This is a genomic window from Rothia nasisuis, assembly GCF_928381405.1.
In the GTDB taxonomy this organism is placed as follows: Bacteria; Actinomycetota; Actinomycetes; order Actinomycetales; family Micrococcaceae; genus Rothia; species Rothia nasisuis.
Genome location: NZ_CAKMSB010000005.1, coordinates 1 through 57015, shown reverse-complemented (window position 1 = coordinate 57015; position 57015 = coordinate 1). Strand labels below are relative to the sequence as shown.

The 57015-nt window shown below is 58.0% G+C and carries 57 protein-coding genes (1 of these 57 only partly in view); 38 read left to right on the top strand and 19 right to left on the bottom strand.

What is annotated here, in order from left to right:
* Nucleotides 1-144 carry the final stretch of a bifunctional riboflavin kinase/FAD synthetase gene (locus tag L6966_RS05830; protein ID WP_083093530.1) on the top strand. 813 nt of this gene lie to the left of the window's left edge, so 144 of the gene's 957 nt are visible here — the last part of the coding sequence; its start codon lies beyond the left edge, outside the window; the stop codon is at nt 142-144.
* A gap of 145 nt (nt 145-289) precedes the next feature.
* On the opposite strand, the gene L6966_RS05825 is transcribed toward L6966_RS05830, so the two are convergent.
* The 3 genes from L6966_RS05825 to L6966_RS05815 are packed head-to-tail and all read right to left on the bottom strand — an operon-like array spanning nt 290 to nt 2373.
* Nucleotides 290-1114 (bottom strand): aldo/keto reductase, encoded by an 825-nt coding sequence (locus L6966_RS05825; RefSeq protein ID WP_083093532.1) that lies wholly within the window; start codon nt 1112-1114, stop codon nt 290-292.
* A 36-nt stretch (nt 1115-1150) separates the two neighbouring features.
* Complete coding sequence (gene mtnN / locus L6966_RS05820; protein ID WP_237233056.1) at nt 1151-1891, bottom strand: 5'-methylthioadenosine/S-adenosylhomocysteine nucleosidase; 741 nt, start codon at nt 1889-1891, stop codon at nt 1151-1153.
* A complete protein-coding gene (locus tag L6966_RS05815) occupies nt 1891-2373 on the bottom strand; it encodes an S-ribosylhomocysteine lyase (RefSeq protein ID WP_083093534.1) in 483 nt (160 codons plus the stop codon). Before L6966_RS05815 ends, mtnN begins: the two co-directional genes overlap by 1 nt.
* 87 nt (nt 2374-2460) lie before the next feature.
* Here L6966_RS05815 and L6966_RS05810 point away from each other — a divergent pair, with 87 nt between their 5' ends.
* The 4 genes from L6966_RS05810 (at nt 2461) to L6966_RS05795 (ending at nt 7219) form a co-directional block, all read left to right on the top strand.
* The gene (locus L6966_RS05810) at nt 2461-2763 is read left to right on the top strand and encodes a hypothetical protein (RefSeq protein ID WP_237224564.1); all 303 of its coding nucleotides are present in this window, start codon (nt 2461-2463) and stop codon (nt 2761-2763) included.
* Between the two features lie 266 nt (nt 2764-3029).
* Nucleotides 3030-3299 carry a 30S ribosomal protein S15 gene (rpsO, locus tag L6966_RS05805; RefSeq protein ID WP_083093538.1) on the top strand — a complete coding sequence of 90 codons (270 nt, stop codon included), beginning with the start codon at nt 3030-3032 and terminating at the stop codon, nt 3297-3299.
* A 239-nt stretch (nt 3300-3538) separates the two neighbouring features.
* Nucleotides 3539-5770, top strand: coding sequence for a polyribonucleotide nucleotidyltransferase (locus L6966_RS05800; protein ID WP_083093540.1), 2232 nt, complete (start codon nt 3539-3541; stop codon nt 5768-5770).
* Between the two features lie 117 nt (nt 5771-5887).
* Nucleotides 5888-7219 (top strand): M16 family metallopeptidase, encoded by a 1332-nt coding sequence (locus L6966_RS05795; RefSeq protein ID WP_237224598.1) that lies wholly within the window; start codon nt 5888-5890, stop codon nt 7217-7219.
* 66 nt (nt 7220-7285) lie between these two features.
* Here the strand turns inward: L6966_RS05795 and L6966_RS05790 are convergent, their stop codons facing one another.
* Nucleotides 7286-9169 carry an acyltransferase family protein gene (locus tag L6966_RS05790; RefSeq protein ID WP_237233055.1) on the bottom strand — a complete coding sequence of 628 codons (1884 nt, stop codon included), beginning with the start codon at nt 9167-9169 and terminating at the stop codon, nt 7286-7288.
* Nucleotides 9170-9432: 263 nt separating this feature from the next.
* Between L6966_RS05790 and dapB the strand changes: the two genes are divergently transcribed.
* The 11 genes from dapB (at nt 9433) to L6966_RS05735 (ending at nt 21436) form a co-directional block, all read left to right on the top strand.
* The gene (dapB, locus tag L6966_RS05785; protein WP_237233054.1) at nt 9433-10188 is read left to right on the top strand and encodes a 4-hydroxy-tetrahydrodipicolinate reductase; all 756 of its coding nucleotides are present in this window, start codon (nt 9433-9435) and stop codon (nt 10186-10188) included.
* 23 nt (nt 10189-10211) lie between these two features.
* A complete protein-coding gene (locus tag L6966_RS05780; RefSeq protein WP_237233053.1) occupies nt 10212-10796 on the top strand; it encodes a hypothetical protein in 585 nt (194 codons plus the stop codon).
* 113 nt (nt 10797-10909) lie between these two features.
* Nucleotides 10910-11842, top strand: a complete 933-nt coding sequence (dapA, locus tag L6966_RS05775) for a 4-hydroxy-tetrahydrodipicolinate synthase (RefSeq protein ID WP_237233052.1) — start codon at nt 10910-10912, stop codon at nt 11840-11842.
* Between the two features lie 108 nt (nt 11843-11950).
* Complete coding sequence (locus tag L6966_RS05770; protein ID WP_083093548.1) at nt 11951-13666, top strand: ribonuclease J; 1716 nt, start codon at nt 11951-11953, stop codon at nt 13664-13666.
* 90 nt (nt 13667-13756) lie between these two features.
* Nucleotides 13757-16975 (top strand): FtsK/SpoIIIE family DNA translocase, encoded by a 3219-nt coding sequence (locus L6966_RS05765; RefSeq protein ID WP_237233051.1) that lies wholly within the window; start codon nt 13757-13759, stop codon nt 16973-16975.
* 9 nt (nt 16976-16984) lie between these two features.
* On the top strand, nt 16985-17590 hold the full coding sequence (pgsA, locus tag L6966_RS05760) for a CDP-diacylglycerol--glycerol-3-phosphate 3-phosphatidyltransferase (protein WP_237224567.1): 606 nt from the start codon (nt 16985-16987) through the stop codon (nt 17588-17590).
* A 46-nt stretch (nt 17591-17636) separates the two neighbouring features.
* On the top strand, nt 17637-18125 hold the full coding sequence (locus L6966_RS05755; RefSeq protein WP_237233095.1) for a CinA family protein: 489 nt from the start codon (nt 17637-17639) through the stop codon (nt 18123-18125).
* Between the two features lie 219 nt (nt 18126-18344).
* Nucleotides 18345-18794, top strand: a complete 450-nt coding sequence (locus L6966_RS05750) for a helix-turn-helix domain-containing protein (RefSeq protein ID WP_083093553.1) — start codon at nt 18345-18347, stop codon at nt 18792-18794.
* Nucleotides 18795-18886: 92 nt separating this feature from the next.
* Nucleotides 18887-19108, top strand: coding sequence for a DUF3046 domain-containing protein (locus tag L6966_RS05745; RefSeq protein WP_083093555.1), 222 nt, complete (start codon nt 18887-18889; stop codon nt 19106-19108).
* A gap of 207 nt (nt 19109-19315) precedes the next feature.
* Nucleotides 19316-20419, top strand: coding sequence for a recombinase RecA (recA, locus tag L6966_RS05740; protein ID WP_237224568.1), 1104 nt, complete (start codon nt 19316-19318; stop codon nt 20417-20419).
* 6 nt (nt 20420-20425) lie between these two features.
* A complete protein-coding gene (locus tag L6966_RS05735; protein WP_237233050.1) occupies nt 20426-21436 on the top strand; it encodes a regulatory protein RecX in 1011 nt (336 codons plus the stop codon).
* Between the two features lie 101 nt (nt 21437-21537).
* Here the strand turns inward: L6966_RS05735 and L6966_RS05730 are convergent, their stop codons facing one another.
* Entirely contained in the window at nt 21538-22692 is a 1155-nt protein-coding gene (locus L6966_RS05730) for a hypothetical protein (RefSeq protein ID WP_237233049.1), read from the bottom strand.
* Between the two features lie 34 nt (nt 22693-22726).
* On the opposite strand from L6966_RS05730, the gene miaB reads away from it, so the two are divergent.
* Genes miaB through L6966_RS05710 form a run of 4 tightly spaced genes read left to right on the top strand, consistent with a single transcriptional unit; the run spans nt 22727 to nt 26886 of the window.
* A complete protein-coding gene (gene miaB / locus L6966_RS05725; protein ID WP_143539235.1) occupies nt 22727-24241 on the top strand; it encodes a tRNA (N6-isopentenyl adenosine(37)-C2)-methylthiotransferase MiaB in 1515 nt (504 codons plus the stop codon).
* Nucleotides 24242-24244: 3 nt separating this feature from the next.
* Nucleotides 24245-25264: a tRNA (adenosine(37)-N6)-dimethylallyltransferase MiaA gene (miaA, locus tag L6966_RS05720; RefSeq protein WP_237233048.1), complete on the top strand. Its 1020-nt coding sequence runs from the start codon at nt 24245-24247 to the stop codon at nt 25262-25264.
* A gap of 21 nt (nt 25265-25285) precedes the next feature.
* Entirely contained in the window at nt 25286-26242 is a 957-nt protein-coding gene (gene dapF / locus L6966_RS05715; protein ID WP_237224572.1) for a diaminopimelate epimerase, read from the top strand.
* Nucleotides 26242-26886 carry a class I SAM-dependent methyltransferase gene (locus tag L6966_RS05710; RefSeq protein WP_237233047.1) on the top strand — a complete coding sequence of 215 codons (645 nt, stop codon included), beginning with the start codon at nt 26242-26244 and terminating at the stop codon, nt 26884-26886. Before dapF ends, L6966_RS05710 begins: the two co-directional genes overlap by 1 nt.
* 107 nt (nt 26887-26993) lie before the next feature.
* Here the strand turns inward: L6966_RS05710 and L6966_RS05705 are convergent, their stop codons facing one another.
* Nucleotides 26994-27602, bottom strand: coding sequence for a class I SAM-dependent methyltransferase (locus tag L6966_RS05705; RefSeq protein ID WP_237233046.1), 609 nt, complete (start codon nt 27600-27602; stop codon nt 26994-26996).
* 87 nt (nt 27603-27689) lie between these two features.
* On the opposite strand from L6966_RS05705, the gene hflX reads away from it, so the two are divergent.
* Nucleotides 27690-29294, top strand: a complete 1605-nt coding sequence (gene hflX / locus L6966_RS05700; RefSeq protein ID WP_083093566.1) for a GTPase HflX — start codon at nt 27690-27692, stop codon at nt 29292-29294.
* Nucleotides 29291-31345 carry an ATP-dependent DNA helicase gene (locus tag L6966_RS05695; RefSeq protein ID WP_237233045.1) on the top strand — a complete coding sequence of 685 codons (2055 nt, stop codon included), beginning with the start codon at nt 29291-29293 and terminating at the stop codon, nt 31343-31345. The genes hflX and L6966_RS05695 overlap by 4 nt, the downstream gene beginning before the upstream one ends.
* A gap of 9 nt (nt 31346-31354) precedes the next feature.
* Here the strand turns inward: L6966_RS05695 and lexA are convergent, their stop codons facing one another.
* Nucleotides 31355-32071, bottom strand: a complete 717-nt coding sequence (gene lexA / locus L6966_RS05690; protein ID WP_083093570.1) for a transcriptional repressor LexA — start codon at nt 32069-32071, stop codon at nt 31355-31357.
* 218 nt (nt 32072-32289) lie between these two features.
* On the opposite strand from lexA, the gene L6966_RS05685 reads away from it, so the two are divergent.
* The 7 genes from L6966_RS05685 to L6966_RS05655 all read left to right on the top strand — a co-directional run bounded on the left by L6966_RS05685 (nt 32290) and on the right by L6966_RS05655 (nt 37287).
* Nucleotides 32290-32850, top strand: coding sequence for a LysM peptidoglycan-binding domain-containing protein (locus L6966_RS05685; protein ID WP_237233044.1), 561 nt, complete (start codon nt 32290-32292; stop codon nt 32848-32850).
* Nucleotides 32851-32921: 71 nt separating this feature from the next.
* Complete coding sequence (locus tag L6966_RS05680) at nt 32922-34031, top strand: histidinol-phosphate transaminase (protein WP_237224577.1); 1110 nt, start codon at nt 32922-32924, stop codon at nt 34029-34031.
* 53 nt (nt 34032-34084) lie between these two features.
* Nucleotides 34085-34717: an imidazoleglycerol-phosphate dehydratase HisB gene (hisB, locus tag L6966_RS05675; protein ID WP_083093574.1), complete on the top strand. Its 633-nt coding sequence runs from the start codon at nt 34085-34087 to the stop codon at nt 34715-34717.
* The gene (hisH, locus tag L6966_RS05670; RefSeq protein ID WP_237224578.1) at nt 34717-35391 is read left to right on the top strand and encodes an imidazole glycerol phosphate synthase subunit HisH; all 675 of its coding nucleotides are present in this window, start codon (nt 34717-34719) and stop codon (nt 35389-35391) included. Before hisB ends, hisH begins: the two co-directional genes overlap by 1 nt.
* 2 nt (nt 35392-35393) lie before the next feature.
* Nucleotides 35394-35564: a hypothetical protein gene (locus tag L6966_RS05665; protein ID WP_180377909.1), complete on the top strand. Its 171-nt coding sequence runs from the start codon at nt 35394-35396 to the stop codon at nt 35562-35564.
* A gap of 71 nt (nt 35565-35635) precedes the next feature.
* Nucleotides 35636-36367: a bifunctional 1-(5-phosphoribosyl)-5-((5-phosphoribosylamino)methylideneamino)imidazole-4-carboxamide isomerase/phosphoribosylanthranilate isomerase PriA gene (gene priA / locus L6966_RS05660; RefSeq protein WP_237224579.1), complete on the top strand. Its 732-nt coding sequence runs from the start codon at nt 35636-35638 to the stop codon at nt 36365-36367.
* A complete protein-coding gene (locus tag L6966_RS05655; protein WP_237224580.1) occupies nt 36367-37287 on the top strand; it encodes an SseB family protein in 921 nt (306 codons plus the stop codon). The genes priA and L6966_RS05655 overlap by 1 nt, the downstream gene beginning before the upstream one ends.
* Here the strand turns inward: L6966_RS05655 and L6966_RS05650 are convergent.
* Nucleotides 37284-37703 carry a DUF1844 domain-containing protein gene (locus L6966_RS05650; RefSeq protein WP_237224581.1) on the bottom strand — a complete coding sequence of 140 codons (420 nt, stop codon included), beginning with the start codon at nt 37701-37703 and terminating at the stop codon, nt 37284-37286. The two genes, L6966_RS05655 and L6966_RS05650, sit on opposite strands and share 4 nt — an antisense overlap.
* A gap of 367 nt (nt 37704-38070) precedes the next feature.
* Between L6966_RS05650 and infC the strand changes: the two genes are divergently transcribed.
* From infC to rplT, 3 genes are all read left to right on the top strand, one after another.
* On the top strand, nt 38071-38721 hold the full coding sequence (infC, locus tag L6966_RS05645; protein WP_083093583.1) for a translation initiation factor IF-3: 651 nt from the start codon (nt 38071-38073) through the stop codon (nt 38719-38721).
* 203 nt (nt 38722-38924) lie between these two features.
* Entirely contained in the window at nt 38925-39119 is a 195-nt protein-coding gene (gene rpmI, locus L6966_RS05640) for a 50S ribosomal protein L35 (RefSeq protein WP_083093585.1), read from the top strand.
* Between the two features lie 114 nt (nt 39120-39233).
* On the top strand, nt 39234-39617 hold the full coding sequence (gene rplT, locus L6966_RS05635) for a 50S ribosomal protein L20 (RefSeq protein WP_083093587.1): 384 nt from the start codon (nt 39234-39236) through the stop codon (nt 39615-39617).
* 79 nt (nt 39618-39696) lie between these two features.
* Here rplT and L6966_RS05630 read toward each other — a convergent pair whose 3' ends face one another.
* The 10 genes from L6966_RS05630 to L6966_RS12190 all read right to left on the bottom strand — a co-directional run bounded on the left by L6966_RS05630 (nt 39697) and on the right by L6966_RS12190 (nt 49167).
* On the bottom strand, nt 39697-40179 hold the full coding sequence (locus L6966_RS05630) for a GNAT family N-acetyltransferase (protein WP_237224582.1): 483 nt from the start codon (nt 40177-40179) through the stop codon (nt 39697-39699).
* Between the two features lie 98 nt (nt 40180-40277).
* The gene (locus L6966_RS05625) at nt 40278-40553 is read right to left on the bottom strand and encodes a type II toxin-antitoxin system YafQ family toxin (RefSeq protein WP_083093590.1); all 276 of its coding nucleotides are present in this window, start codon (nt 40551-40553) and stop codon (nt 40278-40280) included.
* On the bottom strand, nt 40550-40822 hold the full coding sequence (locus L6966_RS05620) for a type II toxin-antitoxin system RelB/DinJ family antitoxin (RefSeq protein WP_237224583.1): 273 nt from the start codon (nt 40820-40822) through the stop codon (nt 40550-40552). The genes L6966_RS05625 and L6966_RS05620 overlap by 4 nt, the downstream gene beginning before the upstream one ends.
* Before the next feature lie 244 nt (nt 40823-41066).
* A complete protein-coding gene (locus L6966_RS05615; RefSeq protein ID WP_237224584.1) occupies nt 41067-41732 on the bottom strand; it encodes an NAD(P)H-dependent oxidoreductase in 666 nt (221 codons plus the stop codon).
* Between the two features lie 798 nt (nt 41733-42530).
* Complete coding sequence (locus L6966_RS05610) at nt 42531-43391, bottom strand: HIT family protein (protein WP_237224585.1); 861 nt, start codon at nt 43389-43391, stop codon at nt 42531-42533.
* Nucleotides 43388-43882 carry a TIR domain-containing protein gene (locus L6966_RS05605; protein ID WP_272878610.1) on the bottom strand — a complete coding sequence of 165 codons (495 nt, stop codon included), beginning with the start codon at nt 43880-43882 and terminating at the stop codon, nt 43388-43390. The genes L6966_RS05610 and L6966_RS05605 overlap by 4 nt, the downstream gene beginning before the upstream one ends.
* A 52-nt stretch (nt 43883-43934) precedes the next feature.
* Nucleotides 43935-46499, bottom strand: coding sequence for a DEAD/DEAH box helicase family protein (locus L6966_RS05600; protein WP_237224586.1), 2565 nt, complete (start codon nt 46497-46499; stop codon nt 43935-43937).
* Nucleotides 46496-48121, bottom strand: a complete 1626-nt coding sequence (locus tag L6966_RS05595) for an Eco57I restriction-modification methylase domain-containing protein (RefSeq protein ID WP_237224587.1) — start codon at nt 48119-48121, stop codon at nt 46496-46498. Before L6966_RS05595 ends, L6966_RS05600 begins: the two co-directional genes overlap by 4 nt.
* Nucleotides 48122-48793 carry an N-6 DNA methylase gene (locus L6966_RS05590; RefSeq protein ID WP_237224588.1) on the bottom strand — a complete coding sequence of 224 codons (672 nt, stop codon included), beginning with the start codon at nt 48791-48793 and terminating at the stop codon, nt 48122-48124.
* A 170-nt stretch (nt 48794-48963) separates the two neighbouring features.
* A complete protein-coding gene (locus L6966_RS12190) occupies nt 48964-49167 on the bottom strand; it encodes a type II toxin-antitoxin system RelB/DinJ family antitoxin (RefSeq protein WP_419721883.1) in 204 nt (67 codons plus the stop codon).
* Between the two features lie 294 nt (nt 49168-49461).
* On the opposite strand from L6966_RS12190, the gene L6966_RS05585 reads away from it, so the two are divergent.
* The 6 genes from L6966_RS05585 to L6966_RS05560 all read left to right on the top strand — a co-directional run bounded on the left by L6966_RS05585 (nt 49462) and on the right by L6966_RS05560 (nt 56090).
* A complete protein-coding gene (locus L6966_RS05585; protein WP_237224590.1) occupies nt 49462-50439 on the top strand; it encodes a TrmH family RNA methyltransferase in 978 nt (325 codons plus the stop codon).
* A complete protein-coding gene (locus L6966_RS05580) occupies nt 50439-50900 on the top strand; it encodes a (deoxy)nucleoside triphosphate pyrophosphohydrolase (protein ID WP_272878608.1) in 462 nt (153 codons plus the stop codon). The genes L6966_RS05585 and L6966_RS05580 overlap by 1 nt, the downstream gene beginning before the upstream one ends.
* 111 nt (nt 50901-51011) lie before the next feature.
* Nucleotides 51012-51515, top strand: coding sequence for a hypothetical protein (locus L6966_RS05575; protein WP_237224591.1), 504 nt, complete (start codon nt 51012-51014; stop codon nt 51513-51515).
* Between the two features lie 207 nt (nt 51516-51722).
* Nucleotides 51723-52850, top strand: a complete 1128-nt coding sequence (gene pheS, locus L6966_RS05570) for a phenylalanine--tRNA ligase subunit alpha (protein WP_237224592.1) — start codon at nt 51723-51725, stop codon at nt 52848-52850.
* Nucleotides 52851-52853: 3 nt separating this feature from the next.
* A complete protein-coding gene (gene pheT / locus L6966_RS05565) occupies nt 52854-55406 on the top strand; it encodes a phenylalanine--tRNA ligase subunit beta (RefSeq protein ID WP_237224593.1) in 2553 nt (850 codons plus the stop codon).
* 3 nt (nt 55407-55409) lie between these two features.
* Entirely contained in the window at nt 55410-56090 is a 681-nt protein-coding gene (locus tag L6966_RS05560) for a hypothetical protein (protein WP_083093609.1), read from the top strand.
* Nucleotides 56091-56547: 457 nt separating this feature from the next.
* Here the strand turns inward: L6966_RS05560 and L6966_RS05555 are convergent, their stop codons facing one another.
* Nucleotides 56548-56853, bottom strand: coding sequence for a DUF6318 family protein (locus L6966_RS05555; protein WP_237224594.1), 306 nt, complete (start codon nt 56851-56853; stop codon nt 56548-56550).
* Nucleotides 56854-57015 lie beyond the last annotated feature (162 nt).

Below are 57015 nucleotides of genomic sequence, written 5' to 3'. Positions count from 1 at the left end.
GATTTTGATCTCTACGGCCAACATGTCACCCTCGAATTCGTGGACTACCTGCGCGGTATGGTCGCCTACACTGGCGTAGAAGCGCTGATTGAACAGATTCACGCGGACGTCGAACAGGCCAAAAACATTCTTGGTATCAGCTAAATTGCATATAAAAAGTTCCCGGAAAATAGCAGCCGTTATGTCCGGGAACTTCTACATGTCATCTCTACATCCCGCTTACGTGGCGGTCAGCGCGGTAGGGGAACACGGCAGGCTCACAGCGAGCGTGAGCCTGCCTGCCCAGATATCACATTTCTTCGTGGGTGTTCGGGTCGAAGCCCCGGCCCAGGCCTGCCTCAAGCGCATCAAGACGGGCCATCTGCTTATCGGTCAGCTCCCAGTCAAAGACGGCCAGGTTCTCCTCCATGCGGTCAGGGCTCCCAGTCTTAGGCAGTGGCACGTGGAGTTTTTGAACCTCCCAACGCAGAATCACCTGCCCCGCAGTCTTGCCGGTCTCCGCCGCAATAGCTGCCAGCTCCGCGTCCTTAAGCAAATCGGTACCCCTGCCCAGCGGTGACCAGCACTGGGTCAAGATGGCGTGTTCAAGGTTGTAGGCGGCCCAGTCGCGTTTCTGCGAGTAGGGGTGTAACTCAATCTGGTTGATGGCCGGGGCTACGCCGGTCTCTTCGATAAGCCGGTCAATGTGCTCGGGCAGAAAATTGCTCACACCAATAGACTTAACCAGGCCTTCCTCCTGAGCCTTGATGAGCCCGCGCCAGGTATCTACGTAGAGGCCCTGTGAGGGGTTGGGCCAGTGGATGAGGTAGGCGTCCAGGTAGTCCAAGCCCATACGCTGTAGCGATCCTTCGAGCGAGCGTAGCGCCCCCTCATAGCTGTGGTCGCGCCCGGGCAACTTGGACTGCACAAAAATTTCGTCACGCGGGGTGCCCGAGCGTAGCACGCCACGGGCGACACCTATTTCGTTCTTATAGTTCACGGCCGTGTCAATCAGGCGGTAGCCGCGAACGATAGCCTCAGAGACGGCGATTTCAGCTTCAACGTCATTGAGCGGGTAGGTTCCCAAACCCAGAGGAGGGATGGAGTTACCGTCACGGAGAATATGGTTTTGCACTTGGGGTTCCTCTCAGGTGTGCGGTGTGGATGTCGGTTAGCGGCTGATTATATCGAGGGTGAGGGCGGCACTGCGTTCGGCAACGATGGGGGCATCCATGTGAAAGTCCTGGTCGGCAGCTGGGCCGCAGAGATCGGAGATACCGCGAACGGCGATGAAGGGCAGGTTGCGGCTCGAAGCTACCTGGGCCAGGGCTGTGGTTTCCATATCGGTAGAGAGCGCCTGCGGGAAGAGCTCGCGGGTATTCTTCACGTTGTGAGCGGTCACGAAGGAGCCACCGGCCAGCATCTGCCCGAACAGGGGAGTGCCCGCGCCCGTGTAAGCAGCGGCAGCAGCTTCAGCCTTGGCTACCAGCGAGGGGTCGGTTGCGTAGGTGGCGGGCATACCGGGCACCTGCCCGAACGTGTAGCCGAAGGCGGTGGCGTCCGCGTCTGCGTAGGTGTACTCGGTGCCCAGCACGAGGTCGCCCACGTTGACGTCGGCGCGCAGGCCGCCTGCTGTGCCAGCGGACACCAGCACACGCGGGGTGGGCACCAGCGCCAGCGCCACAGACAGTGCGCTGGCAGCATTGACGAGACCAATCTTAGAACGCACCAGTAGAAGCTTGAACTCATCGGTGTCGCTTGTCAAGGAACGGGGGTAGAAGAGCGCCTCACCCAAGGAGTAGGCGTCACCATGGGGCTCGGTGGCGGCCAGAAAGGGCGCGGCTTCTTCATCCATGGCAACCTGAATAATAGCGGCGTTGTCAAAGCCGGCGGGGAGCGCGAAACCTGCCATTAGGCCATCACCTGTGACCACTCGTCCTTGCGATCCAGAAAGTCTCGCACAGCTGCCTGGGCCTCAGTGAGGGAGTGGTTGGCCCCCCAGCCGCACTGAACCTCGTTAGCGGCGGGAACCTCATCAGCCTGGAGCAGATCGCTCATTGTTGCCTCAAGAATCTGCATGAAATCTTCAGGCTCAAGACCTAAGGTCAGGGCGTAGAAGCCGGTCTGGCAGCCCATGGGGGAGAAGTCAATGAGTGCGTCGGTATGGTTGCGCATGTGGTGGGCGGTCATGTGCTCGATGGAGTGCACAGCCTTCATATCTAGGTGGGCTCTGTTGGGCTGGGTGAAACGTACGTCGTATTTGATGAGGACGTCCCCGCCCGGCAGGGTCTTGCGGTCGGCTACGCGCACATAGGGGGCCGCCACAGCGGTGTGATCCAGATCGAAGGACTCAACGTTGGTCTTCTGCTTCTCAAAATTCTCAGTGATTTGCATGCTTACCATTCTCTCGCACTTAGGCAGGTCGCGCTAGCTGGGGGAGTAGGCTAAGACATAAGTGTTCACGATTGATTGGAGTTTGCAATGAACGTACTGATTCCCACCGCTGCTGCCTCAGCCGGCCTGACGGGCGGCTACAAGGTTGCCCGAGTCACCAACGTCCGCGCCCTGGGCGGGGTTGCCCTGGCCGCCGGTGGTGCCGCTGCTTTTGCAGGCTGGAAGAAGAACGCCGGAACCGGCACCGCTGCCGCCCTGACCGCTGTCTACCTGGGAGGTTTTGGCTACTCCCACGTGCTGCACAAGAAGATTGGCCCCTGGCCCGCCGTTTGCGCCGTTACCGGTGCTACTGCGCTCGCCTCCCTGGCCTTCGGCCGCGAAAAGAAGTAGAGGTTTGCTACCTTTCCCCGCACCGTCTACCTTGCAACCAGTGCAGGTGTAGGAAAGTAAGCGGGGCCTATTCTCAGGCCAGGTGAGCAAGCCCCTATCGGCCCTGCTCTTCCCGCAGGTGGGTGCCGTACGGTAGAGTTGACTTCGTGTGTGACCGCAGTCCGTGGCAGTTGCACGCAGAAGCCCCGGCCCTGGCCGAGCGCCCTCAACCCGGCAGTAAAAATATTGACCGGGCCGCACACGGCACTAACTCTAGGAGTTACACCATGGCCCTTGATCCTAAGATCAAGCAGGAAATCATGAAGGAATACGCAACCCACGAAGGTGACACCGGTTCACCCGAGGTTCAGGTTGCAGTTCTGACTCGTCGTATCACCGACCTGACCGAACACCTCAAGTTCCACAAGCACGACCACCACTCACGCCGTGGTCTGATGATTCTCGTCGGTCGCCGCCGCAACCTGCTCGGCTACCTCAAGAGCATCGACATCGAACGTTACCGCGCGCTCATCGAGCGCCTCGGTATCCGCCGATAAACAAGGTCTGTGAGCGTGAGGGCGGCACCCGGCCCCTAGCGTCCTAGTGACTACCACAAGGACGCAGTCAAGGCGGCGGTGACGCCCTCACCCGCACCCACATCCCCAAAAATATAGAAAAGTCGCCGCGTGTTTTCGCGGTCATCGGTAGCGGTCTACAGAAAACTCTCAAGGTTAGGAACCTGTGGGCCTCAATCGACGACCGAAGGCGCGGCACAGACACAAGAAATGGAGGAACCTTGGAAGGTCCCGAAATTCAGTTTGCAGAAGCAATCATTGACAACGGCAAATTCGGCCAGCGCGTCGTCCGCTTTGAAACCGGCCGTCTAGCCAAGCAGGCCGCAGGTTCGGTTCTCGTCACCATCGATGAAGAAACCACCCTGCTCTCAGCTACCGCCATTGGCAAGTCACCCCGCGAGGGATTCGACTTCTTCCCCCTCACCGTCGACGTTGAAGAGCGCATGTACGCAGCCGGTAAAATCCCCGGCTCCTTCTTCCGCCGTGAGGGCCGCCCCTCAACCGAAGCAATCCTGGCTGCGCGTCTGATTGACCGCCCCCTACGCCCCGCCTTCCGCAAGGGCATCCGCAACGAGGTTCAGGTTGTCGTCACCGTCCTGACCATCGAACCCGACGAAATCTACAACACCGTCGCCATCAACGCAGCATCAGCCTCAACCACCCTGTCAGGTGCCCCCTTCGCGGGCCCCGTCGGTGGCGTGCGCGTGGCCCTGATTGACGGTCAGTGGGTCGCCTTCCCCAAGCACTCCCAGCTGGAGAACGCCGTCTTTGATATGGCTGTAGCCGGTCGCGTTGTGACCAAGGCTGACGGTACCGAAGATGTTGCCATCATGATGGTTGAAGCTGAAGCAACCGATAACTCCTGGAAGCTGATCAAGGAAGACGGCGCCACCGCCCCCACCGAAGAGGTCGTCGCCCAGGGCCTTGAGGCCGCCAAGCCCTTCATCGCCGCCCTCTGCAAGGCCCAGGCCGACCTGGCTGAGCGTGCGGGCAAGCCCGCCCTTGACCTGCCCGTATTCGGCGAACGCGCCGCAGAAATCGATGAGGCAGTCAAGGCCTTTGAATCCAAGATCGTTGAAGTCTACTCCATCGCCGGTAAGCAGGATCGCGAAAACGCATCCGCTGACCTGCAGCAGGAAATCGAAGAGAGCCTGGCCGGCGAAGGCAAGGAATTCGAGGGTCGCGTTGACGAGGTCAATGCCGCCTTCAACGCCCTGACCAAGCACATTGTGCGCCAGCGCATTCTGACCGAGCAGATTCGTATTGACGGCCGCGGCCTGACCGATATCCGCCAGCTGACAGCCGAGGTTGAGGTTCTGCCCCGTGTGCACGGCTCTGCTATCTTCGAGCGCGGTGAAACCCAGATCATGGGCGTCACCACCCTCAACATGCTCAAGATGGAGCAGCAGCTTGACTCCCTCTACCCGGTCAAGTCCAAGCGCTACATCCACCACTACAACTTCCCGCCCTACTCAACCGGTGAAACCGGCCGCGTGGGCTCACCCAAGCGCCGCGAAATCGGTCACGGTGCACTCGCTGAGCGCGCTATCACCCCGATCCTGCCCTCGCGCGAAGATTTCCCCTACGCAATCCGCCAGGTTTCAGAGGCCCTTGGCTCCAACGGCTCAACCTCCATGGGGTCGGTGTGCGCCTCAACCCTCTCCCTGCTCAACGCCGGTGTGCCCCTGCGCGCGCCCGTCGCCGGTATCGCTATGGGCCTGGTCTCCGACGAGGTTGACGGTGAAACCCGCTACGCAGCCCTGACCGATATTCTTGGCGCTGAGGACGCCCTGGGCGACATGGACTTCAAGGTTGCAGGTACCAGCGAGTTCGTCACCGCCATCCAACTGGACACCAAGCTTGACGGCATCCCCGCCTCAGTTCTGGCCGGTGCCCTGACCCAGGCTCGCGAGGCCCGCCTGCACATCCTCGAGGTCATTAACGCAGCGATTGATGCCCCCGACGAGATGAGCGACTTCGCTCCCCGGGTCATTTCCGTGCAGGTTCCCGTCGCCAAGATCGGTGAGGTTATTGGCCCCAAGGGCAAGATGATCAACCAGATTCAGGAAGACACCGGCACCGACATCTCGATTGAGGACGACGGCACCGTCTACATTGGTGCCATCGACGGCCCCTCAGCCGAGGCAGCCCGCGCAGCAATCAACGCGATTGCTAACCCGCAGGTACCCGAACTGGGCGAACGCTACCTGGGCACCGTCGTCAAAACCACTGCCTTCGGTGCTTTCATCTCACTCACCCCCGGCAAGGACGGCCTGCTACATATCTCTGAGCTGCGCAAGCTCAACGACGGCAAGCGCGTGGAGGACGTGGAGGACGTGGTCGGTGTGGGCCAGAAGGTTCAGGTCGAGATTTCCAAGGTCGATGACCGCGGCAAGCTTTCCCTGGTGCCCGTCGTCGCTGAAGGTGAATACACCGGCGAGGACGAAGAATAAACCCTTCTGAAGTGATCCGGCTCCTCGAATCTGACGAGGGGGTAGGCACCGGCCGTGCCTGCCCCCTTCCCTTATGCCCACCCCGCTGACGCGAATACCGCCGATGGAAAGGTCACCATGCCCGTCCTTTTACCCCTGGAATTGAACGAGCTCACCGACGAGCTTAACTACCGTACCGGCCGCCTAATCTATTCCGGTGGCGGTGGCAACGAGGTGCGACGGTCCGTGCTACCCGGAGGCGTCCGGGTGCTGACCGAGCGCATGCCCTCACAGCGCTCCGTCTCCATAGGCTTCTGGGTGGGGGTTGGATCCCGTGACGAACAGCCCGGTATGCTGGGGTCCACCCACTTTCTCGAACACCTACTCTTCAAAGGCACCGAAAGCCGCAGTGCCCTCGATATTGCGCACGCTTTTGACAGGGTCGGCGGAGAGTCTAATGCCCTCACCGCCAAGGAGCACACCTGCTACTACGCCCGCGTGCTTGACGATGACACAGCCATGGCCATCGACGTCATCGCAGACATGGTCACCGGTGCCGTGCTTGACCCGGCCCTGCTGGAGCAGGAGCGTGGCGTCATCCTCGAAGAAATCGCCATGGATCAGGACGACCCCACCGACGTCGCCTTCGAATCCTTCATCGAACAGCTCATGGGTGAGAATCCCCTGGGGCGCCCTATCGGTGGCACTCCCGCTGAAATTACCGAGGTTGCCCGCGATAAGGTCTGGGAACACTACAAAAAGTTTTACACGCCTGACCGCCTGGTCATTTCAGCTGCCGGTAGCCTCAATCACGCCGAAATCGTGAACCTGGTACTGGAGTCTCTGTCTAACCGTGGCTGGCATTTAGAGGAAGGTGCGGCACCTGCTCCCAGGCGCGAACGGGTGCCCAGCCCGGTATTGCCCGGTGCCCGTGAGAAGACCCTCGATAAGGGTTTCGAGCAGACCAATATTGTGATGGGCTGCCCGGGGTTGATCGCCGGAGACGACCGCCGCTTCGCCATGAGCGTGCTTAACTCCGCCCTTGGCGGGGGCATGTCATCGCGTCTCTTTCAAGAAATTCGTGAGAAGCGTGGCCTGGCCTATTCGACCTTCTCCTTTACCGGGTCGTACTCAGATGCCGGGTACTTTGGCATGTACGCAGGGTGCCTCCCAGCTAAGGCGGGGCAGGTAGCCGAGCTGATGCGTTCGACCTTTGATGATGTTGTGCATGACGGTATTACCCAGGAGGAACTGGAGAAGGTTGTGGGGCAGCTGGGTGGCTCCACGGTGCTAGGGAGCGAGGACGCAGGATCCCGTATGAGCCGTTTAGGGCGGGCTGAGCTGGACTCGGGAAAGTTCACGTCAATCGACGAGTTACTGGGGAATGTCAGGTCCGTCACCCTGGAGCAGGTCAACGAGCTGACTCGCTACCTGGCTGCGCAGGAGTGGGTGACTACCGTCGTCAAATAGCTGTCTGTGCCCGCCCCGGGCCTCCCCGCCCGCCCCATGGGGACGGGAGGGCAGGCGCGGGGATGGCTAACCGGCTGAAGTCGCCTCGTCCACGGCCTCTTGTACAGTCCTGGCGTAGACGGTCAAACCCTCGCCCTGCGGGTGCACCCCGTCTGCGAGCAGATACTCGGGGTGGCCCTGTGCTGCGGCCTGCCAATCTGCAACAAAGACGACGCCCGGGTTCTGCGCGGCGAACTCACGGATAATCTGATTCGACGGCTCAATCCAGGTCAGGTTGGCCGGGCCGAGGCCGGTGACCAGCACAAGCTTGCGTTCACCCTGCGGAGAGACAGCAGCCTTCAGCTCCTCCAACTGGGATGTGCTGAAGGTTGAATTCGCGGTCACAGAGAGCACAAGGACGCTACGCACCTGGCCGTCCCTGACCATTTGCTCAATGAGCGGCACGGCCATAGCCGAGGTGCGGGAGACCGTGGCGTCAATGGTGGCGGCGGGCATAACCTCGCTCAAAGCGCTCGACGATGCCAAGGTTACCGAGTCGCCCACAATGGTGACCTGGGATCCGGCCTCATGAACCCCAGCAGAAGCTACCCCGGTCGGCTGGGACTGGGGGTGAGGCGCGGACGCCGCGTGGCTGGCCCCCGCCGCCACAGCTGTTTCTGCCTCGGTCATCTCGGGCGCGGTGCGCACCGCGAAGATTGTTGCGACGAGCGCCAGAGCGGCGACGACGGCTGCGCTGGCTGGCAGGGCCCGGCCAGCGGGCGCGGTGATGGCTGAGAACCAGGAGAAGATGAAGCCCCTGAACCCCAGCGTACGCACGGGTTGCTCCACATACCGGTATGAGGCTCCCGCAATAACCAGAGTCAGCAACAGCACACCCGCATTGACCCAGGGGGAACGGCTGGCCCCAAAGATATAGTGGGCCAGAACCATGAGGGGCCAGTGCCACAGGTAGATGCCGTAGGAGCGCTGGCCGATCCAGCGGAGCGGAGCCAGAGACAGAACCCAGCGGAAAAGCCCGGATGTGCCGCCACGGACGTCCGGCAGAAGAGCTTGGATCATACCCAGGCCTAGGAGCGAGCCCAGGAACAGGCCCCAGGGTATCAGCCAGGTGGAGTGGTCGGTCAGGGTGCGGGCAAGAGGAACCACCAGAAGGAGCGAGACCCACCCCGCTAGCTGACGCGCCCAGCCTAGCGCCCTGCTACTGGGGGCCACCATCGGGTAGAGTCGCTCGTCTACCGGTGGGTACATGGACCAGGGAATCAGCATGGCCAGGAGTACCCCCAGCATGAGCCCGTAGAGGTGGGCGTCAGTGCCGTAATAGAGGCGGGTGGTCGAGGCACCCAACAGGCCGAGTACCACTGCGACCAGTAGCGATAGCAGGCCGAGCACAGCGGGCACCATCGCCCGCTGCCACCAGAGACGGGTAAACATGAACACAAAAACCATGATGACGGGCCAGAAGAGGTAGAACTGTTCTTCCACGGCCAGCGACCAGAAGTTAGTCATGAGCTCGGGGGAGGTTTGGGTGAAGTAGTCGTTGCCAGCCCAGATGAGAAGCCAGTTGGATGAGTAGGTGAAGGCCCCGAGAATCTGGCGGCCTAAACCTACTTGAGGGTCGCCCCCTAAGATGAGGGCTAGCGAGCCCACCACTACAGTGAGCAGGGCCAAGGCCGGGACGAGGCGGCGTAGGCGGCGCACCCAGAAGGAGACGATATCCATCTTGCCCGTGTAGGCACCTTCACGGAGCAGAAGCGCGGTAATGAGGTAACCCGAAATGACGAAGAAGATGTCAACACCAATCATGCCGCCGGGCAGGTACTGGGGCCATAAGTGGTAGACCAGAACCAGCAGAACAGCGATGGCTCGAATGCCGTCAAGACCGCGTAGCACAAAGCGTCGCTGCCCCTCGTGGGGGTGAACGGCGGAGTAAAAAACGTGATCGTCTTTCATGGGTCCTTCGGGGTCTTTGGAGGGCTCGTGCAGATGCACCCTACCAGTGTAAGAGGTCGGTGGTATCGATGCCCTGTAACCGGGCCGGGCACCGGGCCCCCTTCTGCCGCTCCGCGTTTCGGATGGTGAAATGTTGAGGTGGCAGGACGCTCGTGCACGCCCGTGCCGTGCGCAGGTTGGGGGGAAGTGTTCGCTAGAGTGGTGTGATGTGGGTGCTACCTGGCTCCCGCAACCGCCGAAGACGCGAAGGGAAAAGGCTCAGCATGAGCAAGATATGGAAAGTGGCCGTAGTGGGAGCTGCGGGCCGTATGGGCTCTGAGGCCGTCAAGGCCGTGAACGCCGCAGAAGATATGGATTTGGTTGCTGCGCTGGGCAACGGTGACTCTCTGGATTTGCTGGTTGAATACGGCGCTGAAGTCATGGTTGATTTAACCGTTCCTGCTGCTACTGAGACTAACGTGAGCTTTGCCGTAGAGAACGGTATTCATGCTGTGGTTGGCACCACCGGCTGGAGCGATGAGCGCCTGGCTGTTCTGAGGGAGCAGCTGGAGCAGCACCCCCGGGTCGGTGTGCTGATTGCCCCTAACTTTGCAATCGGTTCGATTCTTGCAACCGAGTTCGCTGCTCAGGCAGCGAAGTTCTTTGAGTCGGTTGAGGTCATTGAAATGCACCATCCCAATAAGGTGGATGCCCCCTCGGGCACTGCCGTCCACACCGCAAAGAAGATTGCCGCCGCCCGTGCGGAAGCCGGGGTGGGGGCGTCCCCAGACGCCACCGAAACCGACGAGGGAGGCTCCCGCGGGGCCAAGGTCGAGGGCGTCAACGTTCATGCCGTACGTCTGCGAGGCCTGACCGCCCACCAGGAGATTCTGCTGGGTGATGCCGGGCAGCAGCTCGTCATCCGCCACGACTCCTTTGACCGAACCAGTTTCATGCCCGGTGTTTTGCTGGGCGTGCGCAAGGTCACCGAGCACCCAGGCCTTACCGTCGGCCTTGACCGCTACCTCAATCTTTTTTAGCCATGGGGTCACTGCGCTTTTTCGTGGCTACCGCTCTTGTGTTGGCAACGGTGACCGTGATGATTCTGCCTCTGCCCCTGGGCACTCGCCTCTTTCTGCTGGCTGTCGGCGTTTTCTGTGCGGTTTTTATTGCCGTGGACGCCGGTGGGCGGGGTAAAGTTTTTGCCTCCTTGGTTACGGTAGCGCTCACCCTCTACCTGGTTCTGACCGTTCAGCGGGGCTTTGTTTTTATACAGAATGCCGGGGTCGTGGGGGGAGTGCTCGGTGCGGCCCTGGTTGTGCTCCCCGCCCTGGGGGCCTGGGCTATGCTTCGTGAAATCATCTTTGGCTCCCGCACCCAGGCTCTGGGGCAAGAACTGGCTGAGGCAGGGGAGCTCCCCGAAGACACCCTGCCCCGCAGTGCGTCGGGCCGTATCGACCGCGCCGCCGCAGATGCCCAATTTGCTGACTACGCCTCAGCGACCGAAAAGGAACCCACCAACTGGAAAAACTGGTTTAACCTCTCTCTCGCCTACGATGCCGCAGGTGACCGCAAACGAGCCCGTAAAGCCATGCGCAACGCCATCGCCCTGCACCGTGGCACAGGGCCTGAGCATCTGGGTAGCTAACCGCTCTGGCGGCCCTCCGCACCCGGTGAAGAGCGTCACGAGGGCCCTGGCGACTTCATCTTTAAGCAAACTTACCCACCCCATGCAACCGAAGATAAGGTAATCTAGTAGATATGTCTGAGACCGCACAGCACACCGAACCCACCACAACCCCCATCTTTGGGCGTCTGCTCACCGCCATGGTGACCCCTTTTACCGTAGCCGGTGAGGTTGATAAAAAGGCGACCGTAGCGCTCGCAAACAATCTGGTGGACCGTGGGCATGACGGTCTTATTGTGTGCGGCACCACGGGCGAGTACTCCACGATGACCGATGAGGAAAACCAGAAGGTTTTCCGCCTGGTCAAGGAAGCCGTGGGTGATCGCGCTAAGATTGTGGCCGGTGTTGGCTCCAACGACACCGCTCATACTCTGCACGTGGCGTCGCTGGCTGAAGAGGTGGGCGTTGACGGCCTGCTGGTGGTCACCCCCTACTACAATAAGCCTACTCAGACCGGCCTCGAAGCCCACTTCCGCACTGTAGCCGATGCGGTCAAAACTCCCGTGATGCTCTATGACATTCCCGGTCGCGCCGGTATCCCGATTACCCCGGCTGTCTACCGCAAGCTAGCTAGCCATGAAAACATTGTGGCGGTCAAGGACGCAAAGGCAGACTTCACTGCGGCCACCGAGGTCATGGAAACCACCGATTTGGTCTACTACTCCGGTGACGACGGCCTAACCCTGCCCTGGCTCGCTATGGGCGCTGTTGGTCTGGTGGGTGTTACCTCCCATGTAGCCCCCGAGCATTTCCGTCAGCTCATCGACGCGACCGTCGCCGGTGACCTGGCAACCGCCCAGAAGCTGCACCTGGATCTGGCTCCGGTGGTCCGTGCTACCATGAGCCGCGTTCCCGGTTGCGTTGCCGCCAAACAGATTCTTACCTGGCAGGGCATCCTAGAGAACCCCACAGTGCGCCTGCCGCACGTCCTTGCAACCAGCGAAGAAGCCGCAACCGTGCGCGCAGAGCTTGAAAGCTCCATCATCGCTTCAACCCTGGTTAAATAAATAAGCCTCACAGGGCACCGGTGTGGCCACCCAAAATCACTTCCGATTTTGGGTGGCTTGCCCGCGCCCGTATAAAACAAAAGAAAAGTACGACAGAAAAGAAACCGAATGCAAACAGTAACCTCACCGCATCTACCGCCCAAGCTCAGGAAGGACACCCTACGCGTTATACCCCTGGGTGGTTTGGGCGAAGTCGGCCGCAACATGACCGTCTACGAAATTAACGGCAAGCTACTTGTTGTTGACTGTGGTGTGCTCTTTCCTGAAGAATCACAGCCCGGCGTTGATCTGATTCTGCCCGACCTCAACTACATCAAAAACCGCCTGCAAGATATTGTGGCTATCGTGCTGACTCACGGTCACGAGGATCACATCGGCGCGGTTCCCTACCTGCTACGCCTACGCCCCGACATCCCCCTGGTTGGTTCACAGCTGACCCTGGCCCTGATTGAGGCCAAGCTCCAGGAGCACCGCATCAAGCCCTACACCATGGACGTCGTTGAGGGCCAGGTAGAGCGCTTCGGCCCCTTCGAATGCGAGTTCGTTGCCGTCAACCACTCCATCCCCGACGCTCTGGCCGTTTTTATCCGCACCAAGGCTGGCAAGGCCCTGCACACGGGTGACTTCAAGATGGATCAGCTGCCCCTGGATGGCCGCCTGACCGATTTGCGTCATTTTGCCCGCCTGGGTGAAGAAGGCATTGACCTTTTCCTGCCGGATTCCACCAACGCTGAGGTTCCCGGCTTTACCCCCACCGAGAAGAACATTGGCCCTGTTATCTCAAACGTCATTCGTGATGCCAAGCGTCGTGTTATCGTTGCCTCCTTCTCTTCCCACGTGCACCGAGTGCAGCAGGTGCTGGATGCCGCCGCCGAACGTGGGCGCAAGGTCGTGCTGGTAGGCCGATCCATGGTGCGCAACATGACTATCGCCGAGAAGCTGGGCTACCTGAATGTGCCCGAGGGTATTCTGGTTGACCTCAAGAAGGTCGATGACTACCGGCCCGAGCAGATTGTGATGATGTGCACCGGTTCCCAGGGCGAGCCCATGGCTGCACTCTCACGCATGGCCAATGGTGACCACAAGATTCAGGTAGAGAAGGGCGATACTATCATTCTGGCGTCCTCACTGATTCCCGGTAACGAGACCTCGGTCTACCGTGTTATTAACGGTCTGATGAAGCTGGGTGCCAACGTGGTGCACAAGGGCACGGCCAAGGTTCACGTTTCAGGTCACGCCGCCGCCGGTGAGCTGCTCTACTGCTACAACATCCTGCAGCCGGCGAACGTCATGCCCGTGCACGGCGAAGTGCGCCACCTACTGGCCTCAGGCAAGCTGGCTGTTGAGACCGGTATTAAGAGCGACCGCGTGCTCATCTGTGACTCCGGCACCGTGGTGGACTTGCGCGATGGCCGCGCCGAGATTGTCGGCCAGGTACCGTGTGAGTACGTCTACGTGGACGGCAAGTCAGTGGGCCACGTTACCGAAGATGACCTCAAAGACCGCCGTGTACTGGGTGAAGAGGGGTTTGTGTCTATTGTGACCGTGGTTGACCGAGCCACCAAACGCGTTGTGACCGGCCCCGATATTCACGCCCGCGGTATCGCTGAAGACGACTCAGTTTTCAATGACATTACCCCCAAAATCACCGTAGCCCTAGAGGACGCCTTGCACCGAGCACCCGAGCGCGTGCACACCACTCATCAGCTACAGCAAATCGTTCGCCGCACCATGGGTGCCTGGGTCGCCCGTCGTTTGCGCCGCAAGCCCATGATTGTGCCCGTCGTTATTGAGACCCATACTCCTGAGGCTGAAGGCAACTAGGAGTAAACTCTGAGCTTACCCGGCGGCGGTTTGACCTGCTGCCGGGTAAGCTATTTAAACGCACACCAACGTCAACCAGTATTGGGAAGAATGGCTCCGCGAAAGTCTGCATCACGTAAATCAGCCCCTCGTTCGGCGGGGAGCCGCTTCACTGCGTCCTCTCGCCGCTCAACCTCAACCAAAGCGAGAAATAGGAAGGGCTCTTCAGCTCCCTCTCAAGAGAGTAACGCGCTTATTCGCGCACTGGTGGGTGCCTGGCAGTCGCTTGCCTTCCTGATTGGCGGGGCCGTACGCCGTATGGGCACCCTACGCACCGATATTGAACTTCACGAACGTCGTGACGGGGGCGCCCTGCTTGTGCTCACCCTTGGCCTGCTCACAGCGGGCGTAGAGTGGTGGGGCTGGCGTGCTGACTCTGCCGATCTCGCCTGGTATGAATGGCCGCTGTATCTGTGGCATGTTGCGGTAGGGGGTCTTTTCGGCCAGGGTGCTCTGTTGATTCCCATACTGTGCCTGATTTTTGCGATTCGTATCTTTCGTCACCCCCTCGAGGTGCGGGCCAATAACCGTATCGCGATCGGTTTCACAATCATGACCGTCTCGGCCTCAATGATGGGTGCCAAGGTGGCTGGTTACCCCACCTTCTCCTCAACCTTCGATGAATTTTGGGGCGGTGGCGGCACCGTGGGAGTGCTGATAGGCACCCCGGCTAGCCGCATTGTGGGAAACGTCAGTGTGCTGGAGTGGCTGGTTATTACCCTGGTCTTTTTGACCGGTTTGCTCATAGCCACCGATACTCCCTTGCGTCAGATTGGCCCTAAAATGGTGCACATCTTTGGTCTGCTACTGGGGGAGAAGCCCTCGGGGTCCGTGCAGGATGCCGGGCGCCCCTCCCGTCGTGCTCAGTCTGAGGACGAGGGCGCAACTCAGGTTCTCGATGAGGAGCATGACCGCTCCTACCTCTACGAAGAACCGGGAGCCCCTGCCTCCGCTCCTCGGCGACGCGGTGGCCTGCTGGCCTGGCTGGGCTTTGGTCTCAAGCCTGAGGCAGATCAGCGGTTGGACCGTTATGAGGGGGACGTCGCCTACCAGACTGCTCTCATTGGAGAGGGCGGCGATTCCGCGCCGGAGACCGCACCGGTAGATCGGGTTCCCTCTGCTCGCACTCAGCAAGCAGGCCGTCAGGTTGAGGCGTTCGACGTCGATTCCACCCGTAAGCAGACCCGTAAAGAGAGGCGCGCTGCGGCTAAGGCTGCCAAAAATCAGGGGCAGGTCTTTGACCAGGGTGTTTGGGACTCTTCGGAGCCTTCGGACGCCCCGGCCCAGCGTCTTGACCAGGCCCGTCAGGCGGCCTCGGAATATGGCCGTGCTCCGCAGGGGAGTGAGTCTCTTGGTGCCTCAGGGCAGGCCGCTACTCGGGGGCAGAGCCCCGAATCTACAGCGGGGCCCGCACCCGCTGAGCCCGGGCGTCCGGGTGCTACCGGCGCAGCCCAGGCCGATGCAACCCGCACCGGTGCAGGCTCCTTGGGCGTTGCCCTGGCTGGTGCTGCTGCGGGGACTGTAGCAGGAGCGGCTACCCCGAAGCCTGCCGCACCCACAGCCCCCGGGGCCGAAGGTCCGGCTCACCGACCCGCCTCCCGCCTGCAGAACAATACCGTCGCTGAATATGCCGAGCAGCCCCGCGGTGAGCTGGTAGTTGAGTCCTCGACCGGCTCCTACACCCTGCCCACTGAATCCATGCTTGAGGCGGGCCCGCCGGCTAAGGAGAGCTCTGAGGCCAATGAGCAGGTCGTCGAAGCGCTCACCAATGTGCTAGAGCAGTTCAATGTAGATGCCGAGGTGACCGGTTTCTCACGCGGCCCGACCGTGACCCGCTACGAAATTGAGCTAGGTTCCGGAACCAAGGTGGAGCGCGTCACCGCCCTGTCGAAGAATATTGCCTACGCGGTTGCCTCAGCTGATGTGCGTATTCTCTCGCCGATTCCCGGTAAGAGTGCCATCGGTATCGAGATTCCTAACACCGACCGTGAGGTTGTGGTGCTGGGCGATGTGCTGCGTTCCGCCAAGGCCCATGCCACCGATCACCCTATGGTCATGGGCGTGGGTAAGGACGTTGAAGGCGGCTTTGTGATCGCTAATCTGGCTAAGATGCCGCACATGCTGGTGGCCGGTGCAACCGGTGCCGGTAAGTCGTCCTTTGTGAACTCCATGATTACCTCCATTCTCATGCGCTCAACTCCCGACCAGGTACGCCTGATTATGGTGGACCCCAAGCGTGTGGAGCTGACCGCCTATGAGGGTATTCCGCACCTGATTACCCCCATCATTACCAACCCCAAGAAGGCCGCTGAGGCCCTGCAATGGGTGGTGCGTGAGATGGACGCCCGCTACGACGATCTGGCCCACTACGGCTACAAACACGTGGACGATTTCAACAAGGCCGTTAAGGCCGGCAAGATTGAGCCCGAGCCGGGCTCCAAGCGTCAGATTAAGGCCTACCCCTATCTGCTGGTGATTGTGGATGAGCTGGCCGACCTGATGATGGTCGCTCCGCGCGATGTTGAAGAGTCCATTGTGCGTATCACCCAGCTGGCACGTGCCGCTGGTATCCACCTGGTGCTGGCGACCCAGCGTCCGTCTGTTGACGTGGTCACCGGCCTGATTAAGGCCAACGTGCCCTCCCGTATGGCCTTTGCAACCTCGTCGGTGACCGACTCCAGAGTGGTGCTTGACCAGCCCGGCGCTGAAAAGCTGATTGGCCAGGGCGATGCCCTCTTCCTGCCCATGGGAGCTTCGAAGCCTATGCGTGTGCAGGGTGCCTGGGTAGGGGAGTCAGAGATTCACGAGATTGTGGAGCACGTTAAGAAGCAGGCCCCGGCTGTTTATCGTGATGACGTGATTGCCGCCGCCCCGTCCAAGAAGATTGACGATGACATTGGGGACGACCTCGATGATCTGCTGCGGGCTGCTGAGCTGGTGGTCAACACCCAGTTCGGTTCAACCTCCATGTTGCAACGCAAGCTACGCGTGGGCTTTGCTAAGGCGGGCCGATTGATGGACCTGCTTGAATCCCGCGAAGTCGTGGGCCCCTCAGAGGGCTCTAAGGCCCGTGATGTGCTGGTTCAGCCCGATGACCTGCCCGCCGTTCTTGCCAAGATTCGCGGTGAGGAGCCCCCGGCCACTACCGACGACGTGTACGGTGGCGATCCCGTGGAGCACATGAACGACGGTGTGCCGCAGGCTGTGGACTACTACGATGAAACTGATGACGAAGCCAGCGAAGACGCTTGGAACCTCACCGGGCGCTAAGGAGAAAAGATGATGGCTGAGCCAACCCCCAACGCATCTAACTGGAACATTCCCAATGCGCTGACCGCCTTGCGTATTCTCATGGTGCCCCTCTTCATCTGGGCGCTGTGGACTGGCGGTCCCCACGGCGAAACTGATGTGGGTATGCGTTGGTGGGCTGCCGTGATTTTTGTGCTGGCCATGGTCACCGACTGGCTTGACGGCTACCTGGCCCGCAAGAACAGCCTGATTACCAGCTTCGGCAAGATCGCTGACCCCATTGCAGATAAGCTGCTGACCGGCGCCGCCTTTGTGGTTCTCTCTCTGCTGGGGGAACTCTGGTGGTGGGTGACCGTTGTGATTCTGGTGCGTGAGTGGGGAATCACCGTCATGCGTTTCTTCATCATTAAGTACGGGGTGATGGCGGCGTCGAAGGGCGGCAAGCTCAAGACCGTGTTGCAGACCGTTGCCCTGGTGCTCATGATTCTGCCCCTGGGGCAGCTTGGCGCTTGGGCCCTATGGCCCGGCTACCTGGTCATGGCTGCCGTGGTGGTGGTGACAGTGGTGACCGGTGTTGATTACGTGGTCAAGGCCGCGCAGTTACGCCGCGACTATTTTGCCGGCCAGAGTGGGTAGGTGCGTAGTGAGCTTCGAGAGTCAGGGGCAGCGCGCCGCCGCCCGCCTGGTTGCTCTTGCCAGGTGCGTTCAGGGGGCAGGGGGCGTCGCTCAGGTTGCGACCGCTGAGTCGTTGACCGGTGGGATGGTTGGCTCCTTCATCTGTACTGTTCCCGGGGCTTCTGCGGTATACCGTGGCGGGGTTATTTCGTACGCCACCGAGGTGAAGGCCTCAGTGCTGGGTGTTGATGCTGAGCTACTGGCTCAGTGCGGGGCCGTTGACCCGGGGGTCGCCAAATCCATGGCCCTGGGCGCCGCCCGGGTCTGCGGAGCTGATTACGGGGTGGCGACCACCGGGGTAGCGGGCCCTGAACTTGCTGACGGGCAGCCCGTAGGCCGGGTGTACGTGGCCGCTGCACATCTGCCGACCGGCGACGTCCGCGTGCTTGAGAAAAACTACAGCGGTAGCAGGGCAGAGATTCGCGCTCAGGCTGCCCGCGACGGCCTGCTTCTGCTCAATGATATGCTCGAGGAGAAGCTAGTAGCCACTCGCTAGTAAGCACCCAGTAAACTCACAGTCTGTTTCACAGGAATAATTCAGCTATCAGGGAATGAAAACACAGCCGGGTGGGTTTAGATAGATGTAACGAGAACAGGTTGTAAATAAACGAAATGATTCTTGTTGCCAGCTAACTTGCGCGAGAAGATGCGCTAGGCTGAGAACAACTGCTCCCGAATCTACCGGGAGCACAACAACCAGGAGAATGGTATAAAAATGACTAAGCAGCCCGTATCCGTGAACGGTGTCGTCCGTTGGAAGGATGTGGGTCAGACTGAGAATGCTGCCCCCGCCCAAGACACCGGTAAAGTTCTTCTACTGCGTCACGCTATTGGCGAGGTACTCCGCAGTGTGCGCCAGCGTCAGGGGCGTACCCTGCGCGAGGTTTCGCACTCAGCCCGCGTTTCGTTGGGTTATTTGAGCGAGGTTGAGCGCGGTCAGAAGGAGGCCTCCTCTGAACTGCTGGCTTCTATCTGCCAGGCGCTCAAGATCTCACTTTCAGCCATGCTGGCTGAGGTAGCTCACCGTATGGCTGTTGAAGAAGGTTTCTCGGTACCCGATACCGTACCGGCTGAGTTCTCTGAACAGTTCAAGCGTGAGTACGGCATCGCCGCAACCTCAAGCCGTGATATTCCTCCGGTGGAGCGCCCGCTGGCAACCCGCTAGAGTCCTGACGTGAATTTGAGCTAAGGAGCTGAGCCCACCGCCGGGCTCAGCTCCTTCACGTTTGGTATAGAGTGACAGTTAAGGAGGGGCCAGTGAAGATCAGTGAATTTTGGGCAGCTATGGAGCACGAGTTTGGCGTTGCCTACGCCCGGCATCTGGCCCGGGATGTAGTGCCCGGAGAGTTTGGAGAGCTGACCGCGCAAGAAGCTTTAGAGGCGGGCGCGGACGTGCGGGCGGTGTGGCTGGCGATTTGCCGGGTGCAGGACGTCCCCCCGGAACGGCAGCTGGGGCCGGATATAGAACCACTCCAGTAGGATTAGAAAATCATTCGTACTTAATAGAAAATATATTCGATTTCCTGTAGGATTGTGGACGAGATACAGGCAGCCCGCGAAACATAACCGGGTTATCCACAGATTTTCATAAATTTTGGGCTGAACTCTTAAAGTGTCAGCCATAGGCACTACCGTGGTAGCTAAGAGAAAACATTCTCGCACTGCGATACGAAAGAGGTACGATTCATGGCAGCAAAGACTCGCACGCAGTCTGTAGGTCAGGTTCCCGCCGAGGGGCGCGATAAGGCACTTGAGGCTGTTCTGGCTCAGATTGATAAGAATTACGGCAAGGGCTCGGTCATGCGCCTGGGTGATCGTGAGACAGCCAAAGTTGAGACCGTCTCAACCGGCGCTCTGGCTCTGGATGCCGCCCTGGGGATCGGGGGTTTGCCCCGTGGCCGCGTGGTAGAGATTTACGGCCCCGAGTCATCGGGTAAGACTACCGTAGCGCTACATGCTGTAGCCAACGTGCAGAAGAATGGCGGTATTGCCGCCTTCATTGATGCCGAACACGCTCTTGACCCGGTATACGCGGCCAAGCTGGGTGTTGACACCGATGCTCTGCTGGTTTCACAGCCCGATACCGGTGAGCAGGCTCTGGAAATCATGGATATGCTGGTAGGTTCGGGCTCCATCGACATTATCGTGGTCGACTCCGTTGCTGCCCTGGTACCTCGTGCTGAAATCGAGGGTGAGATGGGGGATTCCCACGTAGGGTTGCAGGCCCGTCTGATGTCTCAGGCCCTGCGTAAGATTACCGGCCGCCTGTCAGCAACTAACACCACTGCTATCTTCATTAACCAGCTGCGCGAGAAGATTGGTGTTTTCTTCGGCTCGCCCGAGACTACCACCGGTGGTAAGGCGCTCAAATTTTACGCCTCGGTTCGTATTGATATTCGTCGTATTGAGACCCTGAAAGACGGCGCCAACCCGATTGGTAACCGCACCCGTGCCAAGGTTGTAAAGAATAAGATGGCGCCACCTTTCAAGCAGGCTGAATTCGATATTCTCTACGGTGAGGGTATCTCTGTTGAGGGCGGTATTCTCGATTTAGCGGTTGAGCATAACGTGGTTAAAAAGTCCGGGGCCTGGTTTACCTATGAGGGGGACCAGCTGGGCCAGGGTAAAGAAAACGTGCGCCGCTTCCTTAAAGATAATCCGGAATTGACCGAAGAAATTAAGTACAAGACCATGGTTAAGCTCGGCATCATCGAGGGCGAAGAAGAGATGGACGAGGTTGAACCCAGCACAGCGGTTGATCCTCTGGACGATATCTCTGAGAACTTCTAAGCGGGCTTGAACTCTCACAGCGACTTCCTCTCGCCTGAGGAATACCCCTCCTGGCACCCGGCTGCTCTTGGCATTGCGGAGAGCGAACCGGGTGCTGGTGGCTCCTACGCTACAGAGGCGGTGGCCACACCCTACACGGGTAGGAACGGCACCGCGTCGGCAGACCGGGGAGCAGCGCAGCCAGGGGAGCGAGTAACGGGGGCTGGGGGTGAGCCTACTGCCCCTAAGACCGGTCGGTATAACCTCCGCCGCAACCCCAACCTAAAGAAGGGCTTCCGTAGGCCCCCTGCCAAGTACGCCGCTACGTCGCCCTTTGCTCCGGCGACCGGGGCATCGTCCGCTGATGCCGAGAGCAAACCTGCACGGCGGGCTAGCAAGCCGCTCTTTCGTGAGGGCTCGGCTCTCAACGAGCCTGTCACAGACGAAGAGCTACTGGTTCAGGGTGTCGCCCCTCTGCCTCAGAAGCAGGGGAGGGGCAGCAAAGAACCTGAGAGTGAGTTCACTCGGGCTAAGAATATTGTGCTCAACCAGCTAGCTGCCTCACCCAAATCACGGGCCATGTTGCACAAGAAGCTGGTTGAGAAAGAAATTTCTGCGCCGGTAATTGAAGATATTCTGAATCGCTTTGAAGCGGTCAACCTGATTAACGATGCTGAGTTTGCTGATATATATGTGCGTGCCCGAGCGAACACTAAGAAACTGTCTCGCTCGGCTATTCGGCGGGAGCTCAAGTCTAAAGGTGTTGAGGGAGAGCTGGCTGAGACGGCTCTAGAGCAGCGCACCGAGGAGGGGGAACGGGCGGACGCCCACGAGCTAGTGCGCAAAAAATTACGTCCTTCAATGAATTTGGGTGACCGTGCCGAGAAAGAAAAGGTGATGCGTCGCCTAGTAGGAATGCTGGGCCGTAAGGGCTACCCCGCTGGCCTGGCCTTTAACGTGGTGCGCGAGGAAGTTGAGGCATACGCGTCTGAGACGGGCATGATTGCGGATACTGACGGCTACTCCTACTACGACTAACCAATCACCTGGTACCAGGTGAGTCTCAAGATGATGTCGTCTTGTGAAGGAAGAAGGAAGGCAGCAGCTACCTAGCGGACGGCGCCACACAAATCCGGCACCTACTGAAGCTGCTCGGCCAAAATCGCTCGTACCACTAGCACCGCCGCCGCCACACGCTCGTCCTGGTGCACATCAGCTAGAGGGACAGGGGCCACCAGTTCATAGAACCGCTGAGCCTCTAACTGCCAAAGCTCGCTTTCAAGCAGGGGGCCCGGCACAGGCCCCGCAGGCCAGGAGGGAAACCCCAAGAGTAGCTCCGCCACCGGCAGGGCCCAGTGGTGCAGGCAGGTGCCCTCCGCATCGACTGCCCGAACCGTGGGGGTGGAGTGAGCCGCAGCAACGGGCCCTGCCCTTAAGGTTTGCCTGGAATAGGCAAGGCGGCCTGTGCCAGAAAGCAGCAGGTTAGCCGGTGAAAAATCGCCGGACGATAGCACCCTCTCGCTCGGCCCTGGGTAGATAATACTATTCACAGCCTGCTCCATGTGCGCGAACTCAACTGACCCCACCATCACTCCGTGCCTCTCAGCCAGCACACGTAGCCCCATGACAGCAAGCTGGGGTGAGGGTAGGGAGCCTGGCGCGGACGCCCGCGCATCAGCGCTCGCAAGCTTAGCGGCAAAGGACGCCTGGGCGGAAGCCTGGGCGGGGGAGCCAAGAATACTAGCCCAGGCGTCAACCCAAGAATTAAGGGCCCGGTGGGGAGCGGCGTCCGCCCCGGAAGACAGCAGAAACTTACCCAAGCTGACAGAGGAGCTGCCGCCTGCGGCGTCCTCAAGGATTAAAAGCCGAGCGGTATCGTCGGCAGCCAACAGATTGGGGTAGAGGCCCTGTACCAGCTGCTCTAAGGCGACCAGCCCGTGTTTTTCACGCAGGTAGCCAAAACCGCCGGAATTAGTTGCGGAGTCCTTACGCCGAAAATATTTGAGCACCACAGAAGGCTCAGCAAAGCCGTGTAGCTCAAGACGTAGCACCACCGAGCGCATGCCAGCCGAGAGAATCTGCACACCGGTAACCTTGCCATGAGTGACCTGACTACCGGTGATTTCATCACAGCCGGTGGAAAGGAGAAGCCGCAGCCCGTCCTCAAGTATGTGCCGAGCTAGCCTGCTAAACCCCGCCGAAGTCACGGGCTGGTCGGTAGGGCGAGGGCTGTAAGCGGCAATGGCGCGCTCTAGCAGTGAGGTAGACCAAGTACCTGAGGGGAAGGAGGGCATAGAGCCCAGAATAGCAACCTAGTAGACTGTACGGGTGAGTATTGACGTGAACCCCGAAACCTCCTCAGACCAAAAGAGGCGCACCTACGAGGTGCGCACCTTCGGTTGCCAGATGAACGTACACGATTCAGAGCGCATGAGCGGCCTGCTCGAAGCGTCCGGCTATGTGCCGGCAGAAGAAGGTGCCACCCCTGACCTTGTAGTGTTCAACACCTGCGCGGTGCGTGAGAACGCCGATAACAAGCTCTACGGCAACCTGGGCCAGCTAGCCCCGGTCAAGCGTGAGAACGAAGGCATGCAGATTGCCGTGGGTGGCTGTCTGGCTCAGAAAGACCAGGACGTCATCCTCAAGAAGGCCCCCTGGGTCGATGTGGTCTTCGGTACCCACAACATCGGCTCTCTACCCACCCTGCTGGAGCGTGCCCGCCATAATCAGGAGGCGCAGGCAGAGCTACTGGAGTCTCTTGAGGTCTTCCCCTCCACCCTGCCGACCAAGCGTGATCACGTCTACTCGGGCTGGGTGTCTATCTCGGTAGGTTGCAACAATACCTGCACTTTTTGCATTGTGCCCTCCCTGCGGGGTAAGGAGGAAGACCGCCGCCCTGGTGATATTCTGGCTGAGGTTCAGGCACTGGTAGACGACGGTGCTATTGAAGTGACCCTGCTGGGCCAGAATGTTAACTCCTACGGTGTGGCTTTTGGCGACCGCCAGGCCTTCTCCAAGCTTTTGCGGGCCTGCGGGCAGATTGAGGGGCTGGAACGGGTTCGCTTCACCTCCCCCCACCCCGCTATGTTCACCGACGATGTCATTGATGCCATGGCAGAGACCCCCAATGTGATGCCTGTGCTGCACATGCCGCTTCAATCTGGCTCTGACAAGGTGCTTAAAGACATGAAACGCTCTTACCGCTCCAAGAAGTTCCTGGGCATCTTGGAGAAGGTGCGTGCCCGAATCCCCGATGCCGTCATCACCACCGATATCATTGTGGGCTTCCCCGGTGAAACCGAGGAGGATTTCGCCGAGACCCTGCGTGTGGTTGAAGAATCCCGCTTCTCATCGGCTTATACCTTCCAATACTCGATCCGCCCCGGCACCCCGGCAGCGACCATGCCCAACCAGGTGCCCAAGGCCGTGGTGCAGGAGCGTTACGAGCGCCTCATCGCTCTGCAAGATCGTATTGCTGGCGAAGAGAACCGTAAGCAGTTGGGCAAGACCGTTGAGCTGATGGTCACCGCCGAGTCAGGCCGTAAGTCTGAAGCAACTGGCCGCCTGGCAGGGCGTGCTCGCGACCAGCGCCTGGTGCACTTCTCCGTGCCGAAGGGGTGCGAGGTGCCCCGCCCCGGCGACCTGGTCACCCTGCCCATCACCGAGGCCGGCTCCTTCCATCTGATTTCAGACCCCGCACCCGAAGAATACACGGTGCGCCGCTCCCGCGCGGGTGACGCCTGGGACCGGGCCCAAGCTGACTCCTGCGGTTCGACCGGTACCACCCAGGTGCCAGGTGCTCCGGTCTCCCTGGGGTTCCCCACCTTCAAACCTGCGCTCTAAGGTATGGCGGATAAGGACGCTACCGCCCCGGCCCCCCAAGAGGGCCCGGTTGCAGGGGAACAGCTACCCATTATTGCGGTGGTCGGGCCCACCGGCTCCGGCAAGTCAGCCCTCGCCATCGAACTGGCCCTGGCCCTGGGCGGGGAGTGCGTCAATGCTGACTCCATGCAGTTCTACCGTGGCATGAACATCGGTACCGCCAAGGTCACCGAGACAGAAATGAAGGGCGTGCCCCACCACCTGCTCGATACTCTCGATGTCAGAGAAGAGGCCTCGGTGGCGGTCTTTCAGGCACAGGCACGGCAGGTTTTCGGCGAGATTCGCTCTCGGGGTAGATACCCCATTCTCGTGGGTGGCTCAGGCCTGTACGTGCGCGCAGCGCTCGATGTTTTGGAATTCCCTGCCACCGACCCCTCAGTGCGAGCTCGTCTGGAAGCCGAGCTGGTAGCATTGGGCCCCGGGCCCCTGCTGGAACGCCTCCGCCAGGTAGATTCTGACTCCGCCAAGCGGGTGAAAGATGACCGCCGCCTGGTACGGGCACTTGAGGTCTTTGAAGTGACCGGCCGCCCCTTCTCGTCCTTTATGCCGACCCGAACCTACTACCAGCCTGCCCTCCAGCTTGGGCTAAACGGGGATCGCGCCGAGCTACACGGGCGGCTACGCTCCCGCGTCGAAAAAATGCGGGACGCTGGGCTACTTACCGAAGTTAAGCGCCTTGAAGCTCGCGGGCTACGCGAGGGCAAGACCGCTCCGGCGGCTATCGGCTACCGCGAGTTCTTGAAGGCCTTGGACGCTGCACGCAGCCCAGCGGAACCTGATGGCGGGCTGCCGGGGCAGGAATATACAATCGAGCAGGCTGTTGAAGATACCGTGACCGCCACCCGGCAGTTTGCCCGCCGCCAGCTCACCTGGTTCAGAGCTGACCCGCGTGTACACTGGCTGGATTGGGCTGACCCGCACCTTCTAGGGAAGGCCCTTGAGATTGTGCGAACGGTGAGCAGTAAACTTGAACTAGACACATAGACCGATGAAAGGTGCCGACCCGTGGCAACCCACACCGAAATACCTCCCGCCTGGGGAGATTTGACCGGCAAAACCCTCACTAAGGGCCAGGCCACCGGCAACGACTTTATCTTTGTGACCGACCCAGCCGGTGAGCTGAATCTGACCCCTGAGCTCATTGCCCGTGTGACCGACCGTCACTTCGGTATCGGTGCTGACGGCTTTATTCGTGCTGTACGCACCCAGAATCTGGATTTTGCCTCCCATCTGCTTGACCAAGCGCCCGAGGCCACCTGGTTTATGGACTACCGCAACGGCGACGGGTCTATTGCCGAGATGTGCGGCAATGGGGTGCGCGCTTTTGTGGACTACCTAATCACTGAGAAACTGGTTGAACTTGAACCCGGGGGCCGTCTGCTCATTGCCACCCGCGCCGGTGTTAAGACTGTGGGGCGTACCGGTGAGGGCTACGCCATCGACATGGGCGCCTGGAGCTTTATCAACGGCGACATGGCTCGTGATAACGGCTCCGACGCTCAGGTGACTGCCAAGGGTCTGCACACTCCGCGCAACGCCGTGTCAATTTCGATGGGTAATCCGCACACCGTGGTGATGCTGGGCACCCGCTCCAAGCTAGACGGGCTGAACCTGCACGAGGCGCCCAAGGTGAGCCCCACCCCACCTGAGGGCACTAACGTAGAGTTTGTTGTTCCCGAGGAAATCTCTGCCGAGGACGGCGATCCCGCTACCGAAAATATCGGCTCTATCCGCATGCGTGTTCACGAACGAGGTGTGGGTGAAACTCTTTCGTGCGGTACTGGTGCCTGCGCGGCTGCTGCCGCAACCCGTTTCTGGGGCGGGCCCGACGCCCCGGACGAATGGCTGGTGCGGGTACCCGGTGGTACCCTGGCCGTCACCTTTGTGCTGGGCCCTGACGACCTTGAACACGTGGTCCTGGCCGGGCCAGCCGCTATGACCGGTAAGGTACTGCTTGGCTAATGCCTGAGAACCACGAAAAACTAGAGAACACCCGCGAACTGTGGAACGAGATTTACTCCGAGAAGGAGCAGCGGTGGTCTGGCAAGGTCAATGCCTCACTGGTTAAGCTCCTTGAAGGCCGTACCCCCACCACCGTGCTTGATCTAGGTTGCGGCGAGGGCGGGGACGTCCTGTGGTTAGCATCCCGCGGCTGGGCAGCTAGCGGTGTTGACATTTCGGACGTTGCCGTGAGCCGGGCCCGCGCCCGTGCAGAGTCTGAGGGGCTTGAGGCTACCTTCTACGAGGCCAACCTCACCGGCTGGTCTACCGACCAGCGTTTTGAGGTCATTGTCACCGGCTTCCTTCAGTCTTTTGCTGACTTCGACCGCATCCCGGTACTGGCAGCTGCCCTGGATTTGCTTACCCCCGGCGGTGAGCTGATTTCGGTAGCCCACGCCGGTGCCCCCTCTTTTGCCGATTCCGAGGACGCCCGCAAGCACGAGGCCCTCATGGTGAAGGCGGCAGAAGAGGCCCGAGCCCTTACTCAGGGTCGTGACGATATTGAGGTTGTACTGGCAGAAGAATGGACCCGTGACATCACCTCACCCGAGGGCGAGCCCGCAACCATTCCCGATGCGGTGATGGTTCTACGTAAAAGTAGGTAGGGGACTCGCGCTCACCAGGGAGACCCTCTCGGGTCTTGCGTTGGGCACTCGCCCCAACCCATGCCAGCCGCCGAGCCACCTGGTTCGCGTGAGCCCCTGACCTACTTCTATTGCTGAGGTCGGTGCACTTCGAGGAGGCGGAACCCCTTGGAAGTGGCATAACGGCCTACCTCCAGCTCGGGGAACTCAGCGGCCAGCCACTTCTGCAAAGAATCAGAACCCAGGTTCTTCTGCACCACCAGGTAGGCGGTGCCGCCCGGGGCCAGGCGCGGTAGCCAGGTGCGCATGATGCCGTGCAGCACGTCCTTGCCCACACGAATGGGCGGGTTCGACCAGATGGTGTCGAAGGTCAGTGACTCATCGAGAGCCTCAGGGGCAGAAACGGTGACGTTGCTTAGGCCCAGTTTTTCAGCGTTCATCGTGGTGAGCCGGGCAGAACGAGAATTCACCTCGACCCCATACACCTGCGCCTCTGGTGCCAACAAAGCCAGTGTCAAAGTGATAGGGCCCCACCCGCAACCAATATCGAGCATGCGAAATCCCACCGGCTCGGGGGCCTCATCCAAAAGAATCTGGGTTCCCTTATCAACCCCGCCCGGGCTGAAAATTCCCGGAGCCGTCAGAACCTGAACTCGGCGTCCTGCCAGTTCCACGGTCAGGGGCTTTGGGGTAAAATCGCCGGCGGGATTTTCAGAAAAATAGTGCGCACTACCCATAAGCGTTCATTCTACGCTAACCCCTGCCCAAGGCCCGCGTGAAAAGATAGAATAAAGGAACGTTGACCCACACCTTTGAAAGGTACTATGACCGAGACGTCACACTCCAGCACCACCGGTAACCTACCCTCCGACGAACAGCTCAGACTCACGGTAGACCGCGTGCTGGGGAGGGCCACCAGCACCGGTAACGTGCTTGATGAGCGAGCCCGCGAACTTTCCAATAACCAGCGCGAACACTCCGATTATGACGGTGACCAGCAGGATCTTGAAGAGCGCCGCGCCCTGCGCCGCGTAGCCGGCCTTTCCACCGAACTCGACGATGTTACCGAAGTCGAATATCGCCAGCTCCGCCTAGAGCGCGTTGTGCTCGCTGGCGTCTGGTCAGAAGGCACACTGGAAGAAGCCGAGAACTCCCTGCGTGAGCTGGCAGCGCTCGCCGAGACCGCCGGCTCAGAGGTGCTAGATGGCCTGGTGCAGCGCCGTCTTAAGCCGGATCCCGGCACGTATCTGGGGTCGGGTAAGGTGCTAGAGCTCAAGGACGTTGTAGAGGCCTCCGGCGCCGATACCGTGATTGTGGATGCCGAATTGGCACCCTCTCAGCGGCGTGCCATTGAAGACATCGTCAAGGTCAAAGTCATTGACCGGACCGCTCTGATTCTCGATATTTTCGCCCAGCACGCCAAGTCCCGCGAGGGTAAGGCCCAGGTGGAGCTGGCCCAGCTTGAATATATGCTGCCGCGCCTGCGAGGTTGGGGTGCCTCGCTGTCTCGCCAGGCAGGTGGCCGTGCCGCCGGTGGCGAGGGTATCGGCTCTCGAGGCCCCGGTGAAACCAAGATTGAAATGGACCGCCGCCGCTTACGTGCCCGCATGGCCAAGCTTAAGCGTGAAATCGCGGCCATGGCCCCTGCCCGCGAAACCAAGCGTTTGAACCGCAGACGTAACCGGGTGCCGTCCGTAGCGATTGCTGGCTACACCAACGCAGGTAAGTCCTCGCTACTCAACCGCCTTACCGATGCCGGTGTGCTAGTAGAGAACGCCCTCTTTGCGACCCTTGACCCCACCGTGCGTAAGGCTCAGACCCCTGATGGCGTGGGCTACACTCTCTCAGATACGGTTGGGTTTGTGCGTGCCTTGCCCACCCAGCTGGTCGAAGCCTTCCGTTCAACCCTTGAAGAGGTGGCCGATGCCGATGTCATCGTGCACGTGGTCGATGTGTCACACCCTGACCCTGAGGGGCAGATTCAGTCTGTCCGTCAGGTGATTACCGAGGTCGATGCCCAGAATATTCCCGAGATTATCGTGCTCAATAAGGCAGACGCTGCTGATCCCTTCGTCATCGAGCGCCTGCGCCAGAAAGAGCCCAACCACGTGGTGGTCTCTGCCCGTACCGGTGAGGGGATTGAGGAGCTACGGCAGAAGATTGCAGAGACCATCCCGCGCCCCTCAATTGAGCTGAACCTGCTGGTTCCCTACTCAGACGGTAGCGTGGTATCGCGCCTGCACCAGTGGGACGCTGAGATTCTGCGTACAGCCTTCGTGCAGGACGGAACCTATGTGCAGGCCCTGGTACGCGATGAGGTAGCATCGGAACTTTCTGACTACGTGCTAGAAGAAGAGCTGTTTGAGGTCTTGCAGCCTGAAATTGATGAGGCAGTTGCCGCCGGTGCCGTGGAGACCGTGCGCGCATGAGCCACACAGTACCGACCGGGCAGGAGCCAGAAACCCTGCCCGGCGCTCAGCCCGTTGTACAGCTGCTCGATACTGTGGTGGAACGCTCTGGCGGTCAGAAGCGTGAGGGCCAGCGCACCATGGCCGCCCATGTGGCTCGCGCACTGGACACCGAGAAGCACCTGCTAGTGCAGGCAGGTACGGGTACCGGCAAGTCGCTGGGCTACCTGGTGCCCGCGATTCATAGGGCCCAGACCGCTGAAAAGCCCATCGTTGTAGCCACAGCAACCTTGGCCCTTCAATCACAGATTGTCAATCGCGATATACCGCGCCTGCTTGAGTCTCTGAGCGATGAGCCCGAGCACGAGACTGACGTGGCGATTCTCAAGGGCCGCAACAATTACGTCTGCCTGCATAAGCTTGAAGGCGGCTACCCTGAGGATGACGGGGATGCTCTCTTTGACATGGACGCTACTACCGGTGCAACCGGCCCGGCAGGAAAACTGGGGGAGGAGGTCGTCCGCCTGAGAGCCTGGGCCGACACTACCGATACCGGTGACCGAGATGAGCTACTGCCCGGTGTCAGCGATAGGGCCTGGAGGCAGGTTTCTGTTACCGCTTCGGAATGTCTGGGCAAGAAATGCCCCCTCATCGAAGATTGTTTTAGTGAGACGGCTCGGTCTCGGGCCGCTGAGGCAGATATAGTCATCACCAACCACGCCCTGCTGGCTATCAACGCTTTTGAAGGCGCAACGGTTCTACCCGACCACGATATTGTGATCATTGACGAGGCTCACGAACTGGCCGACCGTGTGACCGGTGCGGTTACCGGAGCCCTGTCACCTGCTACTGTTACCAGGGTCGCTCGTAGTCTCAAACGCCACACAGATGCTGACCACAAGGCTCTGGAGCAGGCGGCGCTCTCACTCGATAGCTCTCTTAACGGTATACCTGCCGAGATGCTCCCCAAGGGGCTCCCTGAACGCGTTGCCGCCGCCATGGAGCGGGTGCGTGACGCTGCCCGCCAGGCCCTGACTGACACCAAAGGGGGAGACAAGGACGGGGACGCAGGCCGCCAGATGGCCCGAGCTGCCCTGACCGAAGTACATGAAACAGCCGAGAAGATGCTGACCGCTGACCCCCTCTACCAGGTGATCTGGATTTCGCGTACCGGCTCCTGGGAGCCCGGTAGGGGCTATGTTGCTGCTGCGGACGACGACCCCGCCACACTGAATATCGCCCCCATTTCGGTAGCGGGTTATCTGCGTGAGGGTCTCTTTGAGGATCGCACCGTGGTGTTAACCTCAGCTACGCTAGCGGTGGGAGAGAGCTTCGACACGACCGCTGGCGCGCTGGGTCTCAAGGGTCAAGGGGCTCCTCGCTGGGACGGTATCGATGTGGGCTCACCCTTTAACTACCCTCGACAGGGCGTGCTCTATCTGGCTGCTGACCTGCCCAAACCCGGCCGCGGCGTGTCTGTGGAACAGCTGGACCGTATTGTTGAGCTGGTCACTGCCTCTGGTGGCGGTGCGCTCGGCCTTTTTTCGTCTAAGCGCGGAGCGGAGCTAGCTGCTGAGTACGTGCGTGAACGCACCGACCTGAATATTTTGTTGCAGGGTGAGTCATCGCTACGAGCCTTGGTTAAGGAGTTTACGGAAGAGACAGACTCCTGCCTCTTTGGCACCATGAGCCTTTGGCAGGGTGTGGATGTGCCGGGTGATTCCTGTCGTTTGGTCATGATGGACCGTATCCCCTTTCCCCGCCCGGACGACCCTCTTGCTCAGGCGCGTTCACGCGCGGTCGCGATTGCAGGTGGCAACGGTTTTATGGCGGTCTCTGCCTACCACGCGGCCGTCCGTATGGCCCAGGGGGCTGGGCGTCTGGTGCGCGCTGTGGGTGATCGCGGCGTGGTCGCCGTGCTGGATTCTCGTATCGCCACCCAGCGTTATGGGCCCTATCTGGTCAAGTCGTTGCCGCCCTTCTGGACGACAACTCGCACAGATGTGGTTGTGGGGGCGCTGGAACGCCTCAAACAATCAATTGCAGAGGGCGAGGCACACCCGGCTACTTAAGGCTGCGGATTATAGGCTACGGAGCACCGAGACAACCTTGCCCATGATGGTGGCGTTATCGCCCAAAATCGGCTCGTACTGGGTGTTTTGAGGGAGGAGCCAGGTGTGGCCGTCGCGTTGGCGAAAGGTCTTGACCGTGGCCTCGTCCTCGAGTAGGGCCGCCACAATCTCGCCGTTTTGGGCTGTGTTCTGAGTGCGAACGACCACCCAGTCGCCGTCGCAGATTGCGGCATCAACCATAGAGTCGCCCTTGACGCGGAGCATGAAGAGGTCCCCTTGCCCCACCAGCTGCCGGGGTAGGGTCATAACGTCTTCAATGGACTGTTCTGCTGCAATGGGAGAGCCCGCCGCGATATGCCCTACCAGGGGAACCGTGGCCAGGTCGTCATCAGTTTGCGCAAAGGTAGGCACGATGGGCAATGCAATGACGCTGGTTTCAGGCTTGGTCTCTTCGTCAGTTTCAACACCGGTCAGCACCTCAATGGCACGAGGACGTTTGGGGTCACGGCGGATAAAGCCCATCTCTTCGAGGCGGGAGAGCTGGTGGGTGACAGAGGAAAGGGAGGCAAGACCCACAAGATCACCAATCTCACGCATTGAGGGCGGGTAGCCCTTCTCGTCAATAGCGGTTGAAATGGCGGTCAGAATTTTTTTCTGGCGGGGAGTTAACGGGCGAGAGCCCTTGTGATGCGGGCTTGCCGGAGTCTGCGGAGGTCGTTCGCTCACGGTGTCTCGTCTCTGTTAGTTCTTAAAATGTCAGCCACCCGGTGTTCACTAACAAGTGGTCTTCTAAGACTATGCCAAGCAAACAGGTTATTCAAACATTTGTTCTAATTTTTCTCGACTATGTTCGATTTTTCTGATAGAACATAGATACGAAGAAATTTTAGAACAGGCCTTCGACACCCGGTTGAATGTCTGAGCGTGAATCAGGAGAAAGACTTATGAGCACTATCGCCTTGCCCGAGTTTATGGCTCGTACTTCTTTGAAGAAGCCCCTTGATCAGACTGCTACTTTCGCACCCCGGCAGCAGCCCCAGCCCTCCGCCACAGCAGGAGGCCTTCGCCAGCCCCGCTACCGAATTCGTCGTGCAGAGTCATCGCCTGTACGTAGCCATCAGGCCGGTGCTCCTGCGCAGCGGAGGGTAGCCGTAGTTCCCGCTACATCTATGCAGCTACCACAACGGCCCAAAATGCGGTTGACCCGCCGTGGCCGCTTTATCTTTCGTGGTCTGCCCCTGCTCACTCTGGCAGCCCTGCTTGTGCTTGGCGCCTTGACTCTGCTGCTCCCCACTGAAGCTAAAAGCTCGGCCGAGACCCCGGTTGCACCCTCAAGTTCAACCGTGACCGTCATGCACGGAGATTCGCTGTGGTCTATCGCTGCTGACGTTGCCCCGGGGGAAGATAACCGAGACGTTATCAACCACATCATGCAAATTAACAACCTCACCACTGCGCAGGTTGAGCCCGGCCAGGTGCTTGAGGTGCCTGTCTACTCTCAGTAAGAAGGGCATCTAAGATGCCAGAGTGCGAAACACACATGCGATAAGGGGCGCTCAGTCGCTAGACTGGGGGAGTGACTGATACTAGCCAAGCCCTCAACGCCTTGCCTCTGCGCGACGATTTACGCGGCCGTTCACCCTACGGCGCGCCTATGATTGATGTTCCTGTGACTCTTAATGTCAACGAGAACACCCATCCTATGCCGCAGGAAGTCATCGATGCTATTGTTCGCGAAGTAGCCGCAGCTGCTTCTAGCCTCAATCGCTACCCCGACCGAGAGTTCAATACCCTCCGCGAAGAGCTGGCCAGCTACCTAGGGCACGGGCTGACTCCAGATAATATATGGGCAGCCAACGGCTCCAACGAGATTCTGCAGCAGATCATGCAGGTTTTCGGTGGCCCCGGCCGCTCTGTTATGAGCTTTGTACCCACCTACTCCATGTACCCCCTGCTGGCAGACGGCACCAACACAGCCTTCATCGCCGGTCAGCGCGCTGCTGACTATACACTCAGTGCTGAGGCAGCAGTGCAGCAGATCGAAGAACACAGGCCAGATATCGTCATCCTCTGCTCACCCAACAACCCCACCGGCACCGGCCTTAGCCTCAACATCATTGAAGCTACATATAGCGCCGTTTCTGCCTACAACGGCATAGTGGTTGTGGATGAGGCCTACGCCGAGTTTGCTCAGGACCGCTCGCAGAACGCACTGACCCTACTCGCGGGGCGCCCCAACCTCATTGTCACCCGCACCATGTCGAAGGCCTTTGCTCTGGCAGGCGCCCGCCTCGGCTACTTCGCGGCCGCCCCCGCTGTGACTGATGCCGTCCGCCTGGTACGCCTGCCCTACCACCTATCAGCCGTCACCCAGGCAACCGCCATAGCGGCTCTGCGCCACCGTAGTCAGCTACTTGCTAACGTAGATGACATACGCTCCCAGCGTGATCGAATCGTGGAACACCTCAAGCAGCTCAACCTCAAGCCCGCTGTGTCGGACTCCAACTTCGTTTTCTTCGGCGGTCTCAAGGACGAAAAAGCCGCCTGGAACTACCTGCTGGAGCGCGGCGTCCTGGTGCGTGATAACGGAATCCCCGGCTACCTGCGCGTCACCGCCGGGACTGAAGCCGAAACGAGCGCCTTCCTAGAGCACCTCACCGACTACGTGCAGACCATCGAACCTTAAGTGCCCCGCACCCGTCCTCACATCGGCAAGAACCTTTAGAAAAAGAGATAGACATGGCAGTCCCCACCGCATCGTCCACCGGCCTTGGCCCTCGCATCGCAAAGATGGAGCGCACCACTAGCGAGTCCTCCGTCAGTGTAGAGATTAACCTTGATGGCACCGGTGTCTCAGACATCGACACCGGTGTGCCCTTCTACGACCACATGCTGACAGCACTCTCCAAGCACTCCCTGATCGATATGACCATCAAGTGCTCAGGAGATACCCACATTGATGTGCACCACACCGTTGAAGACACAGGCATCGTGCTCGGTGAGGTTCTCCGTCAGGCCTTGGGCGATAAGGCTGGCATCCGCCGCTTCGGTACCGCCACCGTGCCCCTCGATGAGGCGCTAGCCTCTGCCGTGGTTGATATCTCGGGCCGCCCCTACCTGGTACACACTGGCGAACCGGACGGCTTTGAGTACCACCTGATTGGCGGTCACTTCACTGGCTCTATGGTGCGCCACGTCTTTGAGGCCTTTGCCTACCACGCCGGTATCTGCCTGCACATTACTCTGCTGGGCGGCCGCGACCCCCACCATATTGCTGAGGCCCAGTTCAAGGCCCTGGCCCGGGCCCTGCGTCAGGCGGTGGAGCCTGACCCCCGCCACGCCGGCATCCCCTCCACTAAGGGGGCCCTCTAGTGACTGAAACCCGTCAACCAACCGTCACCGTTCTCGATTACGGGGCCGGGAACGTGCGCTCAGCCGTCCGAGCCCTCGAAAAGGCTGGGGCACGTGTGGTGCTTTCCCGAAAAGAAGCCGACGTGATGGGGGCTGACGGGCTGGTCGTACCCGGTGTGGGTGCTTTCAAGGCCGTCATGGACGGCCTGCGTGATGCCGATGCGATCCGCATGATTGGGCGCCGTGTGGCAGGCAGCCGCCCCGTACTGGGAATCTGTGTGGGGCTACAGGTCATGTTCGAGCAGGGGGTTGAACACGGTATTCAAGCCGACGGGCTAGGTGAGTGGCCCGGTACGGTAGAAAAACTGAGGGCTGAGGTTGTGCCCCACATGGGGTGGAATACCGTCCGCGCCCCCGAAGGCTCCAAGCTCTTTGCCGGTATCGAGAACGAACGCTTCTACTTTGTGCACTCCTACGGCGTGCAGGAGTGGACCTTCGACCAGAACAACGAAGCGATGCTCCCGCCCCAGGTTACCTGGGCCAACCACGGGGGCGACTTCATCGCTGCCGTAGAAAACGGGCCGCTGGCAGCTACCCAGTTCCACCCCGAAAAGTCGGGGGATGCAGGTATCCGCCTGCTCAAGAACTGGATTGACTCCCTGCCTGTGACCGGACGCTTGGACGGGGAGCAGTAGAGATGTCTGCAACAACGTCCGGTCTGCTACTGATGACTGTGGGCATGATGTTCATCGGCGGCGCCTACTCCTTTTACAAGCAGAAAATTACCTGGGTAGCCCAGGTGGTCCTGCTCCTGGTGGGTCTTGCCTTTGCCGGGTACGGCCTGTACGTGGTCATGAACTACAGCTAGGCAGCCAGTAGCGCATACCTAGCCCCTCCTAAAAACTTCACTCTTACCCCCATACTCCCAAGGAGAGAACAATGACTGATCGCCTCGAACTGCTGCCGGCAGTTGACGTAGCCAACGGCCAGGCAGTGCGCCTGGTGCAGGGCGAAGCTGGCTCTGAAACCAACTACGGTTCCCCCGTCGAAGCTGCTCTGGAATGGCAAAAGGCCGGAGCTGAGTGGCTGCACCTGGTCGACCTCGATGCTGCCTTTGGCCGCGGCGATAACATCGCAATTCTGACCGAGGTGGCCCAGGAACTGACCATCAAGATTGAAATGTCCGGTGGTATCCGTGATGATGAATCCTTGGAGCGGGCTCTGTCGCTGAATCCGGCCCGGATCAACCTAGGTACTGCAGCCCTGGAAAACCCCGAGTGGACCCGCAAGGTCATCGCCGAACACGGCGATATCATCGCCGTTGGTCTGGACGTACGCGGGGAAACCTTGGCAGCCCGTGGCTGGACCAAGGAAGGTGGCAACCTCTGGGAGGTCCTCGACCGCCTGAACGAGGACGGCTGCGCCCGCTACGTGGTCACCGACGTCACCAAGGACGGCACCCTGCAGGGCCCCAACCTGGAGCTACTCCGCAAGGTCGCTGAGCGTACCGATAAGCCCGTGGTTGCCTCCGGCGGTATCGCCACCCTCGATGACATCGCCGCCTTGCGTACCATGGTGCCCCACGGCGTTGAAGGCGCTATTACCGGTAAGGCCCTCTACGCCGGTAAGTTCACCCTGGCCCAGGCCCTGGACGTTGCAGGTCGCCCCTAGTGACTGACTTTTCTAACCGCGTCCACCGGGCTCACACCCAGGGGCACGGCCACCCCGGTAATCCCAGCGCACCCCGCCGGGAATTGCCGGCCCATATTGCTGCCCAGTTGGCATCAGCCGGTCAAAAAACCGATACCGGTGGCCAGCCCTGGGAGGGCCGTAACCTGGGGGAGGGCACCAGCCACACCCACCTCTTTTCCGGCGACGATGGAAAAACTGACCCCGCCCTGCTCAAGGTTCTTGAAGCTTTCAAAGCCGGTGAGGTCGATGAGGCAGCCGTGGTTGACGCCCTGCGCTCGGTGAGGATTTTTGCCCCGGTGGTGGCCCAGCTGTCGCAGGCTGAAATTACAGACCAGGGCCTTGTTTCTGACAAGGAATCGGATATGGCCCTGGTGTCTATTCAGGCTCCGGACGGGCGCCGTGCCCTGCCGGTCTTTACCAACGTGGACGCACTCACCGCCTGGCACGACCTAGCGCGCCCGGTTGCCGCTGACATGCGCAAAACCGCCCTGTCAGCCGTAGAAGATGACAACCAGCTGATTGTGGTAGACCCGGGCGCTGACCTCACCTTTGTACTCCGCCGCCCCGCCTTCTGGGCCATTGCTAAGGGCGAAGAATGGGTGCCCTCCTACCGTAACCCGCAGGTCGCCCAGGAACTCAGCAACATTGCTGCGCCCCTATCAGCTGTTGTCGGGGTTGAGGCAGGCCCCGGCACCGGGGTCTATTCGCAAACTGCGAGCGGACGCGTGCTGGCAGGTGGCGGGCACGGGCCAGAACTCAAGATTATGCTCAAGCTCCGGCCCGGCCTGACCCAGGAACAGGTCAACCAGACCGTGCAAACCTTCCAGCAGGGGCTCGCCCTGAACCGGGTCATTGCCGAGCAGGCTGACTCTGTACAGATTGCCCTGGCGTCGGCCTAGAAGATGGGCCCGGTGAACTTTTCGCCGGGGCCCTTGCCGGGGGCGTCCGGGTAGGGGGAGGCTTCGCGGAAGGCCAGCTGCAGGGAGCGCAGGCCGTCGCGCAGGGGAGCGGCATGCTGGGAGCCAATTTCGGGGGCAGCGGCCGTGACGAAACCGGCGAGGGCAGTGATGAGCTTGCGGGCCTCGTCCAGATCTTTGAGGTCTTCGGCGTTCTCTTCCGCTGCCAGGCCGCACTTAACGGCGGCTGCACTCATCAGGTGAACAGCGGCAGTGGTAATCACCTCAACCGCGGGAACCTCGGCGATATCACGCATCTGGGCGTTGACCTCTTCGACCTGCTCAGCGGTTAGGCCCTCAGGTAGCTGGGCGTGCTGTTCAGAGGACTCTTCAAAACGGTAGCTAGTTTCGTTGCTCATGGTTACTAGAATCTCATACCAACCCTACCGAGTGTGAATCGCCCGTCACACTCAACTCTCCCACTGGCGTCCGCCCCAAGAAAAACTCCCAAAACCCTTGAAAAACCGCGCTTTACCCAGTAGTGTTAAGAGCTGTTTGCAAGTGGAACCCAGGTTCCCACCCGCGCCCGCCGAATCTGGCGACCGGGTCAAAACCCAGGCCCCTATAAAGGAAATCAAGGGAAGGTTAGGCCGCTCACTGGCGTCCGTACCTCCTTACCCTGGGTAGGTGATCTAAGCCTCCGCTTGCTAGCCGCAACCGGGGGCTTTTTCGCCCCCACAGAAATTCACGGGGGTAACCCCAAACACAAGCAACAGGAGCTTTGTCATTAGCGATCCACGCATCAACGACCGAATTCGCGTTCCGGAAGTTCGACTCGTCGGCCCCGGCGGTGAACAGGTCGGTATTGTCCGCGTAGAAGATGCACTGCGTCTTGCTCAGGAGTCTGACCTTGACCTGGTTGAGGTTGCCCCTAACGCTAAGCCGCCTGTGTGCAAGCTTATGGACTTCGGCAAGTACAAGTACGAAGCCGCAGTCAAGGCACGTGAATCTCGAAAGAAGCAGGTCAATGCTTCTTTGAAGGAAATCCGTTTCCGCCTCAAGATTGATACCCATGACTACGAAACCAAGGTCGGGCACGCACGTCGTTTCCTGGCTGGCGGTGACAAGGTCAAGGCTATGATTCAGTTCCGTGGTCGTGAACAGCAGCGCCCCGAGATGGGTGTGCGACTGCTTGAACGCATGGCGAACGACCTGACCGAGGTTGGTACCGTAGAGTCCAACCCTCGCGTTGACGGTCGCAACATGGTGATGGTTCTTGCCCCGCTACGCGGCAAGCAGGAAGCCCGCCGTGAGAGCCAGAAGTCAGGTGGCCGCAAGGGTCGCGAACGCGTCAACACCACCGAGGCAACTCCTGTGACTAACTCCCTGGCAGATGCAATGCCCGAGGAGCTCAAGGCACAGGCGTCAGCCGAATAGGAGCTGTTTAGACAACCAGGTGCGGGCTCGTGTAGGGTTGCGTGCTTGGTCGTCGTTCGCTTTGCCGCCGTTTTTATTGAGAGATAAGGACGTTGGCGGGCGGGCAGAACACCCTTAAAACTTCCCCGTTGGGGTTGTTGAGTTTTTCAGTTCCTCACGTCCGTTTGCGGGGGTGAGGGTAGAACGATAAGGAGAATCGGCTCATGCCGAAGCAGAAGACCCACTCTGGTGCTAAGAAGCGCTTCAAGCTCACCGGTACCGGCAAGGTTAAGCGCCAGCAGGCCAACCGCCGCCACTACCTGGAGCACAAGTCCTCCCGTCTGACCCGTCGTCTGGCATCTGACCAGATCGTTGAAGGCGGTCAGGCTAAGGTCGTCAAGAAGATGCTGGGCAAGTAAGCTCCTTCTTTTTGAAGCTTCGCCCCTTGTGGGCGCACCAAAAGTAGATATTTTCTCTCCTGCACCAGCGCTAGATTTTTAGCTGGGTGGGACACAAGACGTTAGGAGACACACGTGGCACGTGTGAAGCGCGCGGTTAACGCGCACAAGAAGCGCCGAGTAATCCTTGAACGTGCATCGGGCTACCGTGGCCAGCGTTCACGCCTTTACCGTAAGGCTAAGGAACAGGTCACTCACTCGCTGGTATACAGCTACGACCACCGTCGTAAGAAGAAGGGCGACTTCCGTCGTCTCTGGATCCAGCGTATCAACGCGGCTGCCCGCGCTGAGGGTCTGACCTACAACCGTTTCATCCAGGGCCTGAAGGCTGCTGAGGTTGAGGTTGACCGTCGTATGCTGGCTGAGCTGGCTGTTAATGAGCCTGCTGCTTTCTCAGCTCTGGTTGAAATCGCTAAGAACAACCTGCCTGAGGACACTTCAGCTCCCAAGGCTGCCTAAGTTCCTTTTAATCCCGCGAGGGTTCAATTCTGTGTAAAAAATAGGGCATTTTTACACAGAATTGAACCCTCGCGGTGTGTTAAGCGGTATAGAGCATCACCCCGTCTTTTTCACGGCCTGCAACCGGGGTGAAGCCTTCGGAGAGGTAGAGGTTGCGGGCTAAGTTGTCAGCTTCTACAGAGAGGCTGATCTGGCTAATATTTCTGGCGGCAGCTTCTGAAATGAGCGCCTTAAGGAGCGCTCTGCCAAGGCCGAGTCCGCGATGTTCTTCTGCCACCCAGAGGCTGATTTCGGGGGTGGCTTCGTCGATGAAGCCGTAACCGGGGTCGTCCGCAGGCAAATACAGGGCCCAGGCTGCCCCGGCTGGCTCTTCGCCCTGATATGCGGCGATGCCGAAATCCCCGCGTATAGGGGTGTAACGGGTGTAGTGAGCAAATTCGGGGCGAGTACGGACGTCCGTGCGTGTGAAGCGCGGGCCGCACCAGTTTATGTTACCCAAGGTTGCTTGTTCGAGCAGGGGGGTATCTTCGGCGGTAAGAGCGCGATACGTGTAGGCAGACATACTTCTTTCTAGTGTAGATAGCTGGGATAAGCATAAGCCTACCCCGCTATTGTCTGTGTGGGGATGGCCGCGGAGTGGGCTAGATCTTGGATTCGTACCTAAAAGAGGTCTGAGTGGCTGCCCGTGTTGAGCAAGATGAGTACCAGTTGATCTTCTATACGTTCATAAATCAGGAGCCAGTCTGGTTCAATGTGACATTCACGAGTATTGGCATAGTTGCCGGTGAGCGCGTGGTCTTTATGTTTTGCGCTGAGCTGCTTGTCCTGGGCGAGTGTCTCAACGATACCGGTGAGTTTCTGAAGGTCTTTTCCACGCTTCTTAGCTGTTTTTAAGCCTTTCTTGAATGCATTTGTGGTAATAATTTCGTATTTCATAGTTCGTCAATGAGAGCTTTGAACTCTTCGATTGACGTGATTCGAGGAGTGTCGGGGTCCTGAACGAGCCGGCGTCCTTCTTCGATGGCGGCAATAGTGGTCGCATTGGGGTAAGGGCGGCCAACGGTGAAGGGAATCCTTTTTTCGCGGAGGGCTTGTTTCATGAACATGTTGATTGCTGTAGACATGTTTAGGCCTAGTTCGTTGAAGAGTTCTTCTGCTTGGCGTTTAGTTTCTTCGTCGGTTCTAACGCTAATGGTGGTGCTCACTGTCGCTCCTTTCTTGTATTTGTGCGACATGGTTCTACATTAGCAGGAATTGGGTGGTGGATGAAGACCCTCTAGTTTCGTATATGTGGGAGAGCAAAAGGTAGCTACGCTGATGGCCAAGCTGTCTGAGCGAGGGAAGGGATGGGTAGATTAAAGAAAAGCCCACCCTGTTTCCGTCCTTGTGCGGACGGCGGCGGGGTGGGTTTATCTTCGCTACCTGAAGCTGCAGGTGGGGTGGGGGCTGCTATTCAACCCAGGTGATGACCTCTTCGGCGGGCTTGCGGGTCTGGGGCCAGGGCAGTTCTTCGGCGCGGTACCCAAGGGCCAGCATGGTGGCGATGCCTTCGGTTTCGGGATCGATAATGCCCTGGTCGGCTAGCAGGGCGTTAGCTTTTTCGACGTTGAAGCCTTCGATGGGGCAGGAGTCGACGCCGATGAGGGCGGCGGCGGTCATCATGTTGCCCAGGGCGATGTAGGTTTGCTTGGCGGACCAGTCGAAGATGGCGCGGTCGGTGGTGAGCTGCATGTCGTTGACCTGGAAGCTCTTGTAGGTTTCGAGGGCTTTGGCGTGGTCTTCGGGTGAGAGGTTGCGGGAGGTCAGGGAGGCCTGCAGGTGGGGGCCGTCGTGCTGCATGTTGCGCTTGGCAAGGATTAGGACGAAGTGGCTTGCGCCGCCGAGCTGGCGGACAGCTCCCCAGCTGATGGACTTGAGGGCTTCGCGGAGCTCGGGGTTCTGCAGGACGACGAATCGCCAGCCTTGGGCGCCGACGGAGCTGGGGGAGAGGCGGGCGGTTTCGAGGATGTAGTTGATGTCGTCGTCGCTAATTTTCTTCTCGGGGTCGAAGAACTTGATGGCGCGGCGGCGCTGGGCGGCGTCGGGGACGAGCTGCTTGATGGCTTGATTCTGCACAGGCTGTGCCTTTCGTTGTGGGGCTGGAGAGTGCTTACAAGTCAACAAGCAGGGGAGGGGGTTTATTCCGGGATACGATTAGACGTAATAGAATAGCAGTCACTAGAAGAATATTTCTAGGTTATTTTAATAGTGCTGGAAAGGTGGCTATCGAGAGAGGGAAATAGAAGTAAAATTTAGCTTTAGATAGATTGTGTAATCTTAATTAAATTTTATAATTAAACAATAGAGTTCATAAGGTCTAATAAGGATGGTGATTCTTAATGTATTACAAAAAGGAATAATCCATAAAGAAAAGAATGTAGTGATTATTAAAAGGGTAAATGAACTTCTTGAGGGTAGGGGGCAATTAGGGTTGGTTGTTGATCCAAAGTCTGAGGAGGGGATTGTGGTAGAATCCGCTTTTATGGTGGCTTCAGATGAGCATGAGTCGCGGATTGCTAAAATTTTTTTCGAGCGGCACTCTTGCGGCAGTAATTGTTGCAATTTTTAATTACGTTATTAAGTCAGTGTTAAATCTCGGTGATTATAAATTTTCTGTTGCAGTTCTAATCATATTTCTTATTTTGTTGCTAATAATTATTGTTGTTCTATACTGTAATTCTTTCGATAAGATTTCGCGAGATGTGTATTTAGCAGTTATTGAAGAGCGCAAAAAATAAGTCTTCCAGTCAGCAATAATAAGACTTATGATGGAAGTTTGGTCATATAAAACTGCATGAATTATCTATGATAAATGATTTGACTGGTTTAAACTTTTTTTGTTGATGGTATTAAAACTTACGCTGTTGGAACGAACTAGAATGTTGGACATATCGCAAGTGCGGCTGATGCCAATCCAGTTAGCAGGAGCACTCCATAAAATGGCCAAATCGTCCATGCTTTCAATACTGACCAAGCTTCGGTGCTACGTCTATCTAGGGGATCTTTATTCGATTGAACACTTAGAGAAAATGGCGGAATTGTGGGGTCTCCAGCTGCAATTCGGTCGTATAAATTTCGATACCTTCGCTCGTTCTTCAAATAGCTGAAGTCGAGTAATCCGAAAACTAGAGTAGCGATAATTCCAAGGAACGCAACTGCTACAGATTCCTTAGTAAAGGCATAGCCGTACGCTGCCGTAACAACAGGCAGTATCCAACTCTTAGCATTTGAGGATGATTGCGCCATTCTCGTAATCACGTCCTGTGCAAAAGATAAGTGCTGACGTCTGTCCTCGGAGGACATATTAGTGTTGGGCAGAGATGTTGACGCGCGAAGTTTAGCGAGTTCCCGATCTTTTTCTTGTTCAGGATAGTTAGATTTTGGAGGCCAAATCTCTCCAACCACATCATTTTCCCAACGCGGTAAAATATGCACATGAACGTGTGGAACGCTCTGGCTTGCTGCTTCACCATTGGACTGAATGATGTTTATTCCATCTGGCTGGTAGGCTTCTCGAATGCTTTGAGCCACTGCCTGGGCAGCGAGCATTACTTGAGATACCTCCTCCGCTGTCAGGTCAGAAAACCTTTCAACATGTCGGTGAGGAATAACCATGCTGTGGCCTAAAACGGCTGGTTCGGTTGGAAAGAAAACAACTACTGAACTGTTTCGTGCAACCTCACGAACGACGGGATCTTCACCCCGTACTATAGTGCAAAAAGGGCAATCGTTCACCAGCTTGACCTAACTCTGCCTTGGTTGCTCCAACTCTGTAGATTACTCGCAAGCCTACGGTAAGTAGCCTGTGAATCTATCTTTCCATAATAATCAGTTACAGTGGGGTCGAAGATTGGGAGCCCAGGATTAGTACCTTCCCTACCGGGAATCTGCGTAAAAGGGTCTGGTCCTGTGCTATCAACTGTGCCCATAGAGGAAAGCCCATGGATTCGAATACCCAAGAGAGGTCGTTTAGCTTGCCATGCTTTTTCTATTTCGTATTTTACCCAGGGGCGGTATGCGGTTTCTCGCCCAATTAGGACAATTACTGCGGTTTTATACTTCATTTGGTCGTCGATCCAATTAGCAATTGCCGACGAACCTCGTGCACGGACAGCTTCCCACTCTTGAGCATTGAGAAGTCTCTGACCGTCAAGTTTGCCCATATTTCTGATGAGTTGTACACGCTTGACATCGCGTCCGTAGTGAAAACTGTAGAAAACTGCCATTAGATCCTTCCTAATCTGTAAAGTTTTCATTTATTATTCTTAATCATTAAATTTAATCTGATTTTTCGAGCGTGATAACTGTGTCGAACCCCCCTATGCGTCTCAAGCCGTTGTGGCTTCTGATTCCGGTATACGAGAGGGAGGCGTCCTCATAGCGGCGGAACGCAAAAACTGCCTGATTCATATGCACCGAATTGAAAACCCTCAAACTAACCAGTAACTCGAAATCAGCAACACTCAGGCCCGTAACGGTCTTAAATAAGTCCGGTTCTATCCTCGAAATAACATCCTGCAGGGTATTTTCGCGGAAATCGGTGAGATACATGAAAGCTGGAATGCGAGTTGCAAACTTAATAAGTTTTTCTTGAATCTTCTTTCGCTTATCTTTATATTCTTTCTCTTCCGCAGATAGTTTCTTCTTCTCGTGTGTAGACAAAGAAGCACCTTTAGACTTCTTCGTCTCAGAAACCTTGTCACTCTTATTAACTACAGTTTCAATGACATCAGTGCCTAAGGCTCGGAAACCCTCAATCTGCATGATAGCTTCCATTGCAGCCTCACTGTTCATGACCCTACGAAGCGTCGCATTATCAACATTTACCAATACAGCTGACTCCCATTTACGAGCCAAAAGCGTCGCAGATGTACCAGCCATGGCAATATCAAGAATGCTCCCAGCATCTATCTGAGTCATTTTGGCGCCGTCGTAGGCAAGCACGGGCAAAAATTTAACCAACTCAGCCACCGAATTCTCAGGATTCGACTCGGACGGATTCAGCTTTTGGCCATACTCAGCTATCTGACGCAAAGCCCTCGTCGGTGCAAAATCAAAGACAAAAGCAACAGGCTTCAAGATTTCTTCTCTGCTGGGATCATCACCATCAGGATTCCTAATCGACCACGGCGATTGAACCCGGAAAGCAGCCTGAAAATATGTTTCAGGGCTCGACAAGTTCCTCAACATTAAAATCGAAGACCATTGCTTGACCGTCACACCCGTGGTGAGCTTTCCACACGATAGCGTAATCGTCTTAGAGCTATAACCATCACCAATAGCGTTTCGAACGGGCGGTAAAGCCTCAACACCTATCCCAGCTTCGGCACCAGCAACAACCAAAACCTGATAATCATGCCAGTAGGTATTGTGCCTGGCCTTTAGAAGTCTAGCCATAGCATGGCAAGCTGAAACATTAGGCAGGAACCAGAATGAGTGCTGTAGATACGGTAGGAGTCTAACGTCGGCGTAGGGGAAAGGCGGACGCGAACCTGAACGGAGAGCGTCTAGCTGAGTTGGTGCATGTTCACCACGAATCAGGTCTAACCATTTTTGCACATCTGATTCATGCACAAACCTAGCCTCAGCCCCAGTTCCTGTTGCTTCAAAGAAACTGTTGAGGTCGAACTCGTCAAACTCGCCTTGACTTGCAATCGATAGAATATCGTCAGGCATTTGGTAGGTCATCAGGCGCATTTCAGGCAGGGAACCGTAGGTGTTAAACTCGCCAGGGTGCTCCTGTTCCCAATCAATTTTTGCCTGTTGCTCATCGGTGTAGGTCCAGTTAAAGATTTGCTCTTCGATGAACTCACCGCTGGTTAGAGCTTTAAAAGGTGTACCTGAGAGGTAAAGGTACGCCCTGGTTGTAATAGGTAGGAAGTCCTCTTCGGAATTGTTGAGTTCATCTAGTTCTTCGTCAAAAGTCCTAAGCGAGTCGTGAAATTCAGCTTTAAACTCTGCCTGACGTTCCTTGGCTTCTTCGCCTTCGAAAAGCTCCTTTGCTTTATCACGCCAGGCACCGAAATGGTACTCGTCAAAAATAACAAGGTCCCAGTTAATGGTGTGGAGCCACTCATTTTTAGCTTTGATGAGCCCTGTTGCCCTGTCCCGGCCCATTAGGTCTTGGAAAGACCCAAAATATACGAGTGGCCGTGAGGGGTCGTATTCTTCCTGGGCGGCTTTTCTCGACGCGTTAAGGTATTGCCAGCCCTCAAAGTCGATGTGAGATTCAAGGTCCGCTTGCCAGGCTGACTGTGCTGCTGGTTTGAAAGTAACAACCAGAACGCGCTGGGCATTCATTTTTTGAGCCAGCTTATAGGCGGTAAAGGTTTTACCGAAACGCATTTTGGCGTTCCACAGGAATCGGGGCGTAACATCGGGTTCTTCGTGCCAGAGGGAAAAATAGTAATCGTAGGTAAAATCTACGGCACGTTGTTGTTCAGGGCGGAGCCCAAAAGTTTGGTGGCGCTTACCTGAAAAGACCTGGCCTAAACGTATTTCCTCAATGGCTGTTAAAACATCGGCAACTGTGCAGCGAACCCACTCACGCGACGACCCAATAGAGGGGTTATCGAACCCTTTAGCCTTGAGATGGTTAATGACATCTCTATCCTTGAAAAGACTGCCATCCTGACGCTCTGCTAGGACATCTATGTGGAGGGTGTATTCCTGCTGCATTTGCCCTTGAGACTGCCGAATACGGTCATTGACATCGGCCTGGGTGGTCTGGCCAATCTTGATGAGACCCTCATAACCAGCAGGAGGGGTATTCGGCGTCCAAGCGTAGACCTTGAGACGGGCTGAGGGCTTTTCAGGGAGGAGCGCTTCAATCTTTTGACTCACAGCAGCTCTTCCTCCATGGGGCGAACAACCGACTGAATATGGGAGATTTCTTCTTCCGTTAGCCCGTACTTTGCAAATAAATCTTCATCAGTCCAAGAACGGTCCCAACTCTGAACAGGTACAAAGCTATAGACATGTTTTGGCGCGTCTTGAGTCGACTTTCTCAATGAAACCAGAAAGCGTGCGAACTGGGTTCTAAGGTAGGAAGCTAGACTTTTTGCTTCATCTTCGGTGTCGAAGTGACCAGCAACTAGGTAGGTCTCAGTACAAGCTGTTTCTGGCTCTGCGATGATAGGACGCGACAGAAACATAGTTTCAACTGCTGCACTGGTGCCCTGAACTCTTGTCATCAGGACTTTCCACTGGTCAATCCAATCCACATTTACAGAGATCGAGCTCTTTTCAGTCCACATAACTTTTTGATTTGCATAGAGCATAAGGGGCTCTTCTAAACCACGAGCTGAGGACTTACCAACGTAGTTAGTCGCAAGTCCGAACGGCTTTCGGCTTGAAATCTGTGTATCCATTGTTTCCTCTTCAAAGGCCTGTACCTTTTCGAGAATAGAAACCGCCTGATTAGATCTCACCAAGACATCAAACTGGTCAAGGTACCGCTCGACAGGCTCACCTGTGGGCTTACCGTCCCAGATAGTCTGAACGCTACACTTACCGTCATGATTCTTATCCCAGAGGAAGTAGGAAACACCTCCACGAATCTTTACACCGGGGAAGGCCTCATAGAGTTTGGGATAGTCTACGAGTGCTTTCATACGGTGGTCAGATAGCATTTTTTGCCGGTATTCATCTAAGCCCTTACCGCCAGCAAACCACCGGGACGGGGTAATAAAGACCGCAAACTTTGGGTCAAGCTCTAAAGCCTTCTCAACAAAGTGCTGGTAGATAGGAGAAGCAGAGGCCCCATGCCCACCATCTGAGAGCTGGTAAGGCGGGTTGCCAATCACGACGTCAAACTGCATATCTTCTCCAAAAATCTTTCTTATCAGTGTTCGAGGTTCGTCTGTGTGTATAAAAGCGTAGGCATGGGATTCAAAGTCGTCACCTCGGCTATATTCCGCTTCGTTAGCCCCACAGAAAGAACAGCGTCTATTGACGTAGGTGTACTTCTTTGTCTTAGCGTTTTTGTGACTGATTAGCTTCTTCTTCCCACCAGTCCAAGTGTGCTCCATCCGCTCAAACCAGATATTGCCGTCATCAGTCTCAAAAGCAGTGCAAATTGAATGTTTCTTCGAGGCCCACTTGGAACAATAAACACTACGCCGGGCTATTAGAGCCGTTATCTCAGTAATCGCTATCCCGTAGACCTGGCGGGTCAAAATATGATTGACCCTTTCTTGAACATCGGGAATTTTCTCTTCAAGCCCCTTAACCAGGCGTGAAGTAATTTCACGCAAGAAGACCCCTGACTTCGTGAAAGGGTCCAAAAATCTCACATCAGGATTAGACCAAATATCCTCACCAAAACGCTCCTCCCAGGAGCGAGCCACCTGGTCGAGCATGGCAATAGCCAAAGAGGGAGGAGTGAAAACCTCATCGTTTGAGAGGTTTGCTATGCAAGTCAAAACATCAGGGTTATGGCCCCTTAACAGATTGTTTTCTGTCATCTATCTGTCCAGTTCTGCTATTTGCTTGACCGTCATTGGCTTGTGGGTGTGCACCGGATCAAAAATACTCTCTGCCTCAAGCTCCCCAAACAGACTATCTGTATGCTCATTACCTTGAGCAAGGTTCTTGCCCTTGGTAAGGTTCTCGAAAGAAAAATCTCGGCGCTGGAACTTACCTTTAGTCAGGTAGCCCCACTCAGGAAAAATAATTGCTTCGCCGTTTGGGCGGAGTAAGGTTAGAGCATCAGCTTGAACAATATTGGCCTCAAGAACCTTACGAGCTGCTTTACCCCATTCGGGGGAACTGCCGTCATTGACAAAAGCGTCAAAGATGCTAGCCAGGTTTTCGCGGCAAATTTGGGCGTTATCTTCAAGCAACTCGATACCGTAAATGCACATCAGTCCGAGCAGAGCATAGTGCCGGCGTTCAAACTCATTTTTGCCGTAACGATCCTGAACAGTTACTAATTTCCGTAGCAGTACCTGTACCAGAAAGTTGCCTTCACCGCAGGCTGGTTCCAGGAAGCGGGAGTCGATACGTTCAGATTCATCTTTGACAAGGTTGAGCATTGCCTCAACGATATGAGCAGGCGTAAACACTTCACCATGGTCGGCAACTCGTTGTTTAGATTTAACGAGGAGCTCTTCCTTGAGATCAGCAGAATCTGCCATGATGTACCGCCTTGCAGTTATCGTCCGAACGGGGGCGTTCTTATTGAGACTATCTACCACCCCTCAACATCATAACTTTTCGCTTACCAATTTCGTTATCCCCATAAGCTGATACCTCAACTCAGATGGGCGTAAGCAATGCCTTGCCAGCAGCTACACGCCATGAGAGGTTAATTCCCTTTAACCTGAGCCACCGATCGCCGCAACATGCTCATATTGGCCTCGGAATACAAAGGATCAATCAACACCTCAAAAGGAATCCTCTGCTCCCTCACCATCTTCCTTGCAAACATGGAGAAAGCATCAGAAACCGTAATTCCCAGCTCCTGACACAAGACCTCAAGATCCCTCTTAGTCTGCTCATCCAACTTCACCTCTACCACAGACAACACCACAACACAGCCCTCCTGAAACTCAGCCTAGGTTCACTGTAAGGCTTACCCAGAAATAACTGAAGCCCAGCCTGTCGTTGCCTCAGCCTTAACCCACCCCACCGCGTCCTTCCCCACAAACCGCTAGAAAGAGGTCTTGCAGGCTGCCCCAATTCGGTGCGCTCTTACACGGTCGCGCGCTCCCGTCCGCCCGGCCTCGCAGGCTCAGCCGATTCGCGGGCATTTCTGGTTCGCTACGCGGAAATACCTGCTCATCATCATGAGACAATAGAACCTATGGACTTCAAAGAACGCCTCAGCACCCCCGTCGTCATGGAAAACCCCCAGGCAGACCGCGTCAAAGACATCGCCAAACTTGCCACCCGGGCCGCCCGCACCAAGACCGGGCACTTCCTGGTAGAGGGGCCGCAGGCCGTCCGCGAAGCCCTCAAAGCCCACCAAATCAAGCCCCTGCTCGATGCCGTCTACATCACCGAACGCGCCTTCGACCGCCACCCCGATATTGCCGACCTGCTCGAAGAAGCCCACGGCAGCCCCACCCCTGAGCCCGGCCGTAAGGTCTTCATGCGCATGGTGACCGAGCCCGTCCTCGCCGCCATGGCCGAATCCGTCAGCCCCCAGGGCATTATCGCCGTTGCCTTCCAGGACGACATCGCCCCCTCCGACATCTGGGGCGAAGGGGCCATCAACCCCAAGCTCATCGCCGTCCTAGCCCGAGTCCAAGACCCGGGCAACGCAGGCACCATCCTGCGGGCTGCCGACGCCGCCGGTGCTGACCTACTCGTCACCACCAAGGGCTCCGTTGACCTCTACAACCCCAAGGCCGTGCGCTCCACCGCAGGCTCCCTCTTCCACGTACCCGTCATCCAGGGCATCGACCTCGAAGATTTCGCCGAGGACGCCAAAGCCCAGGGCATCGGCGTCCTTGCAGCGGACGGCTACGGCCGAGTCTCCCTCGACGACCTACAGGACGCCGCCTTCGCCCTGCGCAACGGCGTTCAACCCCGCAAGAAGGTCAAATACGACCTGGCCAAACCCACCATGTGGCTCTTCGGCAACGAAGCGGCGGGCCTGAGCGATGAAGAGAAGGCCGCCGCCTCCCTGCGCGTCGCCGTTCCCCTGCGCGGGGCCGCCGAATCCCTGAATGTCGGCATGGCCGCCGGCGTCTGCCTCTTCGCCTCGGCCCTGGCCCAGAATCGCCTGCCCGCCGCAAACTCAGAATCAAATAGTTTCAGCGCAGGAGCAGGTAGCTAGTGGGGGAGCAGGCAGGCCACACACCCGGCAGCGCCGTGCCCTACCCGGTGCAGGTGGTCGGGGCCGCTATCGTCGACTCCCTGGCCGAGCCCACTCGTCTGCTGGTCGGCCAGCGCTCGGCCCCACCCGCGCTCGCGGGTCTCTGGGAGTTCCCCGGTGGCAAGGTCGAATCCGGTGAAGCCTGTGAGGATGCCCTGCTCCGTGAACTGGGCGAAGAACTGGGCATCACCGCTCAGCTTGGTACCGAGATTGTTGGCCCCCACCTCCAGGGCTGGGTGCTGAACGATAAAGCTGCCATGCGGGTCTGGTTAGCAGAAATTACGGACGGACGCGCCACCGCCCTGCAAGACCACGCCGAGTTGCGCTGGGTTCCGCTCGATACCACGCTGCTGGAGCTACCCTGGATTCCTGCTGACTACCCCATCGTCCATACGCTAATGGAAGGTCTTCTGCCCCGTTAGTATCTGCCTGAGATAAAAATGAGGTTACGTACGGTAGCTAATTACGACTATGCTTTCGTCTCAATAGGGTATGGTAAAAAGGCACACCACCACACAAACAAAGGGAAAAGAATGACTCAGCCCCCTAACTACAACGACTATTCATCAGCTAATAACCCCCAGGGCATGAACTCTGGCAACCAGCCCGGCTATGGTCAAATGCCCGTTGCTCCCGATGCCGAAGCGAAGCTCAAGCGCTCACAGATAATTCTTTTGGGTACTGCAGTGGCCTACGCTCTGGGCAACCTGGTTTACCTTTTTACGGCTCCTCCTACCATTGAATTCATGGGTGAAACTATTGAAACTGGCGGCGGCAACTGGGCCAGCATCGGCGGGACTGCACTGAGCCTTGCCGTGTTCGGTCTGGTCTATGGGCTCATGGCCAAGCGTAAGAAAGCAGGCCGTGTCACTGGCTACGTTTTTGCTGCGCTAGGTATTGCTTCGGCACTACTGAATGTGTTTAGTACGCTCGGCATTTCCGTAATTTCAGCTATCTTCTACCTGCTCTGGCTGGTAGGTGCTATTGCCTGGATAGTGGTTGTTTCAAACAGATCAGTTTCTTCTATCCTGCGCTAAGCGCCAGCACAAGCCACACGCCTTCAGAGGCCACCTGCCCACCTGCAGGTGGCCTCTGTAGCGTTTGTAAGACCTCAAGGTAGCAGGGGCGTCACAGTCTACGAGCAGAAACACCTCAGCAGAGCCAGCCGCTTTGCACTAAACTAGTGACTTGATGCCCTGGGCGCAGATACGCCCGCGAAACCCACACCGTAAAGAGAAGTGCAGATGACTGATTCTTTGCCCGAGGTGCCTGAGAACCCCACACCCTTTCAGGTGCTGGCTAATATCCGTGCCATTCTAGAAAAAGACCCCGACAACGGTCTGGCAACCGTCCGCGAGGCCTTCGCCGCCGAATTCGAGCGCGCCCAAAAAGAAATCGCGGAGCGGGTCAAGAACTTTGAAGAGCTTAAGCGTGTGCGCCTGGAATTTACCGGTGATAGGGGCGGCTTTACCCTGGCTAATAAGCAGATGCGCGATTTGCGTAAGGAGCACAAGGCCGAGGTAGGCAAGCTGATGGGGCAGGCCCGAGGCCGCCTGACCAAAGCCCTTGAGGCCCGCAATGCCCAGCTTGAAGAAGAGCGTGACGCTCGTATTTTGGTTGAAGAAGCCGTGGACGTCACCGCCCACACCCCCCGCCGCCGGATTGGTGGCCGTCACCCGATTAGCGTCCTGCAGGAGCAGATGTGCGACATCTTCGTGGGCATGGGCTGGGAGGTGGCCGATGGCCCCGAACTCGAGTCTGAATGGTACAACTTTGACTCTCTAAACTTTAAGCCAGACCACCCGGCGCGTGAACTTCAAGATACCTTCTTTGTGGAGCCCACCAGTGCCCACCTGATGCTGCGTACCCACACCTCCCCGGTGCAGATGCGCTCCCTGCTCTCCCGCGACCTGCCCCTCTACGTGGTCTGCCCCGGCCAGGTCTACCGCACCGATGAACTCGACGCCACTCACACCCCGGTCTTCCACCAGATTGAGGGCCTGGCCGTCGATAAGGGGCTGACCATGGCCGATCTCAAGGGCACCCTGGAGCATATGGCCCGCGCCATGTTCGGTCAAGATGCCAAGATTCGCCTGCGCCCCAACTACTTCCCTTTCACCGAGCCTTCTGCCGAGCTGGACGTCTGGCACCCGGACGCCAAGGGGGGCCCGGCCTGGATTGAGTGGGGCGGTTGCGGCATGGTCAACCCCAACGTGCTGCGAGCAGCCGGTGTTGACCCCGAAGTTTACTCAGGTTTCGCTTTCGGTATGGGCATCGAACGTACCCTTATGTTCCGCAACGGTGTGCAGGATATGCGCGACATGATTGAAGGCGACGTCCGTTTCTCACAGCAGTTCAAGATGGAGATCTAACCCATGCGAGTACCCCTTTCCTGGCTGCGTGAATACGCACCCGTGCCGGCCGATGCAAGCGCCGAAGATGTCATGGCTACCCTGGTCAAGGTTGGCCTGGAAGAAGAGGACGTTCACCGCCCTAGCGACGAAATGAGCGGCCCCATTGTGGTGGGGCAGGTGCTCTCCCTGGAGCCTGAGACCCACTCCAACGGTAAGACCGTTAACTGGTGCCAGGTGCGCGTTGTGCCCGAGGGGCAGAAGCAGCCCCTGACCGGTAAAGGTATTGAAGAGTCTGGTGTGCAGGGCATTATCTGCGGCGCCCACAACTTCAAACCCGGCGACAAGGTCGTCGTGACCCTGCCCGGTGCTGTGCTGCCCGGGGGCTTTGCTATCACCGCCCGCAAGACCTACGGCCACAAGTCGGCTGGCATGATTGCCTCTGTGCGTGAACTCGGTATTGGCGAGGACCACGACGGTATCTTAGTGCTCTCTACTCTGGGGCTTGACCCCGAGCTCGGCACCGATGCTATGGAACTGTTGGGTCTCTACGATCAGGCCGCTGAGGTCAACGTGACCCCCGACCGCGGCTACGGCTTCTCTATTCGCGGTATTGCCCGCGAGTACTGCCACGCTACCGGCAAGGATTTTGATGACTTCGTCCTTGATTTAGCAGCCAAGGCCCCTGCCGCCAACGCCTCTGGCCTGCCCGTCACCCTGACCGACTCAGCCCCCATTCACGGCAAGGACGGTGCCACCCGCTTTGTGGCCCGCTCAGTCAGCGGTGTGGACGCAACCGCCCCCGTGCCCACCTGGATGTCCTCCCGCCTACGCCTGGCCGGCGTCCGCTCTGTCTCCCTGCCGGTTGATATCTCCAACTACGTCATGTTAGAAACCGGCCAGCCCCTGCACTTCTACGACGCAGATAAGCTGGCAGGGGGTATCACCGTGCGCCGTGCCGAAGCAGGGGAGAAGCTCACCACCCTGGACGGAAAGGAACGGGAGCTGAGCATCGAAGACCTACTCATTACCGATGAGTCTGGCCCCATCGGCCTGGCCGGCGTGATGGGTGGGGCCTCCACCGAGGTCACTGATGCCACCACCCGCATCGTGATTGAAGCCGCCCGTTTCGACGAGGTTTCAATTGCCCGTACCGCCCGCCGCCACAAGCTTTCATCTGAGGCATCCAAGCGCTTTGAGCGCGGCGTTGACCCGCAGATTCAGGCCGCCGCCGCCCAGCGTGCTGTTGACCTGCTGGTGGAGCTGGCCGGTGCGACCGTCGATGAGGGAGTGACGGACGCCGGTGACGGGTTTGAGCCCACCGTCATCGCCCTGCCGCGCGATTACACTGCAGGGCGTATCGGCATTGACTACACCGAAGCGCAGATTGTTAGCTCCCTGGAGCAGATTGGTGCCAGCGTTGAGGTTACCGCAGAAACTTACGAGGTAACCGTCCCCTCCTGGCGCACCGACCTGGGCGCCAAGGAGGATTTGACTGAAGAGGTTGCCCGCCTGATTGGTTACGATCAGATTCCTTCCACTTTGCCTGTTGCTCCTCCCGGTACCGGCTACACTCTGGAGCAGACCCTGCGCCGCCGAGCCCTCAACGCCCTGGCCGCTTCTGGCCTGACCGAGGTCTTTGCCTACCCCTTTGTCTCAGATGATGACAACAACCTGTGGGCTTCTCCTGTTGCCGGTGAGAAGGTAGAATCAATCCGCCTGGCTAACCCCATCTCGTCGGCTGAGGGCTGGATGCGCCGTTCCCTGCTACCGGGCCTGACCCGGGTGCTATCACGCAACCTCTCCCGCGGCTTCAAGAACCTGGCCATCTACGAGACCGGCTCCGTCTTCATTCCCGGGAGCCAGCTGGGGTCAGCCTCCATCCCCGGCCTGGGTGTCAAGCCCTCCGACGAGGTACTGGCTGACCTCAATGCGGGTATCCCTCATCAGCCCCGCCACATTGCAGGCCTCTTCACCGGCGATGAGTTCGATGGTGCTCCTGGGGTCACGGCCCGCGCCTTTGACTGGCGTGATGCCCTAGACTCCGTCCTGCTTGTTGCCGATGCCGTCGGTGTGGCTCTCACTGCCATCAACGGCGAGCACCAGGCCTTCCACCCCGGCCGCACCGCTGTGCTCAAGGACGCCGCTGGTGAGGTTATCGCCTACGCCGGTGAACTGCACCCCAAGTTGCTACAGCAGCTGAATCTGCCCGAGCGCACCAGCGCCTTCGAGCTTAACTTCACCGCCCTTATCGCTCAGGCCGGTGACGCAGTTCAGGCCACCGGTATTTCCGGCTACCCGGCGGCTAACCAGGACGTCGCCCTGATTGTTGATGCTACGGTTCCCGCCGCTGACCTTGCCGCCACCCTGGCCGAGGGAGCAGGGGAGCTACTTGAAGACGTCCGCGTCTTTGACGACTACCGCGGCACCGGCGTCGAGGAAGGCAAGAAGTCCCTGGCCTTCGCCCTGCGTTTCCGCGCAACCGACCGCACCCTGACCGCCGACGATGCCTCCGAGGCCCGTGAAGCAGGCGTTGCCCTGGCTACTGAACGTTTCGGTGCAACACTGAGAGGCTAACACATGACAGTTTCACCCAATGAGTACACCGGTTCCAATGATCTGCAGCAGGACGACGAGATTGAAGACCGTACCGATGACTTCTTCTCCTTTGCAGGAGAGGAGGATGATTACGAGGAGTCTCGTGGCCCGCTCGGCCCCAAGCTTGCCGCGGCGGCAATGATGCTGGTTGCTTTCATCATTGCCTTGATTCTGCTCGTTGGCGGAGTACGCACTTTCAATGAGGCACGCGCCAATGAGGGGTATGAAGGGCGTTCCTGGGTTATCTCGGGCACCATTGATTCGGTAACTGCTGACCTGCAGAGCGACTCCAATGTGGCTATTTATTCCGGGGCGCTACCTACCGATACGGCGATGAACGGTAAAACCTTCATTTCTGCCATAGCTGACCCGGCGCAGGTTGAGGCCGGTAGTCAGGTTAAATTCCGCGGTTCGCAGACGGGGTGGGTGAGCGGCGACTTCCCGCAGGAGGTTGACGCCTTGCTGGTTCAGGAGGGCGACACCAACCTGACCGTTGCCCGGACCGGTGACCCTGGCTCTCTGCAACCGGTCACCGCTGATAGCGTCGCTTCGCAGAAGCGCTCGGCCATGCTACGCCTTGCCGGTGCCATTCTGGTATTCGGTGCCGGTGTGCTGGGTACCTACAGGGTGATTCGCAAACGCAATGGTGCTACTGCTGAGTAGGCTGAGCGCCCAGGCATAAACTGGTGCGGCGCCCCTTCCCGCTTGGGGAAGGGGCGCCGCTGTGCTCTCTACTCTTTTCTTAGGCTGGGGAGCTACTCGACACTCTGGCTTTACAAGATGGGGTGGGGCGAGGACGCGGGTGTTGGTTGCGTTGGGGTCGTTACAGGGGATTGCTGCGGGAGCGCTTCTGCTGGTTGAGCCTGAGGTGAGGCTAGCAGAACTAACAGATTCACCTAGGTCATCGACGGGTGCAACGAGAGGCTGGGGAACCTGGGAGCCTGTCACCGCTCCAGGCGTGTGGTTCCTGAACCTACCGCTAGATTTGATTTCTTCGTCACTTTTTTCTGACAAGGTGATACGAGAGTCTTCAATGTGTCCTTCTACAGCAGTGGCAGGGAGGGAAAAAGATTGGAGGACAACGAGTGCTATGAGCATACAGGCTCCATATATTCTCTGCTTACTGATTTGCATTTTCTGATACCTCCTGGAGGCCGTTTACAGACCACTCTCCTTGTGAATATTGGAGTTCGAAGTAAATACCTTGATTGATGGTGTAGGAGTTATCGTAAAATGCGGGATCGCCAGTTAGGAATACATATGCATCTTGAATATTTTGGTTTCCTGCCCAGGTATAGTTGCCGTCTCCTTGGGATAACAATAAGCCTTCTCCAAGTATAATGGATCGTTTTCCTCCTGAAATCCATCCTCCGCGGGTGTAGATTTCTGATACCCAGTCCCTAGTTATCAGCGTGAATCCGGCCAATAGTTTCTACCAGCGCCACATCATGCAGTGCACGGGGGACTGTCAGGTTAACGGTGTAAACCCACAACAATCTAGCGACCAGCCACCTGCGGCAACCGATCACCAAAAACAATAGCAAAAGCATTCAACGCCGGCTTCCACCGAGTCATCCACCGCCGGGCA

What these genes read in the sequence shown, in the direction of transcription:
- mtnN (WP_237233056.1), bottom strand. Translation starts at nt 1,891, where the DNA reads ATGGCAGGTTTCGCGCTCCCCGCCGGCTTTGACAACGCCGCTATTATT.
- L6966_RS05815 (WP_083093534.1), bottom strand. Translation starts at nt 2,373, where the DNA reads ATGCAAATCACTGAGAATTTTGAGAAGCAGAAGACCAACGTTGAGTCC.
- L6966_RS05810 (WP_237224564.1), top strand. Translation starts at nt 2,461, where the DNA reads ATGAACGTACTGATTCCCACCGCTGCTGCCTCAGCCGGCCTGACGGGC.
- rpsO (WP_083093538.1), top strand. Translation starts at nt 3,030, where the DNA reads ATGGCCCTTGATCCTAAGATCAAGCAGGAAATCATGAAGGAATACGCA.
- L6966_RS05795 (WP_237224598.1), top strand. Translation starts at nt 5,888, where the DNA reads ATGCCCGTCCTTTTACCCCTGGAATTGAACGAGCTCACCGACGAGCTT.
- L6966_RS05790 (WP_237233055.1), bottom strand. Translation starts at nt 9,169, where the DNA reads ATGAAAGACGATCACGTTTTTTACTCCGCCGTTCACCCCCACGAGGGG.
- dapB (WP_237233054.1), top strand. Translation starts at nt 9,433, where the DNA reads ATGAGCAAGATATGGAAAGTGGCCGTAGTGGGAGCTGCGGGCCGTATG.
- dapA (WP_237233052.1), top strand. Translation starts at nt 10,910, where the DNA reads ATGTCTGAGACCGCACAGCACACCGAACCCACCACAACCCCCATCTTT.
- L6966_RS05770 (WP_083093548.1), top strand. Translation starts at nt 11,951, where the DNA reads ATGCAAACAGTAACCTCACCGCATCTACCGCCCAAGCTCAGGAAGGAC.
- L6966_RS05765 (WP_237233051.1), top strand. Translation starts at nt 13,757, where the DNA reads ATGGCTCCGCGAAAGTCTGCATCACGTAAATCAGCCCCTCGTTCGGCG.
- pgsA (WP_237224567.1), top strand. Translation starts at nt 16,985, where the DNA reads ATGATGGCTGAGCCAACCCCCAACGCATCTAACTGGAACATTCCCAAT.
- L6966_RS05750 (WP_083093553.1), top strand. Translation starts at nt 18,345, where the DNA reads ATGACTAAGCAGCCCGTATCCGTGAACGGTGTCGTCCGTTGGAAGGAT.
- recA (WP_237224568.1), top strand. Translation starts at nt 19,316, where the DNA reads ATGGCAGCAAAGACTCGCACGCAGTCTGTAGGTCAGGTTCCCGCCGAG.
- L6966_RS05730 (WP_237233049.1), bottom strand. Translation starts at nt 22,692, where the DNA reads ATGCCCTCCTTCCCCTCAGGTACTTGGTCTACCTCACTGCTAGAGCGC.
- miaA (WP_237233048.1), top strand. Translation starts at nt 24,245, where the DNA reads ATGGCGGATAAGGACGCTACCGCCCCGGCCCCCCAAGAGGGCCCGGTT.
- L6966_RS05710 (WP_237233047.1), top strand. Translation starts at nt 26,242, where the DNA reads ATGCCTGAGAACCACGAAAAACTAGAGAACACCCGCGAACTGTGGAAC.
- L6966_RS05705 (WP_237233046.1), bottom strand. Translation starts at nt 27,602, where the DNA reads ATGGGTAGTGCGCACTATTTTTCTGAAAATCCCGCCGGCGATTTTACC.
- hflX (WP_083093566.1), top strand. Translation starts at nt 27,690, where the DNA reads ATGACCGAGACGTCACACTCCAGCACCACCGGTAACCTACCCTCCGAC.
- L6966_RS05695 (WP_237233045.1), top strand. Translation starts at nt 29,291, where the DNA reads ATGAGCCACACAGTACCGACCGGGCAGGAGCCAGAAACCCTGCCCGGC.
- L6966_RS05685 (WP_237233044.1), top strand. Translation starts at nt 32,290, where the DNA reads ATGAGCACTATCGCCTTGCCCGAGTTTATGGCTCGTACTTCTTTGAAG.
- hisB (WP_083093574.1), top strand. Translation starts at nt 34,085, where the DNA reads ATGGCAGTCCCCACCGCATCGTCCACCGGCCTTGGCCCTCGCATCGCA.
- L6966_RS05665 (WP_180377909.1), top strand. Translation starts at nt 35,394, where the DNA reads ATGTCTGCAACAACGTCCGGTCTGCTACTGATGACTGTGGGCATGATG.
- priA (WP_237224579.1), top strand. Translation starts at nt 35,636, where the DNA reads ATGACTGATCGCCTCGAACTGCTGCCGGCAGTTGACGTAGCCAACGGC.
- L6966_RS05650 (WP_237224581.1), bottom strand. Translation starts at nt 37,703, where the DNA reads ATGAGCAACGAAACTAGCTACCGTTTTGAAGAGTCCTCTGAACAGCAC.
- rpmI (WP_083093585.1), top strand. Translation starts at nt 38,925, where the DNA reads ATGCCGAAGCAGAAGACCCACTCTGGTGCTAAGAAGCGCTTCAAGCTC.
- L6966_RS05630 (WP_237224582.1), bottom strand. Translation starts at nt 40,179, where the DNA reads ATGTCTGCCTACACGTATCGCGCTCTTACCGCCGAAGATACCCCCCTG.
- L6966_RS05625 (WP_083093590.1), bottom strand. Translation starts at nt 40,553, where the DNA reads ATGAAATACGAAATTATTACCACAAATGCATTCAAGAAAGGCTTAAAA.
- L6966_RS05605 (WP_272878610.1), bottom strand. Translation starts at nt 43,882, where the DNA reads ATGGCAGTTTTCTACAGTTTTCACTACGGACGCGATGTCAAGCGTGTA.
- L6966_RS05595 (WP_237224587.1), bottom strand. Translation starts at nt 48,121, where the DNA reads ATGACAGAAAACAATCTGTTAAGGGGCCATAACCCTGATGTTTTGACT.
- L6966_RS05590 (WP_237224588.1), bottom strand. Translation starts at nt 48,793, where the DNA reads ATGGCAGATTCTGCTGATCTCAAGGAAGAGCTCCTCGTTAAATCTAAA.
- L6966_RS05585 (WP_237224590.1), top strand. Translation starts at nt 49,462, where the DNA reads ATGGACTTCAAAGAACGCCTCAGCACCCCCGTCGTCATGGAAAACCCC.
- L6966_RS05575 (WP_237224591.1), top strand. Translation starts at nt 51,012, where the DNA reads ATGACTCAGCCCCCTAACTACAACGACTATTCATCAGCTAATAACCCC.
- pheS (WP_237224592.1), top strand. Translation starts at nt 51,723, where the DNA reads ATGACTGATTCTTTGCCCGAGGTGCCTGAGAACCCCACACCCTTTCAG.
- pheT (WP_237224593.1), top strand. Translation starts at nt 52,854, where the DNA reads ATGCGAGTACCCCTTTCCTGGCTGCGTGAATACGCACCCGTGCCGGCC.
- L6966_RS05560 (WP_083093609.1), top strand. Translation starts at nt 55,410, where the DNA reads ATGACAGTTTCACCCAATGAGTACACCGGTTCCAATGATCTGCAGCAG.